The following is a 57,671-nucleotide window of genomic DNA, read 5'->3' on the forward strand; positions in this document are numbered from 1 at the left end:
CCGCAACCAATCAAGTTGCTGCAGACGCCGTGTGTGCAGCACAGTTTACCATGCCGTAGGGGCAGTGTGCCACGTCTTCAGGGGCAATGGCTAAATGCTGCACCTGCCGCACAGATCAATCCCGGCGCTATCGTAAACCTTATATCAGAGTGTATCACTCCTGTCATGGAAGGAGGTGTGCCATGCTAGATAGAATCATTGCCTTTTCTATACATAACAAGCTCATCATCGGCCTGCTTGTTCTTGTACTTATTGGCGTTGGCGCCTATAACCTTTCTCGCCTTCCCATCGATGCCGTACCTGACATCACCAACAACCAGGTGCAGGTTATCACGGTGGCCCCCGCGCTGGGAGCCCCGGATGTGGAGCGCCTCATCACCTTCCCGGTCGAACAGGCCAACAGCAACATCCCCGGCATGGTGGAGATCCGCAGCTTTTCCCGCTTTGGCCTGTCGCTGGTTACCATTGTTTTTGAGGACGGGGTGGATGTATACTGGGCCCGGCAACAGGTAAGCGAGCGGCTGCAGGCCGTGCAGTCGCAGATACCGGCGGGCGTGGGCACCCCTGAGCTTGGCCCCGTTACCACAGGCCTCGGAGAGATTTACCAGTATGTGGTGCGGCCGGCAAAAGGGTACGAACACAAGTATGATGCGATGGAACTGCGCACCATTCAGGACTGGATTGTGCGGCGGCAGTTGCTGGGCGTGCAGGGCGTGGCGGATGTCAGCAGTTTTGGCGGCTACCTGAAACAGTATGAGATAGCGGTTGACCCGGCCAGGCTGAAATCGCATGGGCTTTCCATTACAGACGTGTTTAGGGCGCTGGAGAATAACAACCAGAACACCGGCGGCTCTTACATCGAGAAAGGGCCGGCGGTGCTTTTTATCCGCAGCGAGGGCCTGCTGGGCAGCCTGGACGATATCCGCAGCATTGCCATCGACCAAACACCCGAAGGCACTCCGCTTTACCTGCGCGACGTGGCCGAGGTGCGCTTTGGCGCCGCCACCCGCTACGGAGCCATGGGCTATAACGACGAAGGAGAGGTGGCCGGTGCCGTGGTGATGATGCTGAAAGGCGCCAACAGTAACAAAGTGATCCAGGACGTAAAGGAGCGCATCGCGGAAATACAGAAGTCGCTGCCCGAGGGAGTGGTGCTGGAGCCTTTCCTGGACCGTACCAAGATGGTAAACAACGCCATCCATACCGTAGAGAAAAACCTGGCGGAGGGGGCCCTGATCGTGGTGTTTGTGCTGGTGCTTTTCCTGGGCAACTTGCGGGCGGGCCTGCTGGTGGCCTCCGTTATTCCGTTGGCCATGCTTTTTGCCGTCAGTATGATGAACGCCTTTGGCGTGAGCGGCAACCTGATGAGCCTGGGCGCTCTTGATTTTGGCCTGATCGTGGATGGCGCCGTGATTATTGTGGAGGCGGTGCTGCACAGCCTCTCCCACACCAAAGCTTTCCAGAAAGTCACGCGCCTCGACCAACAGGATATGAACCGGGAGGTGCGCCACTCAGCCAGCCGCATGATGAACAGTGCCGTATTTGGGCAGATCGTCATCCTGATCGTGTACCTGCCCCTGCTCACGCTGCAGGGCATTGAGGGCAAGATGTTCCGGCCAATGGCGCAGACCGTGGTGTTTGCGCTGATAGGCGCCTTCATACTCTCGCTGACCTACGTACCCATGATGAGCTCGCTTGTCCTCAGCAGGAAAACCAAGCATAAGCCCGGCTTCTCCGATAAAATGATGGCAGGCCTGGAGGCCTTCTACAGCAAGTGGCTGGACAGGGTACTGCACTATCCCAGAATGGTAGTGGCAGGCGCCGTGTCGCTTTTTGCCGTGGCGCTGGTGGTGATGCTCTCGTTGGGCGGGGAATTTATACCCTCGCTGGAGGAAGGCGACTTTGCCGTAGACACGCGCGTGCTGACGGGCAGCAACCTGCAAACCACGTTTAAGGCCACGCAGCAGGCGGCGGGCATCCTGCTCGACCGTTTTCCGGAGGTAAACAAAGTCGTGACGAAGATCGGGAGCGGCGAAATCCCCACCGACCCCATGCCCCTGGAAGCCAGCGACATGATGGTGATCCTCAAAGACAAAAAAGAGTGGACCTCCGCCTCCTCTTTTAACGAACTAGCCGAAAAAATGGGAAAAGCGCTGGAAGATGTGCCCGGCATCACTGCTGGTTTTCAGTACCCGGTGCAGATGCGCTTTAATGAGCTGATGACCGGCGCCCGCCAGGACGTGGTGTGCAAGATATTCGGCGAGAACCTGGATACCCTCGCACATTACGCGCACCGCCTGGGCGAGGTGGTGAACACCGTAGACGGGGCACAAGACCTGTATGTAGAGACGATCACCGGCATGCCGCAGATCGTGATTGACTATGACCACGCCGCCATTGCCCGCTACGGCACCAACATCAGTGAGATAAACCAGGTGGTGAACGCGTCTTTTGCCGGCATGAGCAGCGGCCTTGTGTTTGAAGGTGAGCGGCGCTTTGAGCTGGTGGTACGGCTGCAGGGCGACTTGCGCCAGGACCTGCGCGATGTGCAGAACCTGCTGATCCCGACGCCGCAGGGAACCCAGGTGCCGCTGTACCTGCTGGCCGACGTGCGCCTGCAGGAGGGCCCTTACCAAATACAGCGCGAGGATGCCAAGCGCCGGGTGGTGGTGGGCTTTAACGTGCGCGGGCGCGATGTGCAGAGCATTGTTGAAGAGCTGCAGCAGAAGGTGGGCCAGCGTATCACGCTGCCGCCGGGCTACTATATTACCTATGGCGGCGCTTTCGAGAACCTGGAGGCGGCCAAGAAGCGCCTGAGCGTGGCCGTGCCTATTTCGCTGGCGCTTATCTTCCTGATGCTATACTTTGCCTTCCGCTCTGTGCGGCATGGCCTGTTGATTTACTCTGCCATTCCGTTGTCGGCCATTGGCGGGATATTTGCCCTGGCGCTACGCGGCATGCCCTTCAGTATTTCGGCGGGCGTGGGCTTTATCGCTCTTTTTGGCGTAGCCGTGCTGAACGGTATCGTGATGGTGGCGGAGTTTAACAGCAAAAGGAAGGAAGGCTGGCAGGATGTGCGGGAGATTGTGCTGCACGGTGCCCGCACACGCCTGCGGCCCGTGCTGATGACGGCCTCTGTGGCCTCGCTGGGTTTTCTGCCGATGGCGCTGAGCCAGGGAGCCGGTGCCGAGGTGCAGCGCCCGCTGGCCACCGTGGTTATCGGCGGTCTGCTGGTGGCTACCTTCCTCACCCTGTTCGTGCTGCCTTCGCTTTATACTTTGTTCGATAAGCAAGAGCCCCTGAAAGCCGATTTTGCCAAACCGGCGGCCAAAGTAACGGTCATGCTACTGTTGCTTCTCTGCACGCTGCCGGCACGAGCGCAGCAAGCCATCTCGCTCGAAGAGGCGCTGCAGAAGGCCGAGAAACAGAACCTGCCCCTGCAGAATGCGCAGTTGCAGGCCGACTACCTGCAGCAGCTGCAAGGCACCGCCTGGGATTTGCCCCAGACCACCGTGGCAGCGGAGTACGGACAGTTCAACAGCGCCAAAAATGATACCCGCCTCAGTGTTTCCCAGAGTATGAAATTCCCGACTGTTTACGCGCGCAGCAGGCAGCTGCTGCGGCGGCAGTGGCAAAGCGGGATGCAGCAGGCGGCACTCTCCTCTTACGAGCTGCGCCAGCAGGTGAGGGAAGTATACTTTGCCATGCGCTATGTACAGCAGAAACAAGAGCTGCTGCAGCGTACCGACAGCCTGTTCGCCGACTTCCTACGCAACGCCGAGCTACGGTTTAAGGTGGGCGAAAGCAATGTGCTGGAGAAGAACACAGCCGTGGCGCAGCGCGGGCAGGCGCAGCAACAGCTTAAGCAGCTGCAGCAGGAGTACGTGGCGCTACAGCAACAATTCAGGCTTCTGCTGCAAACCGATACGGTATACGTGCCGGAACGGGGCGAACTCAAAATGCCAGCCCCTGCCCTGCCCGACTCCGCGGAGCTAACTGCTCACCCATACCTGCGGTTGCTGGAGCAGCAGCGGCAGGCTTCAGAGCGCCAAACCCAGTTAGAGAAGGCCATGCTGCTGCCAGAGCTGCAGTTCCGGTACAGCAACCAAAGTATAATCGGCCTGCAAAGTGCCAGCGGTGCCGAAATATACTACGATGCCGCCGACCGCTTCTCCTCGGTAGAAGTAGGGGTTGGCATTCCCTTGTTTTTCGGGGCGCAGAAGTCGCGGATAAGTGCGGCGCGGGTGCAGGAGAAGATCAGCAGCAACAACTATAAAAAAGGGCAGCAGCAGCTGGAGGCTCAGTTGACCCAGGCGCTGCAACAGTATACCTTGTCGCGGGAGGCGGTCGCATACTTTGAGACAGCCGTGCTGCCCAATGCCCAGTCTATACTTGAAACGGCGGAGCTGCAGTTCCGGAACGGCGAGATTAACTACCTGGAGTGGGTGCTGCTCACCAACCAGGCCATCAGCCTCCAAAGCAACTACCTCGACGCCGTTCGCCTCTACAACCAGCAAGTCATCATACTTAACACCCTTAGCGGAAAATAACCCAGCCACATGAAAAAGCTCATAAAATCACTATCTATACCCATGCTATTCCTCCTGGCAGCCTGCAGCTCTAAACAGCCCGCCGAGGCCGTGGAAACCACGGCAGCCAGCACAGCTACGGTACAACTCACGGAGACCCAGCTTCAAAACGCTGGCGTAGAGACCGGCAAACTACAACAGCGCCCGGTGTCAGCGGTTTTGCAGGTAAACGGTAAGCTCGATGTGCCTCCCCAGGGACTGATCTCAGTAAGTGTGCCGCTGGGAGGCTACCTGAAAAAATCAACGCTACTGCCGGGCATGGAGGTTAAAAAAGGGCAGGTGCTGGCAGTTATGGAGGACCAGCAGTACATACAGCTGCAACAGGACTACCTGACTGCCAAAACCAAACTGGCGTTCCTGGAGCAGGAGCACAAGCGCCAGCAGGAGCTGAACCAGAGCAAGGCCTCCAGCGACAAAGTATACCAGCAAACCAAGGCCGACTACCAGAGCCAGCGGGTGCTGGTGAAGGCCCTCGCCGAAAAACTACGGCTACTGGGGCTTAACCCCGATCGCCTGAGCGAGAGCAGCCTGTCGCGCAGCATACAGCTGTATTCCCCTATACACGGTTTTGTGTCCAGGGTGTTTGTAAACCCGGGTAAGTACGTGGTGCCGTCTGATGTGCTGTTTGAGCTGATAGACCCCTCTGACATCCACGTGAACCTGCAGGTGTTTGAGAAGGATGTAGATAAGCTGCACATCGGGCAAAAGGTGCTGGCCCGAAGCGCCAGCAACCCTTCCAAAGTATACCCATCCGAGATTATCTACATCAGCCGCGACATAGCCCCCGACCGCACGGTGGAGGTGCACTGCCACCTGCAGCAACAGGACAAGACGCTGGTGCCGGGCACCTTTGTGAACGCCGAGATTGAGGTACAGCGGCAGGACGCCCTGGTGCTGCCGGAGGAGGCCATCGTGCAGTTCGAGAACAAGGACTTTATGTTTGCCTCCAAAGGCGGCGGCCTGTTCGAGATGGTGGAGGCGCCCACAGGCATCACCGAGCATGGCTACACCGAACTAAACCTGCCCCCTGGCTCTAACCTGCGCGAACAAGCCTACGCTACCAAAGGCGCCTACGCCCTGCTGATGAAACTCAAGAACACATCGGAAGAGGAGTAGCCAAAAACGAGTCGCGCCACCCGGTATCAGGTGGCGCGACTCGTTTATACTTCACTCTTTTATACTTCAAAAATATAATAAGGCGGGTCAAACCCCTCTTTCATTAGGATGGGCTTGGACACGTTAAAGACTTTGACGCCTTTTGAGGTCTCGCCCTCCAGCGTGCCGATGTGCGCATGGCCATGGAAAGCCGCCACCACGCCGCGCCGGTTTATAGGCTCAGCCAGCCGCGAGGAACCCAGGAAAGGAAAAATCTGCTCCGGCTCCCCCTCCACAGTGGCCCTGATGGGTGCATAGTGAAGCACCGCTATCTTCTTAATATCCACGTTGTCGCTCTCCAGCCGCGATAGCGCCCCATCCAGCTTCAGGGCCTCATCTACGGCCTCCTGCACAAAGCTCTTGATCATCGGCTCCCCAAACATGCCGAGCATGCCTTTGTCAAAGCCTCCCCCAAAGCCTTTCACGCCGGCAAATCCCACATCGCCGATCACCACGCTGTCGCCATCCAGCATGTGCACGTTCTGTTTCAGCAATACCTTCCGGATCGATTTCTGGTTGTCGCGCTCATAGTCGTGGTTGCCCAGCACCGCCACTACCGGTATGCTGCAGGCCTTCAGCTCATCGGCCAGTATTTCCGCCTCCGCGGTGCGGCCCGTGTCGGTCAGGTCGCCGCACAGCAACAGCACCTCCGCCTCCTCCGATACTTTGGTGAAAAACTCCTCCCATTTGCCACGGTCCGTCTCCCGCACATGTATGTCCCCTACTGCCGCAATTCTGGTTTTCTTTTCTTTTTTGTTCGCCATAGGTTAAACAGATCTGATGGTAACTACTTTAAAGTCCCAATCGGTGATGTCGATTTTATACTGTGTCTGGTCGATGAGCGGCCCCCGGCAGATCTTCTCTTTTGGTGCCGGCATGTCCAGCTCCGCCTCGGCCCGCTGAAACAGCTCATCAAAAAGCCACTTCGGTATGATGTCGCGCTCCGATGGGTACACGAACTGGAAGGACAGGAACTGGGCCAGCAACAGCTGCCAATGCGTGTCCATGTGCTGCCAGAGCCATTTCCAGTCCAGGTGCTCGCCGTAGCGCAGGATGATGTGGTTGATGTCGGCGCCGTCGTAGCGCTCGCGGTTCTGCACGTACAGCTTAGACCAGATCAGGGTTTCTGCGGGAATCACCTTTACCTTTACGCCCAGCAGCTCGCTGGGGGTAGAGCGCTCAAACCAGCTGTCGTCCACGGCGCAGTGGTTGCCGGGGTTGTTAAAGATGATGTCCATGAAGTGCTCTCCTTTGATGGCCTTGGCCAGCCAGCGCACATCCGTCAGCTCGGTGTCGAACCCGTTCTCTTTGAACGCCTTTAGAAGCGCGGGGGTATCGCTGGCTTTGCAAAATACGTCCAGGTCCTTGGTGTCGCGCATAATATCGGTGTAGAGGCGCAGGGCAAACCCTCCTCCCACCATAAAATCTATGTTACTGTCGGCCATCACGCCCAGCGCCTCACGGTAAAAATCGTGCGCCGCCTGGCGGTGCAGGCCTTCCTGTAATTCTATTACTTTAGCCATATTGTTTTCAGTTATTAATCAGCGGGCAGCTGCCCTAAAGCCACTGCCATGGGGTAGGTCCTGCTTTGGAAGCAGCCGTTTCCGCCATCTGTCTCCAAAGCAGCGTAGGATTATTGTACTATCGTGGGCAGCGCTTTGTTACCTGCTTTTCTATAAATCATACTTTAACATGAGCTAAAGCTTTCAGGCAGGTGGCAGCCGCCAACAAAAATTGCACTATACCAACTATAACTATTTCAAAGGCTTGCTAGTGACGTAGAAGGGGACGTTGGCGGTGGCCAGGTTGTTTTGCCCGTCGCGCAGGTAAACGTAAAGCCGGTAAGCGCCCTCCTGGCGGGGCGTTTGCAACCATACTTTGGTGTGCTGCTGCCTAGCAAGCGCCTGCGGCAGCGGGGCCGGCTTTACCTGTTTGTCGGCATTGCCGTCTTTCTGCTCCGCCTCGGGCAGCACCTCCCAGGTTACCCGCAGCGAGTCCTGATCGGGGTCAAAGGCAAAGGCTTGCCCTTCAAAGGTCTGGCCAGGCTTCAGGTAGATCTGCTCAAAGGCAAACTTGTCATCCAACTTCAGGTAGGCAATGTAGGGGGCTTGGTTCAGCGAGGTGGTATCGCCCCACAGCGCGCGCATTTCCTGCACCAGCCCTGTCTCCTCCCCGTTCTCGTTTATCAGGCTGAACCAGGTGGGGGTAGTTTCCTGCTTATTGCCCCACAAAAACACATAGGAGCCGAGGCAGTGGCTGGTATCGGCCAACACCGACTGCTCGTAGCGCTCCCGTGCAAACTCGGCCTTTTCAGAACTGGTTTGCTCGATGGGGGCCATCCACCAGGTATAATACGATTCCCAATAACCGCGCGCGCCAAACTCCGAGATGACGTAAGGGCCTTTCCAGTCGGTTTTACTTAGCTCTTCGGGCAGGTTGTGCATGGCTCCAAAGGAGTTGATGGAAAGCACGTCGAGGGCAGGGCAGCGGTCCGCGATCAGGTTCACCACCTTCTCCGGCACGTTCATCACCGTAGTTGTGGTAGGGTGGTCGGGGTCCACTTCATGGATCATTTCTGCAATGCCGTTCACCGCGTCCCATACTTTCACGTTAGAGCCTTCGGCATATAGCTCATTGCCGATGCCCCACATCAGCAAGGCCGGATGATCTTTATACTTTAGCACCACCTGCCGCAGTTCCTCGCGCTGCTGCGCCACCAGGTCTTTGTCGTAGTAGTTAAAGCCTTCGCGCTCGCGGGCCATCCATAGGCCCAGTGTTACGGTAAGTCCGTGCGCCTGCGCCGAGTCCAGCACCTGTTGGGCGTTTTCGGTGTGCCACACCCGCACCGAGTTGCCTCCGTACCTGCTTAGCCGACCGAAGTACTCATACCCGGCCGCGCCCTTTATAAAGTATGGCTCTCCGTGGCGCATCAGCACAAATCGGTTTCCCTTCTGCACCACCTCCACCTCTCGCCCAAGCGGTTTATACTTCTGGTTTTGGTCGGGGCTGGTGCTGCACGAAAAAAAAACAAGGCATGCAACACAATAAAGTATAATTTTCTGCAGAGGCTTCTGAAGCAAAGGGTGAAGCATAGGTTCAAGGGATATTTTAGGTAAAAGGTCGCGGTTAAGGGGTTTACGCATAACATTTTGCCTTGTTTCAAGTATACAGGTACGTTTGGCACTTAGCATATGCCACCGTTTACTAAAGCTAAAATCTTATTTCCGCAACTCTTTTTCTACCGGAGAACAAGCGTTTACTCTCTGTTTACCCTTTAGCTTATACTTTTGATGCGACATTTTTTTACGTCTCCCTCCCCTATTTCCGGCCCTACTACAGACCAGTCGCCGCTCCGGCGCGATGTGCAGACCGTGCGCTTTATGATCTGGATGGGACTGATTACGATGGGGCTTTTTCTGTATTGGTTTATAGACGAAGACCATATTGGGTATGAGCCACTGTACTGGCTCCTGACCACGGCCCTGGGTTTTAAGCTGCTGCGCACGCTGCACGAGTGGTATCACTATTATGCCGTGAGCGTTCCGGAGAGGCCGGAGCTGCGCACTAACTTCACCGTGGACATCCTGACGACCTACTGCCCCGGCGAGCCCCGCAGCATGATCATCAACACCTTAGAGGCCATCCAGAAAATAAACTACCCGCACACTGCCTACCTCTGCGACGAGGGCGATGACCCTGTGTTGAAGGCGGAGTGCGAGCGGCTGGGCGTGGTGCACGTTACCCGCACCGAGAAGATCAACGCCAAGGCCGGCAACATCAACAATGCGCTTAAGCAGGCCACCGGCGATATTTGCCTTATACTTGATCCCGACCATGTGCCGGTGCCGGAGTTCCTGGATGAGGTGCTGCCATACTTCGAGGACCCGGAGGTGGGCTTTGTGCAGGTGGTGCAGGGCTACTATAACCAGAAGGAAAGCCTGATAGCCTATGGCGCGGCCGAGCAGACCTACAGCTTTTACGGCCCCATGATGATGGGCATGAACAGCTACGGCACGGTACAGGCCATTGGCGCCAACTGCACCTTCCGCCGCAAGGCACTGGACAGCATTGGCGGCCACGCGGCCGGGCTGGCCGAGGATATGCACACGGCCATGCAGCTGCACGCCAAAGGCTGGACATCGAAGTATGTGCCCAAGATGCTGAGCCGGGGCCTGGTGCCGGGCACGCTGGCGGCATACTACAAGCAACAGATAAAGTGGGCGCGCGGCACCTTCGAGCTGCTCTTTATGGTATACCCTAAGTTGTTCCGCCACTTCACGCTGCGCCAGAAGATCCATTACTTCACGCTGCCGCTCTACTACCTGTTCGGCGTCTTCAACCTGATCGATTTCCTGATTCCGGTGCTGGCGCTGGTGCTGGTGGAGTTCCCGTGGTATGTGTCGCTGGGCGAGTTCGTGGTGATGTTTATGCCTTTCTTCTGCATCTCCATCTGCATCCGGCATTTTGCGCAGCGCTGGTACCACGAGAAAAACGAGAAAGGCTTTCACCTGTTCGGGGGCATTTTGCGCACCGGCACCTGGTGGGTTTTTCTGCTGGGCCTGGTTTATGCCATACTTCGCATTAAAGTGCCCTACATCCCAACGCCCAAAGACGACAAACCCAAAAACAACCTGCTGCTCAGCCTGCCCAACATCCTCATGATCCTGTTGGGTTTCGGCGCAATTGCCTACACCCAGTTGGAGTATGGCCACCTGTACAACAACCCTTACGTGCAGATGATGGCGCTTTTTGCCCTGACGAATGTGGCCATACTTGGCAGTATTGTGGTGATTGGGCAGGAACGTTTTATGGAGTGGGTGCGCCATTATCTGCTGCACGCCGCGTTGCTGCAGCCGCTCCTGATGCCGCTGCGCTATGCCGTGTGGCGCACCCGCCACGGCTTCTACGACGGCATCCGGCAGGTGGCGGTGGTGATGGTGCTGCTGGCCACGTGCGTATCCGTGTGCTTTATACTTAGCAAGGACAACCTGTTTGGTTTCTCGCAAGATACAGAGGTGCAGGCTGAACCGGCTCCCGTTGTGCTACAGCACCCCGCTAATTACCAGCGGCCCAAGCCTTAACCGGTTTAGCTCAACCCCTGCCGCTGCTATCCGTTAACAAGAGAGAATTAATCGCTTTTTAACCTAAACCTGAAAGCTATGAACAGAGAAGACAATTGGAACAACCCAAGTCACGAATTTCATACCCATCGCTCTGAGCGTTACCGGCACCCGGAACAGGGAAGCGGCTACCGTTTTGACGACTACGGCGCATCGGCCCGCGGCGGCTACGGAAACGAAAGCCACACCGGCACCTGGGGCAACCAGGGCAATGAGATGGGCGGCTCGCGCAACACGTCTAACCAAGGTATGTACGGCACCTACAGCTCCTCCCGCAACTATGGCAACATGGGCAGCTACGGCGGCGCACAGGGCTACGGCGACAGCAGAGGCGGCCAGCACCCTTCCGACCGCGAGCACGAGTTCTACAGCGGCAGAGGCAACAGAGGCCAGCGCAGCTACGGCTATCAAAGCGATTACGACAGCCACGGCTCCACCTTCAGAAACGATACCGACCGCGACCTGTACGGCAGTCAGACTTCCAGAAGGTTCCAGGGCACCAGCCAAGGCCGCTACGACTTTAACCGCGACAACTATAACCAGGGCAGCGGCAGCTTCCGCGGCTCAGACAGCAACCGTAACAGAGGCTACAGTGGCCGCTCAGACGATGGCGGCAGCTCCTACAACTACGGCTCCTCAGAAGGTAACTACATGGGCAGCGGCTACAACCGAACCTCCCCGAGCGACTACGACACCGGCAACTACGGCTCCATGGGCAGCTACAGCAGAGGCAACAATAGCTCTAGCTACAACGACCCCTATGACATGCGCTCAAACATGGGCAGCTTCTCGGGTAGCCGCGGACAGTCTTACCCCAACGAGACCTACGCCCGCGACACAGACAACACGCGCATACAGCACCGCGACAGCGACTACGACTATGACCCGGACCACAGCTTCAACGAGCGCAGGAGAGGCAGCTACATGGGCAGCCACAACCGTAGCCGCACCTGGGACAGAAGCCACGACAGAGATTTTGACAGGTACTAACTTGGCCTGAAAGTATAAAAGCGCAGCCGCTAGGTTGCGCTTTTTTTATGGCGTTTTGGCTGAGCCTAAATTTGAAGTGTCTGTGGCAGCAGCCTTCGGCTTATACTTTAATTAAATCACTTGTGCGCATGAACCATCTTTTACTACTTGCCAGCCTTTTTGACCCACCCCTAACCCCTCCAGGGAGGGGAATTTGTCCCAAGATTCTGAAATCTTGGGCGCACACGGCTCAAAAGATAGAGGTAGTATACTTTGGCAGCTTCGATACAAAGTATAAACTCCAAGTTTTTCTAGCTGCGCATTCTTTGTAGCCTTATGGAATACAGACGCTTTTTAAGTCGCGCATGCTGCCGTAGAACACGTTGCAGTCCACGGAGGTGTTTATACCTTTGATGGAGCCGTTGTCGGTGTGCTGCCAGAAGGTAAGCTTGCGGGTATTGCTTTTCTCGATGCTGAGCTTGGGCACCTCGTAATGCGCTATCCAGAGCGGGTAGCTGTCGAAGTGGCCCTGCAGGTAGTCTTTGTAAAAGTGATAGCCCGTATAGATGATCGGCCGGGTGCCGTAGGCGTTCTCCACGTAATCCAGCCATACTTTGAGGTCTTTGCGGAGCTGCGCCGCTGGTTTGCGCCCGCGCACCTCCACATCCAGCACCGGCGGCAAATCGCCGCTTTGCAGCTGTACGGCAGCGGTAAAATGGCGTGCCTGTTCCGTGGGATCCAGGTAAGGCAGGTAGAAATGATAAGCTCCCCGGATGATGCCCACCTCAGCGGCACCGGCCCAGTTCTCCTCAAACTTCTTATCCTTCAGCGACACACCCTCGGTGGCTTTCACAAAGGCAAAGGTAATTTCGCTCTCCCGCACCTTTGGCCACGCTATCTCCTTCTGATAATGGCTCACATCCACCCCATATACCGTGTGCCCCATGGGCCACACAGGCTTCGGCTTCACTACAAAATACTCCACGTACAGCACCAGCAGGGCAATGCCCAGCAACGCGGCCACACCAATCCAGAAGCGCTTGGGCACGCCGCCAGGCTTCTGCTTTTTGCGCGGCTGCCTAGGCTTGGCTACCCGTTTGGCGGGCGGCTTGGCAACAGGCGCTTTCTTGAGGGGTGGTTTGGTAGTGGTGGCCATGGTTTCTTCTCCTGCAAAAGTATAAAGCCGCGGCGTATTTTACGCACCAAATAGTTAAGAAACAAGCTGCTGTGGCAAGCCCGTCAGGTGCTCCAGCACCTCTCCCTCCGTCGTCAGGTAGCCTTGCATTAAGTTGGCCGTGAGGCAGGAGTGAACCGGCAGCACGCCCATCAGGTCGCCGATGTTATACTTGCTGAATTGCTCCGGTGTGGCTTTTACCACCCCATGCTCCTGCGACAACGACACCACCTGTATCCCCTCTAGCGGCTCCGACCAGCCATCTTCTGTCAGCGTCACCACGCGCCCGTAGCTCGTGGAGGCATCCTCTTGCAGCAGCACCTCTTTCGAAAAATGCACGCTGCCGCCGTAAAGTATAATTTCGCCCCGGTCGGGATGCTTGGCTACCACCGGGCAGGCCATGCACACGGCAATGTCCTCAAAGGTGCAGGAGCCGATGCGTTGCTGCATGAGGTCGTAAAACACGAAATTTCCCGGCCTGATCTCGTCCACGCCCTGCAGCGCCTCAATGATGCTGCAGGAGGGCGTATCGCCAATAGAAAGCTGCAGGTTAGGGTGCTTGGCCTTGTAGCGGTTGCGCAGCTGGCGCAGTTGGTATACAGAGGTGTTGAAGATCGTCTGGATGGCGTCTGCGTCGGTTTGCTTGTAGGTATGGCCGTCGTGTACCACAAAACCGGCAAACTGCAATTTTTCCTGCTCCCGGATCAGTTGCACAATGGCGTCTACTTCGGCATAATTAGTAGCCAGTATGCCTGTGCGGCGATAGCCGGTGTCTATTTTAAGCGAGAGCTGCACCGGGTGCCGCAGGCCTTTGGCCAGTGCTGTAACGGTATCCTGGTTTACGGCCACCAGGTGCAGGTTTATGCGCGAGGCGAGTTCGTTTATACTTTCCATCTCCAGCACGTTGGCCGGGAAGGCGATCATGATATCGGTCCAGCCGTGGTCGGCAAAGTAGCGGGCCATGCGCACCGATGATACCGTGATCGCCTCCACACCGTAGGCACGAAACCACTCCCCCACCTGCGCCGACTGGTGCGTTTTGAAATGCGGGCGCAGCCGCACGCCGTTTTGCTTTGCTTTGGCAGCCATGCGGCTGATGTTTTGCAAAGCCTTCTGTTTATCCAGAAGTAAGGTAGGTCTTGTAATCTTCATAGGTATAAATCAGGAAAAGTGGCAAATCCTGTGAATTTAGGCATATTCCGGCAAAGAATCATCTTTCTGCACCCTTTAAGGTGACAAATGTCATTTCGTGGAGAGGCCCTGCTGCGGACCTTTGCAGTGTAATAATTGAAGAGGAGAAACAAGATGCAAGAGCTGCTTAAAACCACACCTGCCGAACTGCTGGCTAAGTATGATGTGCCGTCGCCGCGCTACACCAGCTACCCCACTGTGCCTTACTGGGACGAGAAGCCGCTGACGCAGGAACAGTGGCTGCGCCACGTGCGCCAGGCCTTTCGGAAGACGAACAGCACTGAAGGCATCAGTCTTTACCTGCACCTGCCGTTCTGCGAGAAGCTGTGCACCTACTGCGGCTGCAACAAGCGCATCACCACCAACCACGCCGTGGAAGAGCCCTACCTGGCCGCCATCATAAAGGAGTGGGAACTATACCTGGCGGAGTTTGATGAGAAACCGCGCATCACAGAGCTGCACCTGGGCGGCGGCACGCCTACGTTCTTCAGCGCCCAAAACCTGAAAACACTGCTGGAAACCCTGCTGAAAGACGCAGAGATCACACCGGATGCCGCCTTTAGCATTGAGGTGCACCCGAACGCCACCAACGCCGAGCAGCTGCAGGTGCTCTACAACCTGGGCTTCAGGAGGCTGAGCGTGGGTGTGCAGGATTTCGATCCGCGCGTGCAGCTGGCCATTAACCGCATCCAGACGTTTGAGCGCACCAAACAGACATTTGATGACGCCCGCGCCATTGGCTATACTTCTATCAACGCTGATATCATCTACGGGCTGCCTTTTCAGGATGCCGACTGTGTGCGCCACACAGTAGAGCGCGTAAAAGAGCTGCGCCCCGAGCGCATTGCCTTCTACAGCTATGCCCACGTGCCCTGGAAGAGCAAGGCCCAGCGCCGCTACTCTGAAAAAGACCTGCCGGAGCCAGCCGAAAAGCGCGGCCTGTATGAACTGGGGCGCACCATGCTGGAAGAAGCGGGCTACGTCGAGATCGGCCTGGACCACTTTGCCCTGCCGGAGGATGAGCTGTACGTAGCCGCCCAAAACGGAAACCTGCACCGCAATTTTATGGGCTACACGCCGCGCCACACCGAGCTGCTGATCGGCCTTGGCTGCTCCAGCATCTCCGACACCGGCACGGCCTTTATGCAGAACATAAAAGAAGTGGAGCCCTATGAGGCCGCCATTGCGTCTAGTGTGCTGCCACTGCTGAAGGGACACGAGCTGACCGAGGAAGACCTCATCGTCCGGAAGCATATCCTGAACCTAATGTGCCGCCTGAGCACCAGCTGGACCGAGGAAGAGCTGCCCTACTTTGTGGACGCCCTGATCAGGCTGCAGCCGCTGGAAGAGGACGGACTGCTGGAGTATACCAACCACGACATCCAGGTGCTGGAGGCTGGCAGGCCGTTCCTGCGCAACATCGCCATGTGCTTTGATGCAAGACTGTGGCAAGACAAGCCCACCACGCCGGTGTTCAGCAAATCGGTATAAGAGTTTTTTGTGATTATATGTATATGGGGAATCAGAGGCGCAAGCAATTGTGCCTCTTTTTCTTTCGTGGCTCTTAACTGGCGCCGGCATCCAGCCGGTGACGCCAGGTGGGTAGCGAGTCTCCAGACTCGCTTTAAAGTATGGTAGATAGTATGGCGCAAGCGTCCGCTTGTGCCTTGTCAGCCACCGCGCCTAACCACCCCTGCCCCTCTCCCGAAACAAGTCCATTGCTGCTCCAAGTTTTCAACTGGCGAAAGTATAAAACGCCTCCCCCAAGCTGAAAGCTCGCGGTAGAGGGGCTAGTTATACCTATGTCTTAATCGTAGCCTTAGTTCAGGAGGGGAATTCTGCAATTACTGTTGCTAAAGTATAAATTGCATAGCTGCCGCCGTTGCGCGGACAGGTCGCGACCTGTCCCTACAAAGTATTGACTTGCTTCTCTAAGTACAGGAATCATACTTCGCTTCCGGCAATTAAACATTTCGGCTTACCTTTGCAGAAACACTACCCGCTGCTATGAGCTATTTCTACGTAAAGGCGCTGCATATCATTTTTGTGGTAACCTGGTTTGCCGGCCTGTTCTACATCGTGCGCCTGTTCATTTATTATGCTGAGGCCGCCGAAAAGCCGGAACCGGAGAAATCCATCCTTCAGAAGCAGCTGGCCCTGATGCAGAAACGCCTATGGTACGGCATTACCTGGCCCTCCGCCATCCTCACGCTCATCTTTGGCCTTACCATGCTGTACCTGTACGGCTCAGTGCCTGGCTGGCTCGTCTGGAAGCTGAGTTTTGTGGTGGGCCTTTACGTGTACCATTTCCTCTGCCACGCCATCTTTAAACAGCAGCAGCAGGGTATCATCAAGTATAACTCCACACAGCTCCGCATCTGGAACGAGGTGGCCACGCTCTTTCTCATCAGCATCGTGTTCCTGGTGGTGCTCAAAAGCTCGCTCAGCATGCTCTGGGGCATCATCGGCCTGATTCTCTTCTCTGCCATGCTCATGCTGGCCATCCGCCTTTACAAACGGGTGAGGGAGAAGAAATAAGGGGAGTTAAAAAGTTAGAAAGTTAGAAAGTATAGTAGACACTGTAGAGACGCAATACCTTGCGTCTCTTTTGTTTAGCGGCTACACGCAATTTTATACTTTTCTACCTCTCTACCTTTCTACTTTCTTCTCCCTCACCTTTCTAACTTTTTAACATTCTAACATATAAGCCTTACCTTTGTAAGTATGAACAGAGCATTGAAGGCAAACGAGAGAGAACTTATAAAGCTGGCACGCTACTTCAGTAAGCGCGCAGCACAGCTTACCGTGGACGGAGAATTGAGCGAGGGGCAGAAACAAGTGACGCAGGCCTGCGAGAACCTGGAGCAGCAACTGCTGCAGCACGCCGAGAACCGCGAAGCCATTATGGACAAGCGCAGCCGCCTGGAAAAACTGATAGAGGACAAAGCCGAGTGCCCGAAATGCCGCAAAGCGGATATGCTGAAACGGCAGGCCGCAGTTACAAACGAGCATGGCTGGAAACTGAACACCTACCGCTGTCGCCGCTGCAATACCTCCTTCACCTGGAACCGCCCCAACAACCCCTGGCACATGATGGAGTTCCTGGAGCTATACATAAAAGAACTAGAGGACTCGTTAAATGCTGATATGGAGCCAAGCCTACGCCAACAGACCGAGGCTGCCATTCCGCAGCTGCAGGACAGCCTCTTCCGCCTGCGCCCTGTGCTGCAGGATTCTGACGATGAACTGGAGGCGCTAACGGCCAAGGAGCAGGAGATGGACAAACTCATCCACCAGTTTAAAAATTACCTCCTCATCGAGAAGATCAAACTGGATACGTACCAGAACTAGTTGCTGGTTTTTAGTTGTTCGTTTTAAGCGATTAACTGATAACGAAATTCAAGACCCAATACCAGAAGGCCAGCGTGATGAAGGAAATCGGGATGCCGAAGCCCACCATCATGTTGGCGAGCCGGGGTTTGAGGCCATAAGCAGCCGCCACAATGCTGGCCGTCACCATGGGCGCCATGGCGGCCTCCAGCACACAGATCTGCAGCAGCTCACCCTGCACATCAAGCACACCTCGGTACAGCAAAAGTATAAGCAGCGGCGCCAGCATCAGCTGAAACGTGAGCCCGAGCGCCAGAAAGCCCCAGTGCTTGCTGCGCCACTCCGGCCGCAGCTGCAGCCCCACCGACACCAGCGCCAGCGGCGACACAGTAGCACCCAAACGCTGAAATACGTCTTTCATATCCTCGGAAAAGTGAAAGCCAAGCAGGTTGAGCAATAGCGCCAACAGGAAAGCCACAAAGGGCGGAAACAGGAAAACCTTGCGGGCAATAGTGCTGATGCTGGTAGCGCCTCTGGAGTAACTGGCGGCCAGCGCAATGCCTAAGGTCGACAGCACCACAAAGGTACCCGGCTGGTCGATCAGGATGACCGTTTCTATACTTTTAGGCCCGAAAAGCGCTTCAATTACTGGTAAACCCACAAAGGAAGTGTTGCCCAAACCGCCTGTAAGTATAAGACAGCCCACCAGTTTCCGCGACCAGCCAAAGGCTTTGCCCAGGCTCCAGAAAAACAAGGCAGCGGCTGCAAAGCAGATCCAGGCCAATCCTACCGGCAGCAGTACCTGCGGCGACAGCTGCACGTCTGGTATAAAGTATAGCGCCAGGGCCGGCAGCGAAATGTAAATGATGAACTGGTTGAGCACCTGCGGTGCGTTTTTCGGAAACTCCTTTACGCGCTGCAACAGTATCCCCAGGCCCAGGCAAGCAAATAAAAGTATAAAACTGCTCAATCTCTTTCCTCCGGATATAGCCACTCCCTGACCAGAAGCGGCACGCAAAGGTACGCAGGCTTTTTAGAAAGCTCAGCATAAGAAAAAACGCAGAAGCACGGTGATGTACTTCTGCGTTTTTATACTTTTTAGCTGATGTTTACTGCAGTACCACCCGCCGCACGATGCGCGTCTCACCCGAGATGATGCTGAGAAAGTAGACGCCTGCTGCCAATTGCTGCGTATCCAGCTGCAGCGTGTCCTCTCCGCTACGCACCCGCTTGGTTACGTCGAGCACGTTTTTCGACTGGGCGTTGGTAAGTATAAACCGCACTTCCGGGTGCTTCAGCCCGTTTATTTTCAGGTTGAGGTTTCCCGCTGTCGGCACCGGATATACTTGCACGGCCCGTTCCAAAGCCTCTGTCTCAGCGGAGGCCACAGGGCCGGTGTAGGAGAGTTTGTAGATAGCATGGGCGGCATCATCCGAGATAAACAAGTTTCCCTCCTGGTCAACCGCAATGTCCACAGGGCGGGCATAGGCTTCGGTGGAGTCGCTGTTGAGGAAGCCGCCCACCAGGTCCAGCTGCTCGCCAGGCTTATCACCCTGCCACGGAAAATAGATGATCTTATAGCCGGTGGCTTTGGAGCGGTTCCAGGAGCCGTGCAGGGCAATCAGCGCGCCGTTGCGGTAAGGCTGCGGCAGTTTGGTGTCTTGGGTAAAGAGCAGCCCCAGCGGAGCCGAGTGCGCCTGTATGCCTTTGCTGATGCGGTCCATGCCGCTGCAGTCCACCGCCCCGTTGGCGTTTAGCTGCACATCCTTGATGAAAGGCATGTTGTCCATTCCCTCGCGCGGGTCTGGGTTGCAGAAGGGCCAGCCGTAGTTGCCGCCGTCGCGCACCAGCGTGAATTCCTCCGGCGGGTTATTGTCCACATAGCTCTGCACCACTTTGCCATAGTTGCCGGTTTCGTCCTCGAAAGGATAGGCCACGTTATCGCGGTTATTCACCGTTACCCACAGGTTATTGGTGCCCGGCACAAAGTCCAGCCCCTCCGCATTTCGCAGCCCCTCGGCAAACAGCCGCCCGCCCGAGCCGTCGGCGTTGTACACGTAAATGGCCCCGCGCTTCGGGTTGCTCTGCGTGTCTTCTATGCAGGCGTTGCAGGTAGAGGCGATGGAGACATACAGCTTATCATTGCTGTCCAGGGCGATGTTCTTGAGCACATGGCCATAGTTGCCCTTCAGCTCCGACAGGCTCTCGTCCGGCAAGTTATCCACCACTACCTCCATGTTCTGGCCCTGCGTATCGCCGCTATTATACTTGTAGCGGATGATGCGGTTCTTTTCCGAGATGTACACGTACTGCTGCTCCCCTATCTTGTGGAACACGATGTCGTGCGGCTTCTGCAGCCCCGAGGCAAAGTCAAACTCCTGCGGGGTGCCGCTGCCAGAGCCTGGGCGGAAGATCTTCACATAGCCGTTGTCGGGCTTGGAAACGAACAGGTCGCCGTTGGGCGCCACCGCCATAAAGCGGGCGCCGCTGAGGCGGGCGTATACTTCCAGCTTAAAGTTAGGCGGCACATTGGCAAAACGGTCCACGTTAAACGGCGCCTGCCGCATACTTTCCGGCACCTCTATCTTCACGGTTTCGGTGGCGGCAGGGGGGGCTTGCGCAAAAGTATAAATAGGTGCGGCCAGTGCGGCAGTTAGCAAGTATGATTTGAGTAAATGTTTGAAAGGCATAAGAAAGAAGTTGTTTTGAACCACCTTCTTTTATTCAGTTTTAGCTGAAAGGTTGCAGAACCTCACGATTTTAGTGCAATTCACTTTGGCAGTTATACATCAAGCTAAACTGGCGAAAAAATGTAGCTACAGTACCACTAAAGTTACCTCACGCATACTCACCCAATAGCTTAACTACCGGGGCTATTGAGTTTACACAATAAAAACCTTCTCCAACTATAATAAAAATCCATTTTTAAATTGGATAAGTAAAATAATATAGTAACAGAGCGAGCATCTAACCTTAAAATGGTATGTGGTTAATGTTGTACGGTAGAACCTCCCGCCTCCAATACAACTTGTCATGTGGATACTTCCTGAAAAACATACTTTAATATTCTAAGCATATGGAACGACTTATATCTCTTTGGAAGCACCTGCTTCTACTTGTTATTTTAATAACTCCCTTCTTAGGTTTTTCACAAGTTAGCCAGGAGTGGGTAGCCAAGTACAATGGCCCCGGTGGCAGCCATGATGGGGCAACGGCCATGGTTGTAGATAGTGCCGGAAATGTGTATGTGACCGGCTTCAGCTACGCCCATAAACCCAACGATGATACAGAAGCATTTAAAGACATTGTTACCATCAAGTATAACACTGCCGGCGAACAGCAGTGGGCAGTGAGGTATAATGGGCCTGCAAACAATGCAGATCATCCCGTGGGCATTGCGCTGGATTCGGCCGGGAATGTGTACGTGGCCGGTTATAGTGCAGGAAACAAAACTGATGTTTATGACTCCAGATCCGGGTATGACTACGTCACCATCAAATACGGTGCAAATGGAAATGAACAGTGGGTGGCTAGCTACAATGGCCCAGGAAATGGGGAAGATCAAGCTACGGCTATGGAGGTGGATGCCGCCGGCAATGTATATGTGACTGGTTTTGTATACGTAGCTGGATTAAACTACGGCGCCAATCCTGACATAGATTATGCTACCATCAAGTACAATACCGACGGTGGGCTGCAATGGGTAAAACGGTATAACGGGCCTTTAAGCCTGAGAGATGTAGCTAATGCTCTTGCCCTGGATACCGCTGGTAATGTATACGTTACAGGTTCTAGCCTCAGTGATACTACGGTTACGCGTCGTAATAGCGCAGTAACTATCAAATATGACACGGAAGGTAATGAGGTGTGGACTGCAAAGTATGGCGCCCCTGATGATACTCCAAGCGTTTATGCACAAGACCTTGCTCTGGATGCAACTGGCAATGTGTATGTTACCGGTTACAGTTGGTCAGAGCGCGATTCTGACGGCCTTGACAAGATTGATTATACTACCTTAAAAATTAATATAGACGGCACGCTGAGTTGGGTCAGATTTTTTGATTCTAGCAAATTATATGGCGCTACGGATGCATCAAGAGATGATTTTGCCCGAGCGCTGGCTGTGGACGCCGAAGGTAATGTGTACGTAACAGGACAGACGGGTAACCGGGAAGAAGACCCCGACAATGCCTTCCTTACAATTAAATATAACACGCAGGGGGATATACTTTGGGCCAAGCCTTACGACGGACCGGGCGGACCACAGGGAGGAGGAGGCAATGACATTGCTCTTGATACCGCAGGGAATGCGTATGTTACCGGTTCTATCACCATAGGTCCGGAATGGCAAAACACAGACTATGCCACGCTTAAGTATAGCCCCGAGGGCAAACAGCAGTGGCTAATGACTTACAATGGACCTGATAATTACATTGATAATGCTACTTCCATCGCTTTAGATGCTTCAGGTCATGTGTATGTAACCGGGCTGAGCTATCTTAAAAATGGAGATGTCAGTTACCTTGATATAGATACTGAGTATGCTACCATCAAGTATTCTCAAGCTCTCTGCACCCCTCCCACTCTATCCATTTCTGTCATCCCAGATTCTGCTACCTACACCGGCGGTGACCCTTCTACTATCTTACTGGGGTACGGCCACCAACGGGTTACATTACAGGCCAGTGGCGCGGAACAATATGTATGGAGCCCTGCCGAGGGTTTAAGTGACACCACGGTGGCTGACCCGGTTTTCTCCCCGACGGCAGCTGGTACCTATGTCTTCACTGTCACAGGCCGTACTGATAGCTGTTCAGCAGAGGCTTCTGTTACAATAACTGTTATCCAATCCAACCTCGTCGGCAATAAGGAGTGGGACAGAACTTTCGGAGGAGATAGTTCAGAATGGTTCTATGACATTCAGCAAACCAGCGACGGAGGCTATATTCTAGGTGGACATACAGAGTCAAGTATTGGCGGTGATAAGTCGGAAGCCTCACGTGGAAGCTTTGACTATTGGGTCGTGAAGCTTGACTCGACAGGTAAGAAAGAGTGGGACAGAACTTTTGGTGGGAATGATGTCGACAGGCTCTATGCTCTCCAGCAGACGAGCGACGGGGGATACATTTTGGGGGGATATTCTAACTCAGGCATTAGCGGTGATAAAACACAGGACAGGCATGGTGACTTTGAAGATAACATCGACTGCTGCCTTGACTACTGGATTGTGAAACTAGACGCAAAGGGCAACAAGCAGTGGGACAGAACCTATGGTGGTGATGGCGGGGATGTTCTCCAATCCCTTCAGCAAACGAGCGACGGAGGCTATATCTTAGGGGGAGATTCTAATTCCGGCATTAGTGGCGATAAAAGTGAAAGCTTCATTGGCAGCCCTGATTTTTGGATAGTGAAGATAGACTCTGTGGGCAACAAAGAGTGGGATCGTACTTTCGGCGGCGGTGATGAGGAAAATTTTGCTTCTATTCAACAGACTAACGATAATGGCTATATTCTTGGCGGAGGTTCTTATTCTGGAATTGGAGGAGACAAAACAGAAGCCTCTCGTGGAGGGTATGACTACTGGATCCTAAAACTGGATTCTGAAGGCAACAAGGAGTGGGACAGAAGTTATGGCGGAGAAGATAGCGATCGGCTCTATGCTGTTGAGCAAACCAGTGATAGCGGTTATGTATTAGGAGGTTCCTCCTCTTCAGGAATCAGCGGCGAAAAAACAGAAACTTCTAAGGGTGAAAGCGATTACTGGATTATCAAAATTGACTCTATCGGAAACAAGGAATGGGATAAAACCTATGGTGGAGATATGTCCGAATGGTTTTCTTCTCTTCAGGGAACAAATGACAGAGGCTATATCCTGGGGGGATACTCAGAATCAGGCATAAGTGGTGATAAGTCAGAGGCAGCTCTAGGAAACTATGATTATTGGGTAGTGAAGGTAGATTCGGTGGGAAATAAAAAGTGGGACAAAACTTTAGGTGGACAGGGTGAGGATCGGCTCCATGCAATTCAGCAAACCTCAGATGAGGGGTACATCTTAGGAGGACAGTCAGACTCTGGTATCTCTGCAGACAAGAGTGAGCCTTCTCGTGGTGGAACAGACTATTGGATCGTAAAGCTTAGCCCAGAAGAACCCTGCACCCCTCCCACCCCATCCATCGCCGTCATTCCTACTTCTGACGTCTACACCGGCGGTGATTCTACTACCATTTACCTGGGCTACGGCCCGCAGAGCGTGCGGCTGGTGGCCAGCGGCGCCCAAAGGTATGTGTGGAGCCCGGCTGCGGGCTTAAGTGACACCACGGTGGCTGACCCGGTTTTCACCCCGACTACAGCCGGCACCTATACCTTCACGGTCACCGCTTATAACGGCACCTGCGCCGCTACGGCCTCCGTCACCATCACCGTAGTAGATGCGCGCTGCGGCACCTTGGGAAGGGTGCTCGTCTGCCACAACGGGCGCACCCTCTGCCTGAGCCCTGCGGCTACCAAGGTCCACCTGCTTGCCTACCCTAACGACCGCCTTGGCAGCTGCGGGGAGAACCCTGCCGCCGAGGAGGAAACTACCGCGACCATGCCCCTGAAAGTGTTCCCCAACCCCTTCGGCGAGCAGGCAAACGTGGAGTTCAAGCTGCCGATGGGAGAGAACTACCGCCTGGAGCTCTACAACGCGTGGGGCAAAAAGCTTGATACAGTGGCGAACGGTGAAGCTACCGCTGGACAGTTGGTAAGGCTGGAGCTAAAGACCGATGGTTTACCTAATGGCATTTACTACCTACGCCTCGTCACCTCCGACGATACACAGACACTGAGGCTGATGATTGACAAGTAAAAACCAATTTGAAAACAGGCTATACTTGCACAAAGTATAGCCTGTTTTTTACCCCAATAGCGAGTTCGTAAACTTGAGTTTTATACTTGCCTGAAAGTTGGCAATTGTCTTAAAAATTTCTTTTAAGGTTACCTGCTCTATCTTGGTCAGGCTATGGAGGTCAATAAAGTTGTCTGCAGCGGCTTTGTCCTGAATGATTTGCACGGCCTGCTTCTTCAGGCGCAAACTCATCAGGTAATAATAAGAGTGCATCAGCTCCTGAAAATCCTTTTCTGTAAACTCACCCAGATCACGCAGGGCCTCCAGGCGCTCCCCGGTGTTTGTCTTAAATACCCTGTCTTTCAGGGCATACACCCGCACCAGGTCCACAATAGGTGTCATAGTTTTCTTGATATCGAACACTTCCTGGCTGCCTTTGGTGAAGGTCTTGATATTGCGGAAGAAGGTTAGCGGCGGCTCATACTGCAGCGCGTTCTGCGCCATGTGGTACAGAAACCTGCCCAGCGGCTTCTGCAGTTCCTGGTCCAGAAACTCCCGTAGCTCGTCCATAATAGCGGCCTCGCCATAGATATAGCGGCAGTCGAAGAAGGTGGAGAATTTCATCACCGTTTCCGGGTCCGGCTCCTGCATCCAGCTGGTGTAATTCCGCTTCCAGTGCGAGAGCGAGTGCGTCCATTTGGAGTTCTTGGCCATAAACCCGCCTTTGCAGAAGCTAAAGCCAATCGTATCCAGCCGCTCCGACACCCGCTCGGCAAAGCTCAGGAAATACTCCCGCACCAGCTCTCGCTGCTCGTTGGCCTTGTCTTCGTAAATGATGGCGTTGTCCTGGTCGGTGTTCAGCGTCTGCTCTTTGCGGCCCTCGCTGCCCAGCACCATAAACACGAATTTGGCCGGCGGCGTGCCCATTTCCTCTATCACACCCTCAATCACCTTGGTGGCAATGGTATCCGACACGGTGGTGATGACCTGGTTCACGATCTCGGGCTTCACGCCGCGGTCCAGGAGTTGATACACGATCTCGGGCACCTTCTCCCACTTGCGCTTCAGCTCCTCCACCGACTGCGCCAGCTTTACCGACTGTATGAACACGAACGGCGACTGCGCCTGCTCGCTCAGCAGCTTGTTGCGGCTCAGGAAACCCAGGTACTGCCCGTTCTCCTCCACCAGCAGGTAACGGGTTTTGGTCCTGAACATCAAAAGTATGGCCTCATACACAAAACCTTGTGTGCTGATGCTCACGATCGGGTTATCCATTACCTGCCGCACCGGTTCCTGCACGCTCACCTGCCGGGCCACCACGTTGTCGCGGATGCTGATGTCGGTGAGGTAGCCGATAATCTGCCCCTGCGGCTCCTGCACAAACAGGCAACTCACCTTTTTCTCGGCCATCAAGCGGGCAGCCTCATAGATAGGCGTGTCGCCAAGGCAGGTTACCAGCTCGCGGTACACAAGCGTTTCAATTTTGCGCGAGTACAGCTGGTCGGAGGCGATGAAATTATCTTGGAAAGCAGTCGGCTTTTTCACGAAATGGGCAAACTCATCGTTGAGCATGCGGTGACCAAACTCTGCCGTGAAGTGGTGGAAGAAATCCTCGTAGCCCTGGCAAAGCTGCCTGAAATCGCGGCGCGGCAGGAAGTATACCAACGTGCCTTTTTTAGCGATAACCGAGCGCAGCGACCGTTTGCGGTTCAGCAGCACCGAAATGCCGCCGTAGCAGTAGCCGCTGTAATGGTGCTCCACCACCCGCTTGTTCTGCTCACTGTCGTAGAAAAAGCTCTCATACTCGCCCTCCGCTATCAGGTCCACGCCTTTCATCTTGGTTACCTCCTGATGGTAGATGGCGGTGTCTTTAGTATACTTTACCTCCTGTAGCAGGTCGGCTACGCCCAACAGCACCTCCTCCGGAAGTTTATCAAAAGGCTTCACCGTTTTCAGAAACTCTACTTTATCGGTCATAAAAGGATAATCAGTAAAACAGCAAGTATAAAAAGGGCAAGTATGATGAACAGCTGTATTTTGTTTTTAGCGGATGACGCCTGCCGAGACACACGCTGCTCCTCCTGCTGCCGCAAAATAGTTTCCGGCGTGATATCGCCCTGCTCCATCAGCTTGAAAAAGCAGGCAGCGGTTGCCTTTACGTCCACGGCGGCATCGTGTTGTTGCTGCAGCGGCTCCTGAAACAGCCGTTCGTACAGCTCGCCGAGCCTCAGAAAGCGCTGGCCCTGCTTCAGAAAAAAGTTCGCGGAGGCGTTCATGGTGCAGAACGTAGGCAGCTGCGGCAGCGGGTTTGGCAGGTTAGCCCTATGGAAGCCTACGCCCAGCATGTGGTAATCGAGCTGCATAAAATGGCCTACCACCAGCGGCTGGTACTTCTCCAGGTCCTGCGCCAACAGCGAGAGCACCTGTTTCCGCGCCTTGCCGTGTTCCTGCAGAAACTCTTTTGTGATGCCGTGTATTTTTTCGGATGTCTCTGATATTTCCAGCTCCGGCTCGTAGATGTAATGGTTTTCGCCCTTCAGCTCCTGCCCTTCTTTTGTATAAACCGCCCAGGCAATCTGCACAGAGTATGGCCAGCTTGTCGCATCGGAATAAGGCGCGTCCCAATCCAGCGGTTTGCCGGTAGTCTCGGTGTCGATGAAAAGTATAAACTCCCGCATGATCTAGCTTCCTGTGGCTACAGCCATAGGTATACTTCCTTCCATCACTACGTACTCTTTTCCTCCCTTCATAAAAGTATGATTTGTTTCCTGCAGCCCGAAGCGCTTATAAAAAGCCGCTTTCTCCTGCCGCGCATTGCACCAGAGTTGGGTTATACCTTGCGCTCTCGCTTGCTCGATCAGGTGCTGCAACAGTTTGGATCCATAGCCTTTGCCCTGGTGCTGCGGCAGTGTGGCAAACTTACGAAACTGCGCCCGCTCCCCCTCCACAAACAGCGACACCACCGACACCAACTCACCAGACAAGTATAAACCGAAGTGCTGGCCATTTTCATCCTCCGGCAGCTGCACGTAATTTATACTTTGCCCCGGCCACATCACGTCGCGCCTGAGCTGCCAGGTATCTTCAGGTGGTATTTCTTTTATCTGCATGTGGTGTTAGGGTGTAAACCCACCCCAACCCCTCCGAGGAGGGGAATTTGTTCAGCATTATCTGGCGTAAGCGTCCGCTTCTTTAGCCGCGGCTTACTGCAACTGGAGGCAAGCTATCCTTTCTAGCTGCAGTTCATCCTCAGTCTTACAGGCCATTAGTTCCACCTCATATTTGGCTCCCTCCTAGGCCGGGAGGCCTCGTTTTCCCGCTCGGCGCTGGGAGCTTTTCCTGCCCTCGTGCCTCGGGCTGCCTCGCCTTCAGCTCGGCACCGGAAAAACTCGCATAGGCGCCTCCCAGAAAAACTGGGGATCAATTTTCGATAGCCTAGCCTTTCCACACAGCCCCCTCCCGTACTTGTTCCGGGAGGGGCTGGGGAATGACCCTGAATAACCCAAGCAACAAAGCTTATATCTGAGTAGCAGCAGCTACAGACTCCCCTCCTTAGCTAAGGAGGGGCAGGGGTGGTTGGACCCGGTACTATAACAACGCCCTCCCCTATATCGCCTTTGCTTTCTCCTTCAGCCAGGCCAGTTCATCCTCGTTCAAGTGCGGGCTGAGCTTCTCTACCACCTGGGCGTGGTACTCGTTCAGCCACTTGATTTGGTGCGCCTCCAGCAACTCTTTCTTCACTGGGGTAGTGTCAATCAGGGCTATCGTCAGGTGCTCAAAAGTATAAAACTCGCCGAACTCGTTCGTCTCATCCTGCACCGTGAGTACCAGGTTCTCGATGCGGATGCCGTGCTTGCCGGTGCGGTATAAGCCGGGCTCTACCGAGGAGATCATGCCCAGTTCTAAATCTACAGCGGTTGGCGTTGGGTTGAGCACATGCGGGCCTTCATGCACATTCAGGAAGAAGCCGACGCCGTGGCCGGTACCGTGGCCGTAGTTGCGGGTGTAATCCCAGAGCGGCTTGCGCGAGATAGCATCGATCTGGTAGCCTTTCGTGCCTTTCGGATAACGGGCCGTGGAGCCGTCGATCATCCCTTTCAGCACCAGGGTATAATCTATACTTTCTTCCTCCGTCAGGTTGCCCAGCGATACCACACGGGTGATGTCGGTGGTGCCGGAAGTATACTGTCCGCCGGAGTCTACCAGGAACAGGCCTTCTGGCTGCAGTTCTATATCGCTTTCCTCGGTCACGCGGTAGTGCGGCAGGGCACCGTGCGCCTTATAGCCGGAAATCGTATCGAAGCTCTCCCCCACAAAGCCCTCCTGCTGGGCCCGGAACTCGAGTACCTTCTCCACCACCGTCAGCTCTGTAATGCGGGTTTTGCCGATGTTCTCCTCCAGCCATTTAAAGAAGCGCATCAAGGCCACGCCGTCTTTGATCATGGTCTGACGCGTGTGCTCCACCTCTACCTCGTTCTTCATCGCTTTAAAGAAAGTGGTCGGGTTAGTGTCCTGTATTACGCGCACCTCTTTTGGCAGCTCTTTGTACAGGGCATAGCAGTTGCGGCGCGGATCGATCAATATGCTGTTTCCTGGTATGGCCGATACGGCACGTTCGATCATATCGTAGGTTTCCAGCTCCACACCGGCCTTTCTCAGTTTCGCCTGATCCTCTTCTGAAAGTTTGGCGGCATCCATAAAGAGCATGGCTTTGTCCTGGCTGATGAGCGCGAAGCTCAACACCACCGGGTTACACTTTACATCGGAGCCACGCATGTTAAAGAGCCAGGCCATATCATCCAACGAGGAGATCAGGTGGTATTCGGCACGATGCTTTTTCAGGGCTTTACGCAGGCGCTCCAGTTTGCTCTCCAGGCTCTCTCCCACTATTTCCTCGCCCAGCAAAAAGGCAGGTGCGGAAGGCAGATCCGGCCTGTCCTGCCAGATCGGCTCCAGGTAATCGCGGTCGCTGTTTATTTTCAAACCGATAGGCGTTAACTGCGACTCCAGCAACTGCGCCAGCGCCACCGAAATTAGTTTGCCGTCGAAAGCCACGGTGGCACCCTCCGGCAGCCGCTCGGCCAGCCAGTCGATGTATTCCGGAGCGTTCTGCACGTGCAGTTTCGCCAGCTCAAAACCGGTTCCCTGCAGTTGCTCGTTGGCCTGCACAAAGTAGCGGGCATCCGTCCACAGGTGGGCGGCCTCCTCGGTAATCACCAGCGTGCCTGCAGAGCCGGTGAAGCCCGAGGCAAACTCAATGCATTTATACCTGTCTGGCACATACTCACTTATATGCGGATCAGCCGATGGAATGATATAGGCACTCACGCCTTCGCCTTTCATCTGGCTTCGGATTGCTGCTAATCTTTCTTGGTAGGTCATGTAAAAATCTCTTTTTCGGTTTGAGGCAAATTAAGGAAAGCTGGGGAGAAATGCTCAGCAAAGCGGTTTTAATATACTTTGATGACCTGCCCGGTGCAGATGCCGAGTATACTTTTGAGGTAGGCGTTTACCACCCGCTCCATCGGCACCGGGTTATGGCCGGGGAAGTAACTGCCAATAGCCTCCGTAGAGTCTTCCACAATGCCCGGGCTTACCACGTTGATGCGGATACCCTGCCGGAAAAGCTCTCCCGAAGCACCAATCACAAAGCCATTCACGGCACCGTTTACCGTGCTCAGCACCGCGCCCAGGGCAATCGGGTCTTCTGAAAGTATGCCCGAAGTCAGGGTTATACTTCCGCCGGGGTTCAGGTACTTCTGCCCGATGAGCGCCAGGTTAATCTGCCCCATCATTTTGCTGCGGATGCCTTCGTAGAAATGCTCCTGCGTCAGCTCCGCTATCGGGGCCATGGGCGCCCCGCCGGCTGCCACCACAATCGCATCTACCTTGCCTGTTTTACTGAACAGCTCCTCAACAGCGTGAGGGTCTGTCATGTCGAACTGCACATCGCCGCTTTTGGAGCCTGCCGTAATAATTTCGTGCTGATCCTGTAGCCGCCAATAGATTCTTTTGCCAATGGTGCCGGTGCCGCCTACGAGTAGTACTTTCATAGTTTTTCAGGTTTTAGTTGATGTTGAAGTATACGTTTATACTTTGGTTTTTACAGAAAGTATAACCAGCTGGAAGTATAGAAGTTTTTAGATTAAGAGCATTGCTACCCGAGCCGGAACCGATGCAGCACCTGCACGTGCTCCTTGCGTTGGTACCAGTCGTTGTAGACAAGCTCCAGGGCATCTGCCGTAAAGGTGCCGAAATCATGGTTTCTATACTTCTCCAGCACCTGCAGGAAGCCTTCCATGTTGCTGATCTCACTCCGGAACCGAACCACGGTGGCATGCGCCGTTTGGATGGCGTAGCGTTTGTCTATACTTTGCTCCAGCCCGGAGTTTTTAAAATTCAGCCGCAGGTTCTCCCGCAGCTCGTTCAGCGTATCGTCCAACATAAAGCCCTGCACCAGCACGCAGGAAGGTGAGGCGGTAATCCCTTTAAAGCTGATCCTGATCTCGCGCATGGCAGGTATACTTCTCCGGACCAGCTCGACATACTTTGGAACCGCGATCTGCCCCAGCTCAAAGCCGCTGTAGCAGGAGATGATGGACATGACCGTGATATGGATATCAGAATTCGGATAATAGTACTGCGCCGGGTCTATGGCTTTCAACTCACCTAGGAATGCCTGAATCTGCTGTTTGGTCTGGCTGTCGGGGCGCAGCAGCAGCGTGATGCCAAGGCGGTTGTCGGTGTCAGAATCCAGCAGCGGGTCGAGCTGGTATTGGCCGGAGCGGATCTTCTCTATAGAGGTGCTGTAGAGGGTGTCGTAGTGCTCCGGGAGGTTCATGGGGTGGGTTAATGAACAAGGCAAGGTGCCGTAAATTTATGGTTCAGGTTATTAAAGTGGCAAATCAATGGCAAATGGTCACTGATTCTTAACCATTCATCAACTTTGCCAACCTCAACATTTAGCAAGGACTTAGTTAGCTCCTGACAAGCAAACACATAGTCTATGTGGTAAGCTCTGGCAACTTTTCTATTCATAAAAAAAGTAGGGTGCGACTCCTGACCTTGAATTTCGTCATAAAACTTATGGTACAGACTTTCAATGCCTACCTCTTTAAGCTCCTTTTCAACATCCGAGTAATTCCACCACCTATCCCATTCGTCCCAAATTGCATTACTATTGAAATCACCAGCAATAACAGCCTTTTTAAGGTGCTGCTTATTTAACTGTAGATACTTCCAAAGTTGCCCTATGTACCCAAAGTTTGGAGAATTATTGTAATGAGCCCAAACTGCCAGCAGCTGAAAGCTCTGATCTACTTGGCAAGGTATAAAATATTTTACCTGATGCCCCTGATAGGCATCCTCCCAATCTAAAGCTTCGAGTACGATTTCTTCTTTAGCAAATATTTCGAGGCCTTTATGTTTATTATCTCCAACCCATAGATAATTCTTTGCCCATTCTTTATAGCCACCGTGAGCTGCTTCAGCAGGATTCTCACATTCTTGTATGACTAACAGATCAGCATTGAAAGCTGCCAGGAACTCATACTTTTTCCTTAGCGCTCCATTGCAGTTCCAAGTGACAATTCTCAAATCCATAAATTAAGTTGTTAACAAGAAGAGATCTTAAGTATAATAAAATAAGTATTCTTCAGCTAATCCACCTCCCCCCTCCCAAAACCGCACAACCTGTTCATTATTGAACACCTCCAAAAGCCTAAAAACCTGCATTTTAAACTATATTAAACTGTAAATCAGCTACTTACATAACTGGCACCTAAATTGGCTATATCCTCACGAGCAAGTATAAAATAAAACTATGGATCGTGAATTATCAGCCGCTGCCAAACAAGCCAACCGACGCAAGCGCTTCTGGCAAATAGGTATTGCCGCTGGCCTGGTGCTGGCCGCCATCTTCGGGTTCAGAAGTATAATTGCGCCGGGCATCAGCCGCAGCGAAGTACGCACGGCTGTGGTGGAGCGAGGGCCGGTGGTGGCAACTTTAACCGCCTCGGGGGTAGTGGTGCCGGAGCATGAGCAGGCTATCACGAGTCCCATTCAGGCGCGCATTGAGCAAGTGGTGCGCAACACCGGGGAGCAGGTGAAGCCGGGGGAGCAGATCCTGCTGTTGGACCGCTCCTTTACCCAACTGGCCTACGACAAACTGAAAGACGAACAGCAGCTGAACCAGCACAAAAGCGTGCAGATGCGCCTGGAACTGGAGAAAAAGCTCAACAGCCTGGAGTCGCAGTTGGCGATAAAGCGCATGAACGTGAAAAGCCTGCAGGCGCAGCTGGAGGATGAGCAGTACCTTCTGAAAATAGGCGGCGGCACCCAGGAGCAGGTAAAGCAGGCGGAGCTGAAGCTGAAGATTGCGCAGCAGGAACTGGCGCAGCTGGAGCAGGACATCGAGAGCGAGCGCAAACTGCTAAAGGCTGACGAGCAGGAGCTGCAGTTTACCTTGGCCATGAACGGCCGCTCGCTGGAGGAACTGGCGCGCAAGATGGAACAGGCAGAGGTGCGCGCCACCCGCCCCGGCGTGGTAACCTGGGTGAAAAACGAGATTGGCAGCAGCGTGAATGCCGGCGAGGTGATTGCCCGCATGGCCGATCTGAGCAGCTTCCGGTTGCAGGCCAGCATTTCCGACGCCTTTGCCGACCAGCTGCACGTGGGCGGCGAAACAGTTGCCCGCATCAACAACACCGATTTAAAGGGAAGCATTGTAGCCATTGAGCCCTCTGTAAAAAATGGCACCGTCACCTTTTATGTGGCCCTGCAGGAGAAAAGTCACCCGCTCCTGCGCCCCAGCCTGCGCGTGGACCTGTTCGTGACCACAGCTACAAAACCAGATGCCCTGCGCGTGAAAAATGGCCCCTACTTCAACAGCGGCTCCCTGGATAACGTGTTTGTGCTGCGCGAGGACGAGCTGGTGCAGGTGCCCGCCCGCACAGGTTTAAGCAACGCAGACTATGTGGAGCTGGACGGCAGCGTGCAGCCCGGCGACGTGGTGGTGATCTCTGATATGAAAGAGTATGAGCATGTGCAGAAGGTGCGGCTGAAGTGATTCTTTTGAACGAGTGTCATCCCCCAGCCCCTTTAAAGTCGAAGATCCCGGACTTGATTCGGGAGTGGGTAGGGGCATGAGATCATTTGCAGAGATTATACTTTGAAAAAACCATGATACCTGATACGTGCTACGTGATACGCTTAAACTAAAACTATGAAAAAGCATTACCCATACTGTTTGTTGTTTGTACTCTTTGCCCTGCACTGCGGCCAAAGTATAGCACAGCCTGGCACACGGCAACTGAGCCTGCAGGAGGTGATCACTCTGGCGCAGGCGCAGTCGGCGGAGGCGCTGCAGGTGGAGACGAGCCGCGAGAACAGCTATTGGCAGTGGCGCAGCGTAAAATCGGAGTACCGGCCGCAGCTCAGCCTGGAGGGCACTTTGCCCGACTTCAGCCGCACCATCACCCCCGTCACTCAGCCAGATGGCACGACAGAGTTTCGGCACGTTTCCATCAACAACACCGATCTTGGCCTAACGCTCAGCCAGGTCATTAGCCCGACCGGCGGTAAGGTGTTCGTTACCTCGCTCATGCAGCGCTTTGATGACTTTGACCGCGACCAGACCCGCTACAACGGCAACCCGGCCATTATCGGGCTGGAGCAGCCGCTGTTTGCCTACAACGCCCTGAGCTGGAATAAAAAGATTGAGCCGCTGCGCTACGAGGAGGCGCAGAAGCAGTATGTGGAGGACCGGGAAAGCATCGCCGTAAAAGCCACCAGATTATACTTCGATCTGCTGCTGGCGCAGGTAAACCAAAGTATAGCTGCCAAGAACCTTGGTAACAACGATACGCTGTACCAGGTGGCGCAGGAAAAGTATACACTCGGCCGCCTCTCCAAAAACGATTTGCTGCAGCTGCGCCTGGCCGTGCTAAACGCGGAGCTGGCACTGGCTCAGGCCAACCTGGACGAGCAGACTGCCGCACTGGCGCTCCGCAATTACGTGGGCCTGAAAGACAGCAGCCAGCTTAGTCTGCGCGTGCCGGAAAGTATACCTGCAACCTCGGTGGCAGCGGCAGTGGCGCTGGCAGAGGCCAAAAAGAACCGCAAGGAAAGTATAAACTTCAGGCGCCGGACACTGGAAGCCGAGAGTCTGGTTGCCAAAGCCCGCGGCGACAACGGCTTTAACGCCAGTCTGTTCGCCACCTTCGGCCTTACTAACCGCGGCGCCTCCTTCACTGACATTTACAGCAGTCCCGAAAACCAGCAGCGCGCGCGCATCGGCTTCTCTATGCCCATTCTGGACTGGGGCCGGCAGCGCTCTGTGGTAAAGGTGGCGCAGCTGAACCAGCAATTAGAGGAATATACCATCAGCCAGGAAGAGACGAACTTTGAGCAGGCCGTGCTGACGCAGGTGAACCAGTACAATACCCTGAAAGCCCGCATCAGAACCACTGCTGAGGCCGATGCCATTGCCGCGGAGCGCTACGAAATAGCCAAAAACACGTTCCTGATCGGCCGCATCAGCATTACCGACTTAAACATCGCCCTTGCCGAGAAAGACCAGGCCCGCCGCGCCTACATCACCTCGCTCAGCGACTTCTGGGACGCGCACTATATGTTAAGACAACTAACGCTTTATGATTTTGAAAAACAGGAACCCATTGTGGCGGAGGAGGTCCCCTCTACAACCCTCCCCTAAAAACAGGGGAGGGAGTTTTGGGAACAATTATCATCCCCCTGCCCCCTAACTTGGTTCAAGCTCCGTCAGCGGTGGCTATAGGCACAAGCGGACGCTTGCGCCAGAAAATTAGAAGCAGATAAAACACGGAATCAACATTAAATCAAAAGACTTATATTTAAAACTATGATCACATTATCCAACATCGAAAAGGTCTACCAAACAAAGTCCATCGAGACGGTGGCCCTGCAGCACGTGAACCTGCGGGTTCCGAAAGGCGAATTCCTTTCTATTATGGGCCCTTCGGGCTGCGGCAAGTCCACGCTGCTCAACATCATGGGCCTGCTGGATGTGCCAAGCCAGGGCGTGGTAGAGATCGACGGGCAGGCTATCACCAGCTACAAAGACAAGGAACTGGCGCACATCCGCAACGAGAAGATCGGCTTTGTCTTCCAGAGTTACCACCTGGTAAACGACCTGAGCGTGCTGGACAACGTGGAGCTGCCTCTGCTTTACCGCAGCAGCGTTTCCGCCTCCGATCGCACAAAGCTCGCCAAAACCGCCCTGGAGAAAGTAGGACTTAGCGCCCGCACGAAACATTTTCCAGCCCAGCTTTCCGGCGGACAGCGGCAGCGGGTGGCCATTGCCCGCGCTCTCATCGGTCAGCCGCAGATCATATTGGCCGACGAGCCAACCGGCAACCTCGACTCTGTGATGGGAGAGGAAATCATGAACATCCTCCTGGACCTGAACCGGCAGGACGGCACCACCATCGTAATGGTGACACACGACGAGAACATGGCCCAGAAAACCGAGCGCCTGGTGCGCTTCTTCGACGGGCAGCAGGTTTCTGACGCCAAGGTGTTTGCCAACAACCTTCAACAAGTATAGCCATGCTGAAGAATTACCTGAAAATAGCCTGGAAGGTGCTCTTGCGGCGCAAGTTCTTCACCTTCATCAGCCTCTTCGGCATCAGCTTTACCCTGATGGTGCTGATGGTGGCCTCCTCCCTCTTCGACCATACTTTCGGGCCGCAGATGCCCGAGCGCGATACCGATAAACTCTTGTTTGTGAACATGATGCGGGAGCAGATAAAGGACAGCTATACCAGCAGCGGTCCGCCCAGCTACTACTTCCTGGACCGCCACGTGCGCACGCTCAAAACGCCGGAGCAGGTTTCCATCAACTCGGTGCCTTCCCAGGTAAACAGTTACATCAACAACCGCAAACTGGCCCTGGAGATAAAGTATACCGACCAGAAGTTCTGGGACATCCTGAAATTCAACTTCCTGGAAGGCAGCGCCTTTAGCCGTCCCGACGTAGAGAGCGCCAACCGTATGGCCGTTATCAACGAACATACCCGCAACCAATACTTCGGCGATGCTCCGGCCATTGGCAACTACATAGAAGTAGACCAGGTAAAGTATAAAGTAGTGGGCGTGGTGGAAGATGTGCCGGTGCTGCGTGTGCACTCTTATGCCGATATGTGGGTGCCGATTACGCTCAAAAGCCAGGACTTTAACAAGCCTGGCCTGCGGGGCTTCTACTTTGCTACCATCATGGCTCGTAACGCCTCCGATATACCTGCTATTAAAAAAGAGTATGCGCAGATGCTGCAAACCGTGGAGCGGCAGCAACCGGAGAAAGGCACGCTGCTAACCTCCTACCCCGACACGTTTCTGGAGAGCATTGCCCGCACGTTTTTAAGTAACGGCACCACCTCCGGGCTCCCAAAACTTTACGCCATACTTGTCGCGCTTTCCCTGCTGTTCATGCTGCTGCCGGCCATTAACCTGGTTAACATCAACATCAGCCGCATCATGGAGCGCTCCTCTGAGATTGGGGTGCGAAAAGCCTTCGGCGCCTCCTCCTCTACTATTATTGGGCAGTTTTTGGTGGAGAACGTTTTCCTGACGCTGCTGGGCGGTTTGCTGGGTTTTGCGCTGTCGGCCTTGGTGCTCAGCCTTATCAACGACAGCGGCCTGATAGCCTACGCCAACCTGGGCCTGAACCTGCGCGTGTTTGCGTTGGGCCTGCTGTTTTGCCTTATTTTTGGTTTGATTTCGGGAGTATACCCCGCTTATAAAATGTCACGCTTACATGCCGTAGAGGCGCTGAGAGGAGGTACAAAATGATACGCCATCTTTTTAAACTGATCTGGAACAGGAAAAAGAGTAACTTCCTGCTGATCACCGAGATTTTCTTCTGTTTTCTGGTGCTGTTCGGGGTGCTGAGCCTGGTTACCTACAACGTGCGCAACTATACCAAGCCGCTTGGTTTTGAGCACGAGGATGTATGGCTGGTAACCATGCGCCCGAGCACTGACTCCACAGCTGAGAACAGGCAGCAGCTAGAGCAGGTACTGCAGCGGGTGCAGGCTTTCCCGGAGGTGCAACATGTTTCCCTCACCAGCTCCAACGCTCCTTTTGCCTTCAGCCAGATGATGGACAACTTATCGTACGGCAATGTAAAGGATGTGCAGACAGATGTATATGACGTGCAGGATGATTACGCTGACGTCATGCAGCTTGAGGTAAGCGAAGGCCGCTGGTTTGGGCCGCAGGATGATGCCTCGCACCACAGGCCTATCGTCATAAACAAGCTCCTGAAAGAGAAACTGTTCGGCCAGGAGGAAGCTGTGGGAAAGCTTATACCTATATCCGACACCTCCAACTATGTAGTAGTGGGCGTTACAGATTATTTCCGGGCCTCCAGCGAGTTTGCCGCAGAATCGCCTGCCTTGTTTAACCGCATTAATATGCAGAAGAAACCGGATTTTTTCTGGAACGAGCTACTGGTGCGGGTAAAGCCGGGCACTGGGGTGGCGTTTGAGGAGAAAATGGTGAGGCAGATTACCAGCATCGGAAAGAACTGGACAGTGGAAGTCTCCACGCTGGAGAAGATGCGCCAGAACAAGGCAAAGCTCACGCTGGCCCCCATGATTGCCCTCGGGTTTATTTGTGGCTTCCTCATCCTGAATGTGGCGCTTGGGCTATTCGGGGTGCTGTGGCACAACATCAGCCGCCGCAACGGCGAGATTGGCCTGCGCCGTGCGCTGGGCGCTGCCTCCTCTCAGATCTACTGGCAGTTTATTGGCGAAGTGCTGGTGCTGGCAACCTTCGGGCTGCTGCTGGGTGTGTTCTTTGCCGTACAGTTCCCGCTGCTGCAGGTGTTTCAGATCGAGTCGGAAGTATACTTTATCGCGCTTCTGAGTGCGGTAGGTATTATTTACCTGCTCACTGCTGTCTGCGCCTTTTACCCCAGCCGCCAGGCGGCAGGCATACACCCGGCCATGGCTTTGCATGAGGAGTAACCCCACCCCTCTCCTAAAAACAGGAGAGGGGGTTTCTGCAGGTGTAAACCCACCCCTAAGAGCTACGCTCGCTACCTTCGAACTCCCGTTCTCGGTAGTCCAGAGGAGGGGAATTATACTTACCACACTCTCTGTCATCTCGAGTACTCTTGAGGCGAGAGCCGAAAAGAGCCAGCGTAGCTGTGAGAGATCTATCGAGAACCTTAAAAAAATTTCTCCCAAAGGTCGAGACGACAAAGCGGTGGCTAAGGAAAACTGCTCCCAATCTTTCCGTTGAGCGCCTTGTGAGATTCCGGTGCCGCCTTGGCGGCATTGCGACGCAGGAGCAAAGGAAGGGAACACAGCGCGATGCGGGAAGATGAGGCCTCCCGGCCTGGGAGGGAGCCAAGCATGAGATGCAACGATAGGCTTGTTAGACTGAGGATGAACAGTAGCTAGAAAGGATAGCTTGTGTCAAGCTGCAGGAAGCGGAGGCACAAGCGGACGCTTGCGCCAGGAACAGTATAAAGTATAGCCAAAGCAATCATCCCCCTTACCCACTACTTATTTATAACTCAAAATCTTATCTTTATACTTTAAACCCCAACCATGATCCTGATAATTGACGATGACATAGCAGTGCGTGCCTCTCTTGGCCTCTTGCTCAAACAGAACGGGTACAAGACCAAAGAGGCTGCCACCCCGCAGGAAGCGCTGCAACTGGCAGCGCAGCACTCGTTCGAGCTGGTCATCATGGACATGAACTTCTCCATCGACACCACCGGGCACGACGGGCTGGACCTACTGGGCAAATTCAAAGGTCTGTACCCCAAGCTGCCGGTTATACTTATCACGGGCTGGGGCTCTATTAGCCTGGCTGTTGAAGGAATGCGTTTGGGGGCTGCCGACTTCATAACCAAGCCCTGGAGCAACGAGTACCTGCTGCAGGCCGTGCGCACGGCCCTTAGTCTGTCGCAGGAACCGCAGGAGGAGACAAGCGGAGGGCTTAGCCGCAAAAAACTGGACCAGCAGTTTGACTTCGGCAACATCGTCGGGCAGGACCCGCAGCTGCTCCAGATCCTGAAAAAGATTGGCCAGATAGCGCCCACCGATGCCTCCGTACTGATCGAGGGCGAAAGCGGCACAGGTAAAGAATTGATTGCAGAGGCCATCCACCGCAACAGCCTGCGCAAAAGCCAGCCTTTTGTAAAAGTAAACCTCGGCGGCATCTCCTCCACCCTTTTCGAGAGCGAGATGTTTGGCCACAGGCGCGGTGCATTCACTGATGCCAAATCTGATAGAGTGGGCAGATTTGAGCTGGCCAACAAGGGCACTATCTTTCTGGATGAGATCGGTGAGCTGGACCTGAACAGCCAGGTGAAGCTGCTGCGCGTGCTGCAGGACCGCACCTACGAGGTCCTCGGCGACAGCCGCTCCCGCAAACTCGACATTCGGGTTGTCTGTGCCACGAACAAAAACCTGGCGAAGCTGGTGGAGGAAGGCAAGTTTCGGGAGGATTTATACTATAGGATCAACCTGATCAAAGTAAAGCTGCCCTCCCTGCACGAGCGCCCGGAGGATGTGCCGCTGCTGGTGCAGTACTTTGTGAGCAACCTCAAAAAGACCTATAACCATCCGGAGCTGGAAGTGAGCCAGCGGGCGCTGCAGTGGCTGAAGGAGCTGCCGCTGCCCGGCAACATCCGGGAACTGAAGAACCTGGTGGAACGTACGGTGCTGGTGGCGGAGCGGGACGTGCTGCAGGCCGAGGACTTCCAGGCGCAGGCGCAGCAAAGCCCCGCCAAGCCCGGTGACAAAAGCCTGCCCGCCGTAGGCACCATGACGCTGGAGGAAATAGAGGCTTCCATGATCAAAAAGTCGATGGACTTCTACCACAACAACATCAGCAAGGTGGCCCGCGCCCTGGGCCTGAGCCGCGCCGCCCTCTACCGCCGCCTCGACAAATTTAACATCCCGTATGACGCTGCGGACTAAATTCATACTTTTCGCCGTGTTTATACATGGCCTGCTGCTGGCGCTGGCTTTTTTCCTGCTGCAGCACAACAAGTTCATGTTCCTGGGCATGGAGCTGCTGATCATCATTTCGGCGTTTGTTTCCTTTCAGCTGTACCGCTCTTTTTTTAAGCCGCTGCTGCTCATCCGGGCGGGTATAGAGGCCATCCGCGACAAGGATTTTTCCACCAAGTTCATGGCCGTGGGGCAGCAGGACCTGGATGAGCTGGTGAACGTGTACAACCGCATGATAGACCAGCTACGGCACGAGCGCGTGGCACAGGCCGAGAAGCACTTCCTGCTGGACAAGCTCATCCAGGCCTCCCCTGCCGGCATCATACTGTTGGGCTTCGACAACCAGGTGGAAAGTATAAACCCGGCAGCAGAGCGCTTTCTGGGGCAGGCAGCTCCTTCACTTATAGGCAAGCACGTTAGTCAGCTGCCCGAAACCTGGGCGAGAGAACTTAAAGACCTGCCTACAGGCCAGTCTACCACCTTCCGCATCAGCGGCATCTGGACCTACCGCTGCCACCGTGCCCACTTCCTGGACCGTGGTTTCCAGCATTATTTTATACTTATCGAGGAGCTCACGGAGGCCATACTTCAGAACGAGCGGCAGGCTTACGAGAAAGTGATCCGGGTGATGTCGCATGAGGTGAACAATACTACCGGAGCCATCAACTCCATACTCGGCTCGCTTGGATTCTATACTGCCCAGCTGCGGCCCGAGGACCAGGAGGATTTTACGCATGTGCTGCAGGTGGCCACGGACCGTAACACCAACCTGAGCCGCTTTATGGCCAACTTTGCCGAAGTGGTGCGGCTGCCGAAGCCCCGAAAAACGCCAACGGATGTGCACCTCCTGCTGCAAAACCTGCAACGCCTGCTAAGGCCTGAGCTGCAGCGCCGGCATATTCAGCTGCGGTGGCAGCTGGCAGCCGAGCCGCTTGTTGTAGAACTGGACGTACAGCAGCTGGAGCAGGTGCTACTCAATATTCTTAAAAACGCGATGGAGGCCATTGGCTCTGATGGGGAGATTACCGTTGCCACTGCCGCCAGCCCGGCCCAACTCAGCATCACCGACTCCGGGGGCGGCATACCGGCAGAGGTGCAGGCCAACCTGTTCACGCCATTTTATACTACCAAAGCCAAAGGCCAGGGCATCGGCTTAACCATGGTGCGCGACATTCTGGTAAATCACGGGTTCGGCTTCTCGCTCACCTCCGAAAACAGCCAGCATACCACCTTCCGGATCAGGTTCTAATTGCACTTACCCGGCAATACTCTTTTAAAACATATACAGCATTGGCTAAGCTTCATTATAATTAGCTAATACGAATGTTTTTTTCAGACTCCTTGCAATAATACGGAGGAATAAAACTTTTCCTGCTTTAGCAATTGATTTAAAAAGAAAACAACCCTATTGTTAACATTTTCGTAGCACGGGCATACAACCTATGTTTTTTGTTTTTATATTGTATCTATACTTTTAGCCAAAGTGAAGATGGAATACAATATTGTGATTGCGCCGGATCTGGAAGGTCTGGCAACGGAGGTGGCAGGATTTCTGCCGCAGGGTTGGAGATTAAAAGGCGGTATTGTGGAGTACGGCAACAGCTACGCACAGCAGCTGATTCGGCACCCGAAAGATGCCATCCGCCTGCCACAGCGCAGGCAGCCCGCCAAGCAAAGGCGCACCAAATGGATTGAATAACTTTCTATAGCCTATTACCCAACTTTTAGCCGCTAAAGCCACTTTCAGGCGCTTGTAAAAAGCTCTGAAAGTGGCTTTTTCTTTGCCCCCTCCCCCCGCACCTCTTGGTCCTGCCCGGGCTTGTTGCACTATGCAAACCCAAAGCTTCATTTAAGCAAGCCTCCTGACAAATATCCAAAAAATTGAGCCTAATCGGTATCCTTTTATACAAGTAGAAGTATATATGCCTGAACCGGACTACCGGTACAGGCAATTCACATTAAATAGAAACCCAAATTAAACGTGCTTCCGGAAGCGTTCTTTTCTATTTACCGGAAGTTCACCCTTAACCCTTTACTATGAGAAATCTATTATACTTTCTCCTGCTCTTGCTATGCGCCAGCTCCTGCGTTTCTAAAAAGGAGCTTGTGTACATACAGAACTCCAAGCTGAAAGAGAACGTCCCGACAGATTTTCAAACCCGCTACTCCGTCTACAAGCTGCAACCCAACGATGTGCTCTCGGTAAAAGTGCTGAGCGTGGACCCGGACATGTCTAACATGTTCAACATCATCAACCCCACCAATGCCTTTGGCGTTTCGGACCCGGGCAGCATGTACCTGAGCGGCTACACCGTAGACCAGGAAGGATTTATCACCCTGCCTACCGTGGGCAAACTGAAGGTAACCGGCCTTACAACCGGCCAAACGCGGGAGCTGGTGCAGCAGAACCTGGATCGCTACATTACCGACGCAACGGTGGTGGTGAAGCTCATCAGCTTTAAGATAAGCGTGCTGGGCGAGGTGCGCAACCCGGGATATTTCCACATCTACAACGAGCAGGCCAACCTGCTGGAGGGACTTAGTATGGCCGGAGGCTTGCAGCAGGGTGCCAACCGCGGCAACATAAAAATTATCCGCCAGAAAGGCAGCGGCCAGTCTGAAGTCGTGTTGCTAGACCTCAAGGACCCGAACCTCGTACAATCTCAATACTATTACCTCATGCCCAACGATGTAGTGTATGTAGAGCCGTTAAAGACACAGCTTAAGCGCGATAACCTGGTAGTGTGGAATGCAGTGCTAGGCGTTATCTCAACCGGGGCGTTATTGTACAATTTGTTTAAGTAACACATGAAAAGAAATAAACAGGAGCATCAAATAGACTTAAAGAGCTGGTTTTTCAAGTTTAAGTCTAAATGGTATTTGTTTGCGATTTGCGCTCTACTAGCAGTTGCGGCCGGCTATGTATACGTTAAAACCTCTCCCCGCATCTTCCAGTTCCAGTCTACGCTGCTCCTCGGCGATCAGCAGACGGGCTCTAAAAAAGCACAGGAGCTGCTGGAGGTGCTGGATGTACAGAGCCGCGGCATTAAAGTAGAAGACGAAATTGGCCTCCTGCAGTCTGCCGACATGATAAAGCAGGCGCTGCAGAAACTTGACTTTACGGTAGCCTACTATAAAGTAACGGACCACTGGCTGAACAACATCAGCGACATGGTGGTGGAGGAACAGTATGAGACCGCCCCTTACGAGGTGGAGCTGGATACCAGCCGCATGCAACTGGTGGATGTGCCGATTAAGGTGCGCCCGCTGGATAAAAACACCTTCGAGCTTACGGTGGAGGCCGAGAACGTGCCGCGCTACGATTTCAAGTCTAACGCTGTGGTGGGCTCCGTGCCTAAGCTCAGCTTTAAGAAAACACTGAACTACGGCGAGCCATACCAGGACGAGAACATGAGCCTGACCATCAACCGCGCTGACGTGGAAGACACTCCGGGCAAAGAGTATTACTTTGTCATCAACAGCCTGGAAAGCCTGATAAAGCAGCAGCAGGGCTCCCTGGAGATAGCGCCTATCGACAGAGAGGCGCGCGTGCTGGTGCTCAAGAGCAAAGGCAGCATTCCGGACAAGCAGGTGGCTTTCCTGAACACGCTGATGGCTGAGTACGTGGCCAACGACCTGAAGGAGAAGAACGAGAACGGCCTGAAGACGCTGGAGTTTATCGACAGCCAACTGGCTGGCATCACCGACTCGCTGCGCCAGAGCAAGCAGGCCTTGTCCTCTTTCCGCTCCAACAACCGTATTGCCAACATCAACGTGCAGTCCAACATCAACTACGAAAAACTCTCGCAGCTGGAAATGGAGCGCGCACGCCTGAACACGGATAAGACATACTATGAGAATATTCTGGACCAGATAAAGAACGGCAACGGTATTGCGCAGTCTGTGTCGCCGACAGTGGGCGGTATCCAGAGCCCTATTCTGAATAACCTGTTCCTGCAGCTGGCCGAGCTCAACCAGAAGAAGGCCGGCTACAGAACCACTGCCACCGAAGACAACCCGATGCTGCGCAAGATCGAGAGCGAGATCACGAACACGCGTCACGCGATTGAGGCCAACCTGCAGAACCTGATCGAATCAGCGGATATTTCTATTGCCAACGTGAACGAGCGTATCGGCAAGATAGAAGGAACCCTGGCCCGCCTGCCTGAAAACGAGCGCAAGCTGATGGACCTGCAGAGCCAGACGGAGTTCATCGACAAAAAGTATGACTTCCTGCTGGAGAAGCGCGCCGAGGCGGCCATTACGCTGGCCACCAACGCCACAGACAAGAAGATCGTGGACAAGGCCTCGATGGTGGGCACTACGCCTGTCAACGTAAAGCCGAAGATGATTTACCTGTTGGCCCTGTTGATCGGGTTGGCCATACCGGCAGGCTTTATCGTGCTGATGTCTAATGTGGACAGCACCATACAGGGTAAGGAAGACTTGAGCAAGATCACCAATGTTCCGTTTTTGGGCGTGGTGGCCCATGGCTCCAAGTCAGACAAGCTGGCCGTGATGAACAACCAGCGCTCTGCCATTGCCGAGTCGTTCAGGTCTCTCCGCATCAATCTCCAATACCTGATGGCAGATTCAGGCTTCCGGGTAATTGGCGTTACCTCGTCTATTTCCGGCGAAGGAAAGACTTTCTGCTCGGTGAACCTGAGCTCTGAGCTGGCTATGTCGGGCAAGCGGGTGGTGCTGATAGAGTCGGATATGCGCAAGCCTACTTTTAGCAAGTACTTTCCGGTGGCAGAGTCGGTTGGACTGTCTTCGTTCCTGATGCAGGGACTGCCGTTAGAGGAAGTGGTGCAGAAAACCAACCTGGACAACTTGGACATTATACCTTGCGGCCCGATTCCGCAGAATGCGCTGCACCTGCTGGAGATGCCGAAGATGCAGGAGCTCCTGAGCCTGCTGAAAGAAAAGTATGATTACGTAGTGATTGACACGCCGCCAATCGGGTACGTGTCGGAATACTTCGTGCTGATGCGCCACATGGACGTGAACCTGTACGTGGTGAAGCACAAGTATACCAACAAAGACATGCTGACGCAGATAAATGAGCTATACAACGCCAAGCGGGTCAAAAACATTTACATGATCATCAACGACCTGAACTACAACAAAACCTACGAGTACAGCTACAAGAAAAAGGCGAAGTACTACTACGCGTAGGCAACCCTTACTAAATTATAACAGCGGGTGCAGCCTTAGCTGCTGCACCCGATCTGCTACTATATTACGGAATTACAGATGAGTAAAAATTTAGCCTCCAAAGCTGCCAGCGGCCTGAAGTGGGGATCGGTCTCTACCATAGCCAACGCAGTGATGCAGATTGGCTACACCTCGGCGATGGCACGCCTGCTGGCACCGGAGGCTTTCGGCCTGGTGGCTATTTCAGGCGTCATCATCCGGTTTGGCAGTTATTTTGCCAATATGGGTCTTACCAAGGCAATTGTGCAGAAGGAGGAGTTGGAGCCTCAGCATATTAGGGCAGCCTTTACCGCATCTGCCAGCCTGGGCCTGCTTTTCACGTTCCTAACATTTTTACTGGCCCCGCTTGCCGCCGATTTTTTTGAAAACCCTGACGTCACACCGATTGTGCAGGTTATGTCGCTGGCGTTCCTGATAAGCGGCCTTTCCATTACCTCTGTCAGCCTGCTGGAGCGCGAAATGAAATTCAAGCTATTAAGCATTATTGAGATGGTGGCCTACGTGCTCTCTTATATTGTAGCTGGCATTGTACTGGCATATCTCAACTTTGGCGTATGGAGCTTGATTATTGCAACACTCCTGCAGATGACCATTTCTGCCATTGGTGCCTATGTGGTGGTACGCCACAATGTGCTGCTGCAGTTTCGGCTGGAACCATACAAGCCACTGTTCAGCTACGGCAGTCGCATGTCGTTCATCAGTTTTCTGGAGTTCCTGAGCCAGGAGTTCGGCACCATACTTATAGGCCGCGTGCTGGGCTCTCATAAGCTGGGTATTTATAACCGTGCTTACATGTTGGTAAACCTGCCGATGTACATGCTCACGCGCACATTCACCAAAGTAGTGTTCCCGAGTTTCAGCAAGATACAGAACGACATTCAGAAACTAGGAAAGATATACTTATCAAGCATAACCTTGTTGGCAGCCATTGTTATTCCGGCCTGTATGGGCATCTCGGTGGCCGCACCGGAGCTGGTCCGTATTGTGCTGGGCGAGCAGTGGGGAGAGTCGGTACCGGTGCTGCAGGTGCTGAGCCTGGCCCTCTCTCTGAGCTTTATTACCATGTTTGCGGGCATTGTGTGCGATGCCAAGGCTGTACTTAATGTAAAGATCGTGCTCAATATTGTGTTTATACTTGTTATTGGCAGCTTGTTTTACCTGCTGCGCGAATATGGACTGGTGGGGTTTGCATTTGCGGTGCTCGTTGGCGAGTTGGCGCGCATGCTTATGTACCAGCGTGTTATGCACAACGTGCTGGAGCTGTCTTACAGCCAGCAGTTGGCCATATACCTGCCTGGCCTGCTGAACGGTGTATTAGTGGCTGCGGGCATTTACCTGGTTAGCGCGCTGTTGCGTAGCGCCGATGCGCCGGTTGCGCTTACGTTTGCGGCTCAGGCACTAACAGGGGCTGTGCTACTGGCAGTGCTTACGCTCTTGTTCCCGCACAAGCTGCTACGCGCTGAACTACAGATGATATTTGACAGAATGGGCCTTAACGGCAACGGCAACAGTGCCTTAAGCCGTATGGTACATAAGTACAGATCCTCCATACTTAAAGAAGCATAGTAAGCTTCTGAAAAATTTTTAACCTGATTTACCCATGACCATAGGAGTATGTGCACCCGTTGATATTAAGATGCTGAACTGGGAGCTGGCTGACACAGACTTACCTGAGACGCATGCTGTTCCGCTTTCTACTAATTTCGTGAACGGCCTGTTGGAACGTGGCTTTAAAGTAATCGTCTACACCAACTCACCGGACATCCAGGAGCCCAAAGTATACCAGACCGAGCAACTGACCGTGTGCGTTGGCCGCATGAAACCGCAGCCCGGCCGCCGCTTTTTCCTTTTCGAGATAAATGACATGGCCCGGCTTATTAAACAGCACCCTGCCGATTTTATCAGTGCCTTCTGGTCTTATGAATATGCCTGGGCGGCACAGAAAGCGGGTATTCCGATGGTAGTGAGCTTGCACGATGTGGCCCTGCAGATCCTGCTGAACCATAAAGATATGTTTCGGCTGGTGCGGTGGGCCATGAACTATGTAGTAGTTACGCGAGCATCGCATATCATAGCTAACTCTGATTATACTTATAACATGCTGGACCGCGGCACCCGCCGCAAATCCCGCGTGATCAACAACTTCTTTCCGCCCGACCTGGAGAGTATGGTTGCCCCGCAGAAAGAGAAGGGCAATTACATTGTGTCGGTGCTGATGGGCTTCTCGCACAGGAAAAATGTGGAGACTGCCCTGAAAGCCTTTGCAAAAGTTCGCAAGAAAAACCCTGCCCTGGAGTATCACCTGGTAGGTGCCGAAATGGAGATGAACGGACTGGCCCACCAGTATGCCCGCGAAAATGGGCTGGATGAGGGCGTGAAATTTCTGGGGCAGATGCCTTTTAAGCAGGTAATGGACCAGATAGCCGGCGCTAAGGCTTTGCTGCACCCTGCACGGGAAGAGTCCTTTGGGATGGTGCTGCTAGAGGCCATGGTAGCCCGCACCGCTGTTATCGGCGGCAAGAACAGCGGCTATGTACCTACCCTGCTTGACAATGGCAACACAGGCCTGCTGTGCGACGTAGAGTCGCCGGATTCAATTGCCGGAGCCATACTGCAGGTGGTGGAGGACGATAAACTACGGGCGCAGTTGGAGGAACGAGGTTATAATTTCGCGCAGGAAAACTACTCTGCCGACGCCATTATACAGCAGCACCTGGATTATTATGCCACTATACTGGGCAAACCACTTGTACCTACTTTACTTAAACGTAAAGCAAAGGCAAGCGAAGCCGCAGCTTAAAAACACGATTTGCAAAGCGCATGAAACTGAATTATACTTTTCTGTTCATCATCCCGCTGGCCCTCATCTTGATCATGGATCAGATGTTTCTAGAACTCGCGGCACCGGATAACCCCGACCAACAGGGCATGATTCTGAGCCTGGTTGTAAAGGCTATGGCTGTTGTGTCGATAGCATACTGTGTCCTGTTCTACCAGCGGATGTCGAACTATATGCGGTTTGCCTTTTTCCTGCTGATGCTTTACATAGGTGCGCTGGTTTTTGAGTCGAAGTATGTATATGGCTCATTTATGGTATATCCGCACGTGTTTGTAAAGGTGCTGCAGTTTGCCTACACCTACTTTGTCTATACGTATTACAAGCGGAACTACCACCTGAAGACCAGCCATGTAACATGGTTCATACTTTTAGGCTTTTGCTTGAATGTGCTGCTCATAAATCCCCATACGCTCAGCCTTTCGGCCTTTACAAACCATGAACGGGGGGTATACTCCACCTCAGTATACATGCTGGTGGTGCCCTTTTTGTATTTCCTGAGCAATTACTTCTACAAAGGCAAATTCATGAGCCTTTTCTGGTCGCTCTTTGTGCTGTTCCTTATCTTCTTTTTCCAGCACCGTACCGTTTGGATCTCCACTGCCTTTGTACTGTTGGTATACTACTTCCTGATTCAGTTTAAAACTGATAAGCCTATTAACTTTGTAGCGAAACTATTGCCTATCGGCACAGTGCTGGGCATTCTGGGGGTGGTAACCAGTGGATTTATACTTTCGATACACCCGGAGATCATTGAGAAAGTGCAGGAGAGCTTTTCGGACATCGAGAACTTTGAGAGCCAGGGCACTGGCGGGTGGCGTTACCAGCAGTGGATGTCTTACCTTCCCTATATACAAGACCACTTTTTAACGGGCATGCGCTTTGAGGGCTTTGAGCTCCCAATTCAGTTCTACCGCGACGACCTGGACGCACCGGTGTTTGAAGACGGCAACGGCCACCATTTCCACAGCTTTTATGTAGAGATCTTCTTTTATACCGGCTTAATCGGTTTTATACTTTATTTGCTTATCAGCCTATACCCTATTATAAAAGCATTCAGGAGCCGCGTACTGACGATTAACCAGATAATGCTGGTAGCCTTTGTTAGCAGTGGCTTTGTGTTCGGTATTTCTTACGTGTTGCCTGTTTTTTTCTACGGAGTCCTGGGCTGGGCCATCGCTGCCGTAGAGGTAGAGAAGGTAATGTACCCAAGCTTTATCCACGAGTCGGGCCAACGCATGCGGGCCCGACGGCACCAAGCCCGGCATGCGCTACAAAGTCTTTAAATCTTACAAAACCTCCTACTAAGAATAGTAGTACAAGTATATATCTTAACCCTTATCACTTGTATGAGTACCATTATACCGCAAGAACCACTGCACACTCCGGTGTTGCTGATCATATTTAACCGCGCCCATACCACACAAAAAGTTTTCGATCGCATCCGGCAGGTAAAGCCCAAGAAGCTGTACGTTGCCGCCGACGGACCGAGGCCCCATGTGGCCACCGATGCCGAGCGCTGCGCCGAGACCCGCCGCATTGTGGAGCAGGTAGACTGGGACTGCGAGGTGAAGACGCTGTTCCAGGAGCAGAACCTGGGCTGTGGCATAGCTCCGGCTACGTCCATCTCCTGGCTTTTTGAGAACGAGGAGACGGGCATTATTCTGGAGGATGACTGTGTGCCTTCCAAAAGCTTTTTCTGGTTTTGCCAGGAGGTGCTGGAGAAGTATAAGCACGACACCCGCGTGATGCACATCAGCGGCAACAACTACCTGAACGGCTGGCGAAGAGACAACGACTACTCGTATTACTTCTCGGACAAGGTAAATGCCTGGGGGTGGGCCACCTGGCGCCGCGCCTGGCAGCTCTTCGATTTCCACATCCCCACTTACTCAGAGCTGAAACAGAAAGGCTACCTGAACGGCATCTTCCTGAACAAACTGGAAGAAAAATACAGACTTGGCCAATTGGAGAAAACGTATGCCAATATACAAAAAGGCGATGTGTGGGATTACCAGTGGGAATTTACCGTATACAGCAACTCCGGCCTTTGCGTGATACCGGAAGTGAACCTGGTGCGCAACATCGGCTTCGGTGAGGACGCTACCCATACTTTTAACTTGCACGATAAAAACGCCTTTGTGCAGGAGAAAGAGATCGCCTTCCCGCTGCGTCACCCGCGCTTCGTGCTGCGGGATATCGAATCCGACAAGAGAAACTTTAATTACCTGATTAAAAACAAGGTGAGCTCTAAGCTGAAAGCCTTGTTCAATTTTAGCCTGTAACGGCCACACAACCTATGAAATTACTTTTATCAGCGTACGCCTTAGAACCAAACCGTGGCACTGAACTGGGCAACGGCTGGAACTGGGCGCTTAACACCGCCAAACTCGGGCACGAAGTATGGTGCCTGACCACGGTGGAGGGCCGGGAAAGTATAGAAAAGGAAGTGGAGCGGCTGGCCCTGCCCAACCTGCACATCGTGTTTGTGGAGCTCCCGGCCTGGGTAGATAAACTGTTTGAGTACCACTTGGGCTTTTACCCGCACTACATGTACTGGCAGCACGGCGCCTATCAAAAGGCAAAGGAGCTGGACGAAAAGATCAACTTCGACCTGGTGCACCATGTTACCATCGGCAGTCTGCAGATGGGCACCGCGCTGTGGCGCCTGAACAAGCCGCTGATCTTCGGCCCTACCGGCGGAGGACAGGAAGCACCAAGCGCCCTTAAAAAGTACTTCTACAGCGGCTGGAAGACAGAGATCATGCGCAAAGTGATCAGCGAGCTGCTGCTGGCCCTGAACCCGAACGCGCGCAAAGCCATGCAGCACGCCTCGCTGGTGCTCACCACCAACCAGGACACCTATGACATGGCCCAGCGCATCGGCGCCCTCAACCCGAAGATGTTCCTGGATACCAGTCTGCCCGAGGATTTTTACCCTGAGGCATACCCCGAGCGCATCCCCGACGAGACACTGAAGATCCTGTGGGTGGGCCGGCTGTTTGCGCGCAAAGGCTTGCCGCTGGTGCTGGATGCCCTGAGTAAAGTGCGCCCGGACGTAAAGTATGAACTGACCATATTGGGGGATGGCCCGATGCACGACTATGTGCCGCGCTGGATAGATGAGTATAAACTGCACGGGAAAGTGAACTGGAAAGGCCAGGTGCCGTGGGATGAGGTGAAACGCGCCTACACCGGCAGCGACCTTTTCCTGTTCTGCAGCCTCCGCGACTCCAGCGCCGCCCAGTTTCTGGAGGCCATGGCCTATGGCTTGCCGATCATCACCCTGGACCTGCACGGGGCGAAGAACCTGGTGCCCGACGATGCCGGTATAAAAGTGCCAGTGAGCACTGCAAAAGAGACCGTGAAAGCCATTGCCGCTGCCGTGGAGAAGTTATACGACCAACCCCTGCTGCGCCGCCAGATGGGCACGAACGGCTATAAATTCTCCAAATCCCAGACCTGGACCAAAAAGACACAACACATCAACGAGTTTTACAGTAAGTATACCCAGGCCAAGCCTGCCGAACTAACCGTTCAACCTTAGAATAGCCCTTAATACCTATGTTATACATTGTTATACCTGTTTTTAACAGAAAGAATTTCACCAGAGAATGCCTGCTCTCCTTAAAGAGAGGCACCAACCAGAACTATAAAGTAATAGTGGTGGACGATGGCTCCACCGACGGCACCGCCGATATGCTGCGCGAGGAATTTCCGGAGGTAGAAGTGCTCTTCGGAGACGGAAATCTCTTCTGGACCGCCAGCGTGAACATGGGCATCAAGCACGCCCTGCAGCAAGGCGCCGATTATGTGATGACGCTGAACAACGACCTGGAGGTAGCCGAGGATTACATCGAAAACACCTATAAGCGGATGGCAGAGAAGCCAAACGCCGTGATCGGTGCTTTGGAGATGGACGCAAACACCCGCGAGCCTGCTTTTGGCGGCGAGATCGTGGATTTTAAACTCAACAAGGTGCGCCACCTGCTGCAGGAGCTGCCGAAAGAGCAACAGGTGGGTCTGCATGCCGTGTCGCAGTTACCAGGCCGGGGCTTGCTTGTGCCGCGTGCCGTGTTCGAGAAGGTCGGCCTGCTGGACCAGGACCGCTTCCCGCACTACGTTGCCGACTACGACTTTACCCACACTGCCCTGCGCAACGGCTTTGAGCTGTACGTGAACTACGACGCCAAACTTTATACTTACCCGGAGGAGAGCGGCGAGCGCAAAAACCGCCAGAGCAAATCGCTGCAGAACTTCTACAAGCACCTGTTCGACATCAAGGGCGGCGGCAACCTGCGCGACTTTACACGATTTACTTTGAAGAACTGCCCTCCACCGTATATCCCATACTACCTGGCAAATGGCTACGCCCGCCGCATTTTCGGGTATATGCTGAAATAGATGCAGCAAAACGCAAGTATAAAAGCCACTTCCCGCCGCCGCAGCCATACACTGCTGGTAAGCCGGAAGTGGCTTTTTGCTTTGGCGGCAACTGCACTGGTGGCACTGGCCATACTTAGCCTGATGCGTGTGCTGCACTTTTCGCCCCACGCCGCCTCCCCAACTTTTAACGGCCCCCTCATCATCACCAAAGGCGGCACCTACAGCGGCAGCTGGGAATCGAGGGACTCGGAGGTGCCGGCTGTGGAGGTACGGACAAGCGAACCGGTGATCATTGAGGACTCAAAGATAAGAGGAGCCGGCTTCCTGATCCGCAGCCAGGGCTATGGTGCCGACATCACCGTGCGCAACACCACAGGGCATGGCCTCCCTCCTACGCCCTACAGCGATTACGCCAAGCCGCGCCGCTTTCTGGCTGTGGATGTTTTCAGGAATGTGGTGGTGGAGAACTGTTATCTGGAGAAAACAGCCGGTATTTACTTAGGAGTAGAATATACCGGCAATGGCAGCCCCGGTCAAAGTATAAAGATCCGCTACAACAAGGTGCGCAACATTACCGGCGAAGTATACCAGGGGAAGGAACTGGTGCAGTTTGTACAGTTTAACTACCGTGGCGAGGTACCCCATGCCGAGATCGCCTGGAACGAGGTCATAAACGAGCCGGGAGCCTCTGCCGTGGAGGACAACATCAACATCTACAACTCCAGGGGCACAACTGATTCTCCCATCCGCATCCACAACAACTATATTCAGGGGGCCTTCCCGAACCCGCTGCATCTCACCGAGTACTCCGGCGGCGGCATCCTCACCGACTCCCCCGGCACCGACTCGCTGGAAGCCACGGCTTATGTTAAAGTATACGAGAACCAACTGGTGGGCCTTGGCAACTACTGCCTGGGCATAGCGGGTGGCAACCACATCGAGATGCACCACAACCAGGCTGTGGTGGCGGCACAGTTCCCTGATGGTGAGCCCTACCACTTCTGGACCAGCGGCATCTGGGCCAAGGACTACTATAAGACGGGCAACACCTTTAACAACAGCATGCATCACAACACGCTGGCCGTGCTGGGCAGGAACCGAGACTGGCGCAACGAGATTTTCGACAGCACCTTTGCCGCGGCAGATGAGTTTGCCAATTCTATACTTCCGGATAGTATAACCAGACGCTTAGAAGATGCTGAATTTATACTTTGGCAAGAGAAACTACGCGATCAAAGAATAAATATAGGGCCTGTTTCTACTATATAACACAGGCTAATTCCCCAAACTGTGGAATTCTAACCTTCCTGTACGCTCCCCATTCTTACTTTTCACATCATCTCCTGCTCAAGTGTAGAATTATTCCACACTACAAAAATACAATCCCAAAAAGCCAAATTCATTAAATAATATAAATATCGTAAACATCTAATATTTATATTATCCTCAACAAATACTATCCCCTATTCAACTTTAACAAAAACCATACTTTCAGTTACCACCTTCTTAGTAGCGGTTGCTAAACCATAAATTGTATAATATAAAAATAACAAGAAAGTTGCTAAAAGCGTAACCTTATCAAAAGCATCCATACGCTAATTTAAAGATGATTTTGCCTTACAAAACGGTGTAATAGCATTGTACTATTACCTTATACATATAATTTTTTTCAGCTTTTTAGAGTAAATATTATGAATTGTAAAACATTCCTCTCTATATTTGCAGCAGTTCATAATTGAATTTTTAGCCACTTAAACACAAACAGGAGACGACTCCTAAAGACCGGAAAAATCTAATAAACAGCATAAAAGCCAAAGGATGCTGATAGATTTTTAAAGAGAACAAAACATTAAAAAATCAAATTTTCAACTTTTAGCCAAAGGAAATGAACACAAAACCTTCTAACCTGAGCAAGATGGCAGGTAGAGCACTGGTAGCTCAACTGTTTGCCTTTATTTTGTTCGTGCTTCTTCCTTCATTAGTACACGCACAAACTTACAGTGGTCCTCTAGTGATCACGAAAGGTGGAACTTACAGTGGCAACTGGGAGTCTAAAGACTCAGAAGTGGCCGCCGTGGAAATCCGGACAAGCGAGCCGGTAGTTATCGAAAACTCGAATATCAGAGGAGCCGGCTACTTAATTAAAAGCTGGGGGTATTCAGTTAACTTAACTGTTCGCCATACAAAAGGATATGGTTTGACTCAAACACCGTGGAAAGATTATAAAAAGCCGCGCCGCTTCATTACCGTAAACAATTTTCAGAACCTGGTTGTGGAAAATTGCTATATGGAAAGCACTGCAGGCATATATGCCGGTACACGCTACGAAGGCGACAACTCTTCTGCAGAGGGTATAAAAATCCGCTATAACGTAGCCAAAAATATAGATGGCCGCGTGTATGGTGGCGATAGGGAGCATTCTCAGTTTGTGCAGTTCAACTTTAAAGGAGCGATCAAGCACGCTGAAGTTGCCTGGAACCAAGTTATGAACGAGGCTGATAAGTCATTGGTAGAAGACAACATTAACATCTACAACACACGCGGTGTTTCTGGTTCACCTATCCGTATCCACAACAACTATATTCAGGGAGCTTACCCAGCCCCTGCCAACGGAACTAAATACTCTGGTGGAGGTATCATCACTGACGGCGACGCCGACATCAATAACTGCCCAGCCTATATCGAGGCTTACGAAAACCAACTGGTTGGATTGGGCAATTACTCTATGGGTATTGCAGGAGGTAATAACATCCGCTACCACCATAACAGAGCGGTTAACGCTGCCACTTTTGACAACGGCACGAAGTACAGCATGTATACTTCAGGACTGTGGAGCAAGGACTACTACAACCAGAACACTACATTTGCAAATTCTGTGGATAACAACGTAGTAGGTATTGTAGCCTGGGGCTACAACAACAACCGTAACGATGTATCAGTAGCCGAAAACGCCGACTTTACAAATAATACTTTCTTGCCAAACCCAATTAGCAAGCAGTCTGAGAAGGATGAGTATAGCATGTGGCAAAGCAAACTGAGCAAGAACGGCATTGTGTTAGGTCCGAACGGATCAGGCAGCGCTGCCCCTGCCAACCAGGCTCCTTCGGTAGCTATCACTTCCCCTTCTTCCAATGCAACTATAGCTTATGGTGCTACTGTTGCTATCAATGCAAACGCTTCTGATGCTGATGGTTCTATCTCAAAGGTTGAGTTTTACCAAGGTACTGTAAAGCTAGGCGAAGACACCAATGCTCCTTACAGCTTCTCGTGGAATAACGTTGCCGCCGGAACTTACTCATTAACCGCCAAGGCGTATGACAATGTCGGCGCATCAAAGACTTCATCTGCTATAAGCATCAATATTGAAGCTCAAGTTCAGGCGGAAGAAGAGCCTGTTGCCTCTGCACCGAGCGAAAGCACTACATCGGGATCAACTACAGGCACAGGAAATATCACACATGAATTTTGGGCCAATGTACATGGCTCAGGTGTAAGCGTAATTCCAGTGACAACAGCCCCAACAAGCACAGCTAAACTGACCCTGTTCGAGGCTCCTAGCGGTAAAGGCGATAACTTCGGTCAGCGTATCCGCGGCTACGTTACGGCTCCGGAGTCAGGACAGTACACCTTCTGGATCGCGGGAGATGACCAGGCTGAGCTTTACCTAAGCTCTTCTGAAGACCCTGCCGGCAAGAAGAAGATTGCCTATACTACAAGCTGGACAAGCGCACGTGAGTGGACAAAGCACCAGACACAACAGTCTGCCAAAGTTACCCTGGAGGCCGGTAAGCGCTACTACATTGAAGCACTGAGCAAGCAGGAAGGCGGCGGAGACAACCTGGCCGTGGGATGGCAGCTACCTAACGGCGCCAAAGAACTACCGATAGCTGGTAATAGGCTGTCTGAAATTGGAAGCAAAGCCCCTGTAACAGAATACATTACAGTTGCTGCGACAGGCAAAATTATACTGGAGAAGTGGAACAGTGTGCACGGTTCGGATGTGAGCGTGATCCCAGTAAAAGACACTCCAAGCAGCACAAAAGAGCTGACGCTTTTCGAAGCCCCTTCTAACACAGGCGACAACTACGGTCAGCGCATCCGAGGCTATGTTACGGCTCCAGAGTCAGGCCAGTACACCTTCTGGATCGCGGCAGATGATAAAGCGGAGCTTTACCTGAGCTCATCTGAGGACCCTGCCGGCAAGAAAAAGATTGCCTATGCAAGCGACTGGACTAATTCTCGTGAATGGAACAAACGCACTGGTCAGCAGTCTGCCAAGGTTACGCTGGAGGCCGGTAAGCGCTACTACATTGAGGCCCTTCACCTGGAAGGCGGCGGCGGAGACAACCTGGCCGTGGGATGGCAGCTGCCAAGCGGCGCTAAAGAACTGCCAATGGCTGGCAAGCACCTGTCTCCTTTCGGACAGTCAATCGAGAGTATTTCAGCCATGCAAGTTTCTGAAACCGCTGACTCTGATGCCTTCTTCAAAACTGCCACAGCTTACCCTAACCCGTTCCGTGACATGGTAACATTGGACCTAGGTGACAAGCAAGTTGAGCTAGCCGAGGTGGCAGTACTGGACCAGACGGGCCGCGTAGTGTACAAAGAAACCAAGCTGGACCTGGTGAACAATAAACTGTCGATGGACCTGAGTGACCTGAAGACTGGCTTGTATATCCTGAAGTACACGGACAAGGCAGGCAAGACCGACAGCATCAAAATCATGAAAGAGTAGAAAGCATCACAACTTTTAGCCAATAAAGAAAAGGTCCTGCAAAATTGCAGGACCTTTTCTTTTATATACTACCACACTTTATCGCGCTATCAGTACCTTTTGGCTCAGTTTTCTTTCCGGTGAGTAGAGCAAG

General features: G+C 53.4%; 41 protein-coding genes (1 of these 41 only partly in view). 26 read left to right on the forward strand and 15 right to left on the reverse strand.

Annotation, left to right across the window (positions count from 1 at the left end):
- Positions 1-182 precede the first annotated feature (182 nt).
- Together FJM65_RS15390 and FJM65_RS15395 are read left to right on the forward strand one after the other, a co-directional pair.
- Positions 183-4,550, forward strand: a complete 4,368-nt coding sequence (locus FJM65_RS15390; RefSeq protein WP_140622440.1) for a CusA/CzcA family heavy metal efflux RND transporter — start codon at positions 183-185, stop codon at positions 4,548-4,550.
- A gap of 42 nt (positions 4,551-4,592) precedes the next feature.
- Positions 4,593-5,705 carry an efflux RND transporter periplasmic adaptor subunit gene (locus tag FJM65_RS15395; RefSeq protein WP_219855996.1) on the forward strand — a complete coding sequence of 371 codons (1,113 nt, stop codon included), beginning with the start codon at positions 4,593-4,595 and terminating at the stop codon, positions 5,703-5,705.
- A 59-nt stretch (positions 5,706-5,764) separates the two neighbouring features.
- Here FJM65_RS15395 and FJM65_RS15400 read toward each other — a convergent pair whose 3' ends face one another.
- The 3 genes from FJM65_RS15400 to FJM65_RS15410 form a co-directional block, all read right to left on the reverse strand.
- Positions 5,765-6,508, reverse strand: coding sequence for a metallophosphoesterase family protein (locus tag FJM65_RS15400; protein ID WP_140622442.1), 744 nt, complete (start codon positions 6,506-6,508; stop codon positions 5,765-5,767).
- Positions 6,509-6,511: 3 nt separating this feature from the next.
- A complete protein-coding gene (locus tag FJM65_RS15405; RefSeq protein ID WP_140622443.1) occupies positions 6,512-7,267 on the reverse strand; it encodes a nucleotidyltransferase in 756 nt (251 codons plus the stop codon).
- A 231-nt stretch (positions 7,268-7,498) separates the two neighbouring features.
- On the reverse strand, positions 7,499-8,824 hold the full coding sequence (locus FJM65_RS15410; protein ID WP_239022978.1) for a glycoside hydrolase family 2 TIM barrel-domain containing protein: 1,326 nt from the start codon (positions 8,822-8,824) through the stop codon (positions 7,499-7,501).
- A gap of 210 nt (positions 8,825-9,034) precedes the next feature.
- Here FJM65_RS15410 and FJM65_RS15415 point away from each other — a divergent pair, with 210 nt between their 5' ends.
- Positions 9,035-10,825 carry a glycosyltransferase family 2 protein gene (locus tag FJM65_RS15415; protein ID WP_140622525.1) on the forward strand — a complete coding sequence of 597 codons (1,791 nt, stop codon included), beginning with the start codon at positions 9,035-9,037 and terminating at the stop codon, positions 10,823-10,825.
- A gap of 78 nt (positions 10,826-10,903) precedes the next feature.
- A complete protein-coding gene (locus tag FJM65_RS15420) occupies positions 10,904-11,854 on the forward strand; it encodes a hypothetical protein (protein WP_140622444.1) in 951 nt (316 codons plus the stop codon).
- A 313-nt stretch (positions 11,855-12,167) separates the two neighbouring features.
- Here the strand turns inward: FJM65_RS15420 and FJM65_RS15425 are convergent, their stop codons facing one another.
- Together FJM65_RS15425 and FJM65_RS15430 are read right to left on the reverse strand one after the other, a co-directional pair.
- Complete coding sequence (locus FJM65_RS15425) at positions 12,168-12,989, reverse strand: glycoside hydrolase family 25 protein (protein WP_140622445.1); 822 nt, start codon at positions 12,987-12,989, stop codon at positions 12,168-12,170.
- Positions 12,990-13,043: 54 nt separating this feature from the next.
- Positions 13,044-14,159, reverse strand: coding sequence for an alanine racemase (locus FJM65_RS15430; RefSeq protein ID WP_181163743.1), 1,116 nt, complete (start codon positions 14,157-14,159; stop codon positions 13,044-13,046).
- Between the two features lie 153 nt (positions 14,160-14,312).
- Here FJM65_RS15430 and hemN point away from each other — a divergent pair, with 153 nt between their 5' ends.
- From hemN to FJM65_RS15445, 3 genes are all read left to right on the forward strand, one after another.
- Positions 14,313-15,689, forward strand: a complete 1,377-nt coding sequence (hemN, locus tag FJM65_RS15435; protein WP_140622447.1) for an oxygen-independent coproporphyrinogen III oxidase — start codon at positions 14,313-14,315, stop codon at positions 15,687-15,689.
- A 516-nt stretch (positions 15,690-16,205) separates the two neighbouring features.
- Positions 16,206-16,736 (forward strand): CopD family protein, encoded by a 531-nt coding sequence (locus tag FJM65_RS15440; RefSeq protein WP_140622448.1) that lies wholly within the window; start codon positions 16,206-16,208, stop codon positions 16,734-16,736.
- Positions 16,737-16,922: 186 nt separating this feature from the next.
- The gene (locus FJM65_RS15445) at positions 16,923-17,549 is read left to right on the forward strand and encodes a hypothetical protein (RefSeq protein WP_140622449.1); all 627 of its coding nucleotides are present in this window, start codon (positions 16,923-16,925) and stop codon (positions 17,547-17,549) included.
- 31 nt (positions 17,550-17,580) lie between these two features.
- Here the strand turns inward: FJM65_RS15445 and FJM65_RS15450 are convergent, their stop codons facing one another.
- Both FJM65_RS15450 and FJM65_RS15455 read right to left on the reverse strand, forming a co-directional pair.
- Positions 17,581-18,522 carry an AEC family transporter gene (locus FJM65_RS15450; protein ID WP_262710947.1) on the reverse strand — a complete coding sequence of 314 codons (942 nt, stop codon included), beginning with the start codon at positions 18,520-18,522 and terminating at the stop codon, positions 17,581-17,583.
- Between the two features lie 115 nt (positions 18,523-18,637).
- The gene (locus FJM65_RS15455; RefSeq protein ID WP_140622451.1) at positions 18,638-20,218 is read right to left on the reverse strand and encodes a T9SS type A sorting domain-containing protein; all 1,581 of its coding nucleotides are present in this window, start codon (positions 20,216-20,218) and stop codon (positions 18,638-18,640) included.
- Between the two features lie 386 nt (positions 20,219-20,604).
- Between FJM65_RS15455 and FJM65_RS15460 the strand changes: the two genes are divergently transcribed.
- The gene (locus FJM65_RS15460) at positions 20,605-24,375 is read left to right on the forward strand and encodes an SBBP repeat-containing protein (RefSeq protein ID WP_140622452.1); all 3,771 of its coding nucleotides are present in this window, start codon (positions 20,605-20,607) and stop codon (positions 24,373-24,375) included.
- 48 nt (positions 24,376-24,423) lie between these two features.
- Here FJM65_RS15460 and FJM65_RS15465 read toward each other — a convergent pair whose 3' ends face one another.
- From FJM65_RS15465 to FJM65_RS15495, 7 genes are all read right to left on the reverse strand, one after another.
- Positions 24,424-26,331, reverse strand: coding sequence for a DUF294 nucleotidyltransferase-like domain-containing protein (locus tag FJM65_RS15465; RefSeq protein ID WP_140622453.1), 1,908 nt, complete (start codon positions 26,329-26,331; stop codon positions 24,424-24,426).
- The gene (locus FJM65_RS15470; protein ID WP_140622454.1) at positions 26,328-27,032 is read right to left on the reverse strand and encodes a 3'-5' exonuclease; all 705 of its coding nucleotides are present in this window, start codon (positions 27,030-27,032) and stop codon (positions 26,328-26,330) included. The genes FJM65_RS15465 and FJM65_RS15470 overlap by 4 nt, the downstream gene beginning before the upstream one ends.
- 3 nt (positions 27,033-27,035) lie before the next feature.
- Positions 27,036-27,464 (reverse strand): GNAT family N-acetyltransferase, encoded by a 429-nt coding sequence (locus tag FJM65_RS15475; RefSeq protein WP_140622455.1) that lies wholly within the window; start codon positions 27,462-27,464, stop codon positions 27,036-27,038.
- 496 nt (positions 27,465-27,960) lie between these two features.
- Positions 27,961-29,736, reverse strand: a complete 1,776-nt coding sequence (locus FJM65_RS15480) for an aminopeptidase P family protein (RefSeq protein ID WP_140622456.1) — start codon at positions 29,734-29,736, stop codon at positions 27,961-27,963.
- Between the two features lie 68 nt (positions 29,737-29,804).
- The gene (locus FJM65_RS15485; RefSeq protein ID WP_140622457.1) at positions 29,805-30,407 is read right to left on the reverse strand and encodes a short chain dehydrogenase; all 603 of its coding nucleotides are present in this window, start codon (positions 30,405-30,407) and stop codon (positions 29,805-29,807) included.
- 104 nt (positions 30,408-30,511) lie between these two features.
- Positions 30,512-31,195: a 2'-5' RNA ligase family protein gene (locus FJM65_RS15490; protein WP_140622458.1), complete on the reverse strand. Its 684-nt coding sequence runs from the start codon at positions 31,193-31,195 to the stop codon at positions 30,512-30,514.
- Positions 31,196-31,203: 8 nt separating this feature from the next.
- Complete coding sequence (locus tag FJM65_RS15495; RefSeq protein ID WP_239022980.1) at positions 31,204-31,956, reverse strand: endonuclease/exonuclease/phosphatase family protein; 753 nt, start codon at positions 31,954-31,956, stop codon at positions 31,204-31,206.
- A gap of 220 nt (positions 31,957-32,176) precedes the next feature.
- On the opposite strand from FJM65_RS15495, the gene FJM65_RS15500 reads away from it, so the two are divergent.
- The 18 genes from FJM65_RS15500 (at position 32,177) to FJM65_RS15585 (ending at position 57,538) form a co-directional block, all read left to right on the forward strand.
- The gene (locus FJM65_RS15500) at positions 32,177-33,421 is read left to right on the forward strand and encodes an efflux RND transporter periplasmic adaptor subunit (protein ID WP_140622459.1); all 1,245 of its coding nucleotides are present in this window, start codon (positions 32,177-32,179) and stop codon (positions 33,419-33,421) included.
- A gap of 156 nt (positions 33,422-33,577) precedes the next feature.
- Complete coding sequence (locus tag FJM65_RS15505; protein ID WP_140622460.1) at positions 33,578-35,068, forward strand: TolC family protein; 1,491 nt, start codon at positions 33,578-33,580, stop codon at positions 35,066-35,068.
- A gap of 165 nt (positions 35,069-35,233) precedes the next feature.
- Positions 35,234-35,938: an ABC transporter ATP-binding protein gene (locus FJM65_RS15510; protein ID WP_140622461.1), complete on the forward strand. Its 705-nt coding sequence runs from the start codon at positions 35,234-35,236 to the stop codon at positions 35,936-35,938.
- Positions 35,939-35,940: 2 nt separating this feature from the next.
- A complete protein-coding gene (locus tag FJM65_RS15515) occupies positions 35,941-37,182 on the forward strand; it encodes an ABC transporter permease (protein WP_140622462.1) in 1,242 nt (413 codons plus the stop codon).
- On the forward strand, positions 37,179-38,360 hold the full coding sequence (locus FJM65_RS15520; protein ID WP_140622463.1) for an ABC transporter permease: 1,182 nt from the start codon (positions 37,179-37,181) through the stop codon (positions 38,358-38,360). Before FJM65_RS15515 ends, FJM65_RS15520 begins: the two co-directional genes overlap by 4 nt.
- Positions 38,361-38,948: 588 nt before the next feature.
- Positions 38,949-40,331 (forward strand): sigma-54-dependent transcriptional regulator, encoded by a 1,383-nt coding sequence (locus tag FJM65_RS15525; RefSeq protein WP_140622464.1) that lies wholly within the window; start codon positions 38,949-38,951, stop codon positions 40,329-40,331.
- Positions 40,315-41,613 carry a sensor histidine kinase gene (locus FJM65_RS15530; protein ID WP_140622465.1) on the forward strand — a complete coding sequence of 433 codons (1,299 nt, stop codon included), beginning with the start codon at positions 40,315-40,317 and terminating at the stop codon, positions 41,611-41,613. The genes FJM65_RS15525 and FJM65_RS15530 overlap by 17 nt, the downstream gene beginning before the upstream one ends.
- A 240-nt stretch (positions 41,614-41,853) precedes the next feature.
- A complete protein-coding gene (locus FJM65_RS15535) occupies positions 41,854-42,063 on the forward strand; it encodes a hypothetical protein (RefSeq protein WP_140622466.1) in 210 nt (69 codons plus the stop codon).
- Positions 42,064-42,401: 338 nt separating this feature from the next.
- Positions 42,402-43,169 (forward strand): polysaccharide biosynthesis/export family protein, encoded by a 768-nt coding sequence (locus tag FJM65_RS15540; protein WP_140622467.1) that lies wholly within the window; start codon positions 42,402-42,404, stop codon positions 43,167-43,169.
- A gap of 3 nt (positions 43,170-43,172) precedes the next feature.
- Positions 43,173-45,542 (forward strand): polysaccharide biosynthesis tyrosine autokinase, encoded by a 2,370-nt coding sequence (locus FJM65_RS15545; protein ID WP_140622468.1) that lies wholly within the window; start codon positions 43,173-43,175, stop codon positions 45,540-45,542.
- A 78-nt stretch (positions 45,543-45,620) separates the two neighbouring features.
- Positions 45,621-47,147: a lipopolysaccharide biosynthesis protein gene (locus FJM65_RS15550; protein ID WP_140622469.1), complete on the forward strand. Its 1,527-nt coding sequence runs from the start codon at positions 45,621-45,623 to the stop codon at positions 47,145-47,147.
- A gap of 34 nt (positions 47,148-47,181) precedes the next feature.
- On the forward strand, positions 47,182-48,381 hold the full coding sequence (locus tag FJM65_RS15555) for a glycosyltransferase family 4 protein (protein WP_140622470.1): 1,200 nt from the start codon (positions 47,182-47,184) through the stop codon (positions 48,379-48,381).
- Positions 48,382-48,401: 20 nt separating this feature from the next.
- The gene (locus FJM65_RS15560; protein WP_140622471.1) at positions 48,402-49,703 is read left to right on the forward strand and encodes an O-antigen ligase family protein; all 1,302 of its coding nucleotides are present in this window, start codon (positions 48,402-48,404) and stop codon (positions 49,701-49,703) included.
- 63 nt (positions 49,704-49,766) lie between these two features.
- The gene (locus FJM65_RS15565) at positions 49,767-50,702 is read left to right on the forward strand and encodes a nucleotide-diphospho-sugar transferase (RefSeq protein ID WP_140622472.1); all 936 of its coding nucleotides are present in this window, start codon (positions 49,767-49,769) and stop codon (positions 50,700-50,702) included.
- Positions 50,703-50,716: 14 nt separating this feature from the next.
- The gene (locus tag FJM65_RS15570) at positions 50,717-51,964 is read left to right on the forward strand and encodes a glycosyltransferase family 4 protein (protein WP_140622473.1); all 1,248 of its coding nucleotides are present in this window, start codon (positions 50,717-50,719) and stop codon (positions 51,962-51,964) included.
- Between the two features lie 17 nt (positions 51,965-51,981).
- Positions 51,982-52,821 (forward strand): glycosyltransferase family 2 protein, encoded by an 840-nt coding sequence (locus tag FJM65_RS15575; RefSeq protein WP_140622474.1) that lies wholly within the window; start codon positions 51,982-51,984, stop codon positions 52,819-52,821.
- Complete coding sequence (locus FJM65_RS15580; protein WP_239022981.1) at positions 52,822-54,072, forward strand: glycosyl hydrolase; 1,251 nt, start codon at positions 52,822-52,824, stop codon at positions 54,070-54,072.
- Between the two features lie 1,018 nt (positions 54,073-55,090).
- Positions 55,091-57,538, forward strand: coding sequence for a PA14 domain-containing protein (locus FJM65_RS15585; RefSeq protein WP_181163744.1), 2,448 nt, complete (start codon positions 55,091-55,093; stop codon positions 57,536-57,538).
- 78 nt (positions 57,539-57,616) lie between these two features.
- On the opposite strand, the gene FJM65_RS15590 is transcribed toward FJM65_RS15585, so the two are convergent.
- Positions 57,617-57,671, reverse strand: the 3' portion of a protein-coding gene (locus tag FJM65_RS15590) for a PQQ-dependent sugar dehydrogenase (RefSeq protein ID WP_181163745.1). The gene runs 3,500 nt beyond the window's last position; only the last 55 of its 3,555 coding nucleotides appear in the window; its start codon lies beyond the right edge, outside the window — the gene reads right to left on this strand; its stop codon occupies positions 57,617-57,619.

This window comes from Pontibacter mangrovi, assembly GCF_006385705.1.
Taxonomy (GTDB): domain Bacteria; phylum Bacteroidota; class Bacteroidia; order Cytophagales; family Hymenobacteraceae; genus Pontibacter; species Pontibacter mangrovi.

Coding starts and splice junctions, on each gene's coding strand:
- FJM65_RS15390 (WP_140622440.1), top strand. CDS start 183: ATGCTAGATAGAATCATTGCCTTTTCTATACATAACAAGCTCATCATC.
- FJM65_RS15395 (WP_219855996.1), top strand. CDS start 4,593: ATGCTATTCCTCCTGGCAGCCTGCAGCTCTAAACAGCCCGCCGAGGCC.
- FJM65_RS15400 (WP_140622442.1), bottom strand. CDS start 6,508: ATGGCGAACAAAAAAGAAAAGAAAACCAGAATTGCGGCAGTAGGGGAC.
- FJM65_RS15405 (WP_140622443.1), bottom strand. CDS start 7,267: ATGGCTAAAGTAATAGAATTACAGGAAGGCCTGCACCGCCAGGCGGCG.
- FJM65_RS15415 (WP_140622525.1), top strand. CDS start 9,035: ATGCGACATTTTTTTACGTCTCCCTCCCCTATTTCCGGCCCTACTACA.
- FJM65_RS15420 (WP_140622444.1), top strand. CDS start 10,904: ATGAACAGAGAAGACAATTGGAACAACCCAAGTCACGAATTTCATACC.
- FJM65_RS15425 (WP_140622445.1), bottom strand. CDS start 12,989: ATGGCCACCACTACCAAACCACCCCTCAAGAAAGCGCCTGTTGCCAAG.
- FJM65_RS15430 (WP_181163743.1), bottom strand. CDS start 14,159: ATGAAGATTACAAGACCTACCTTACTTCTGGATAAACAGAAGGCTTTG.
- hemN (WP_140622447.1), top strand. CDS start 14,313: ATGCAAGAGCTGCTTAAAACCACACCTGCCGAACTGCTGGCTAAGTAT.
- FJM65_RS15440 (WP_140622448.1), top strand. CDS start 16,206: ATGAGCTATTTCTACGTAAAGGCGCTGCATATCATTTTTGTGGTAACC.
- FJM65_RS15445 (WP_140622449.1), top strand. CDS start 16,923: ATGAACAGAGCATTGAAGGCAAACGAGAGAGAACTTATAAAGCTGGCA.
- FJM65_RS15455 (WP_140622451.1), bottom strand. CDS start 20,218: ATGCCTTTCAAACATTTACTCAAATCATACTTGCTAACTGCCGCACTG.
- FJM65_RS15460 (WP_140622452.1), top strand. CDS start 20,605: ATGGAACGACTTATATCTCTTTGGAAGCACCTGCTTCTACTTGTTATT.
- FJM65_RS15465 (WP_140622453.1), bottom strand. CDS start 26,331: ATGACCGATAAAGTAGAGTTTCTGAAAACGGTGAAGCCTTTTGATAAA.
- FJM65_RS15470 (WP_140622454.1), bottom strand. CDS start 27,032: ATGCGGGAGTTTATACTTTTCATCGACACCGAGACTACCGGCAAACCG.
- FJM65_RS15475 (WP_140622455.1), bottom strand. CDS start 27,464: ATGCAGATAAAAGAAATACCACCTGAAGATACCTGGCAGCTCAGGCGC.
- FJM65_RS15480 (WP_140622456.1), bottom strand. CDS start 29,736: ATGACCTACCAAGAAAGATTAGCAGCAATCCGAAGCCAGATGAAAGGC.
- FJM65_RS15485 (WP_140622457.1), bottom strand. CDS start 30,407: ATGAAAGTACTACTCGTAGGCGGCACCGGCACCATTGGCAAAAGAATC.
- FJM65_RS15490 (WP_140622458.1), bottom strand. CDS start 31,195: ATGAACCTCCCGGAGCACTACGACACCCTCTACAGCACCTCTATAGAG.
- FJM65_RS15495 (WP_239022980.1), bottom strand. CDS start 31,956: ATGGATTTGAGAATTGTCACTTGGAACTGCAATGGAGCGCTAAGGAAA.
- FJM65_RS15500 (WP_140622459.1), top strand. CDS start 32,177: ATGGATCGTGAATTATCAGCCGCTGCCAAACAAGCCAACCGACGCAAG.
- FJM65_RS15505 (WP_140622460.1), top strand. CDS start 33,578: ATGAAAAAGCATTACCCATACTGTTTGTTGTTTGTACTCTTTGCCCTG.
- FJM65_RS15510 (WP_140622461.1), top strand. CDS start 35,234: ATGATCACATTATCCAACATCGAAAAGGTCTACCAAACAAAGTCCATC.
- FJM65_RS15515 (WP_140622462.1), top strand. CDS start 35,941: ATGCTGAAGAATTACCTGAAAATAGCCTGGAAGGTGCTCTTGCGGCGC.
- FJM65_RS15520 (WP_140622463.1), top strand. CDS start 37,179: ATGATACGCCATCTTTTTAAACTGATCTGGAACAGGAAAAAGAGTAAC.
- FJM65_RS15525 (WP_140622464.1), top strand. CDS start 38,949: ATGATCCTGATAATTGACGATGACATAGCAGTGCGTGCCTCTCTTGGC.
- FJM65_RS15530 (WP_140622465.1), top strand. CDS start 40,315: ATGACGCTGCGGACTAAATTCATACTTTTCGCCGTGTTTATACATGGC.
- FJM65_RS15535 (WP_140622466.1), top strand. CDS start 41,854: ATGGAATACAATATTGTGATTGCGCCGGATCTGGAAGGTCTGGCAACG.
- FJM65_RS15540 (WP_140622467.1), top strand. CDS start 42,402: ATGAGAAATCTATTATACTTTCTCCTGCTCTTGCTATGCGCCAGCTCC.
- FJM65_RS15545 (WP_140622468.1), top strand. CDS start 43,173: ATGAAAAGAAATAAACAGGAGCATCAAATAGACTTAAAGAGCTGGTTT.
- FJM65_RS15550 (WP_140622469.1), top strand. CDS start 45,621: ATGAGTAAAAATTTAGCCTCCAAAGCTGCCAGCGGCCTGAAGTGGGGA.
- FJM65_RS15555 (WP_140622470.1), top strand. CDS start 47,182: ATGACCATAGGAGTATGTGCACCCGTTGATATTAAGATGCTGAACTGG.
- FJM65_RS15560 (WP_140622471.1), top strand. CDS start 48,402: ATGAAACTGAATTATACTTTTCTGTTCATCATCCCGCTGGCCCTCATC.
- FJM65_RS15565 (WP_140622472.1), top strand. CDS start 49,767: ATGAGTACCATTATACCGCAAGAACCACTGCACACTCCGGTGTTGCTG.
- FJM65_RS15570 (WP_140622473.1), top strand. CDS start 50,717: ATGAAATTACTTTTATCAGCGTACGCCTTAGAACCAAACCGTGGCACT.
- FJM65_RS15575 (WP_140622474.1), top strand. CDS start 51,982: ATGTTATACATTGTTATACCTGTTTTTAACAGAAAGAATTTCACCAGA.
- FJM65_RS15580 (WP_239022981.1), top strand. CDS start 52,822: ATGCAGCAAAACGCAAGTATAAAAGCCACTTCCCGCCGCCGCAGCCAT.
- FJM65_RS15585 (WP_181163744.1), top strand. CDS start 55,091: ATGGAAAGCACTGCAGGCATATATGCCGGTACACGCTACGAAGGCGAC.